The sequence below is a fragment of the Pseudomonas sp. TE12234 genome (genome assembly GCF_054061835.1).
Genome location: NZ_JBSSEP010000004.1, coordinates 167351 through 221658, shown reverse-complemented (window position 1 = coordinate 221658; position 54308 = coordinate 167351). Strand labels below are relative to the sequence as shown.

The 54308-nt window shown below is 58.2% G+C and carries 64 protein-coding genes and 1 pseudogene (2 of these 65 running past the window's edge); 6 read left to right on the top strand and 59 right to left on the bottom strand.

Features of this window, described 5'->3' with window-relative positions; all coding sequences use genetic code 11:
* The 12 genes from ACVWYU_RS09240 to ACVWYU_RS09185 form a co-directional block, all read right to left on the bottom strand.
* Window positions 1-1275 carry the 5' portion of an NAD-dependent succinate-semialdehyde dehydrogenase gene (locus tag ACVWYU_RS09240; protein ID WP_457372533.1) on the bottom strand. 183 nt of this gene lie to the left of the window's left edge, so only the first 1275 of its 1458 coding nucleotides appear in the window; the start codon lies at window positions 1273-1275; the stop codon falls past the left edge of the window.
* A 211-nt stretch (window positions 1276-1486) separates the two neighbouring features.
* The gene (gene argE / locus ACVWYU_RS09235; protein WP_457372532.1) at window positions 1487-2644 is read right to left on the bottom strand and encodes an acetylornithine deacetylase; all 1158 of its coding nucleotides are present in this window, start codon (window positions 2642-2644) and stop codon (window positions 1487-1489) included.
* The gene (locus ACVWYU_RS09230) at window positions 2641-3795 is read right to left on the bottom strand and encodes an NAD(P)/FAD-dependent oxidoreductase (protein ID WP_457372531.1); all 1155 of its coding nucleotides are present in this window, start codon (window positions 3793-3795) and stop codon (window positions 2641-2643) included. The genes argE and ACVWYU_RS09230 overlap by 4 nt, the downstream gene beginning before the upstream one ends.
* On the bottom strand, window positions 3792-5168 hold the full coding sequence (locus tag ACVWYU_RS09225; RefSeq protein ID WP_457372530.1) for an FAD-dependent oxidoreductase: 1377 nt from the start codon (window positions 5166-5168) through the stop codon (window positions 3792-3794). The genes ACVWYU_RS09230 and ACVWYU_RS09225 overlap by 4 nt, the downstream gene beginning before the upstream one ends.
* The gene (locus ACVWYU_RS09220; protein ID WP_090319054.1) at window positions 5150-5458 is read right to left on the bottom strand and encodes a (2Fe-2S)-binding protein; all 309 of its coding nucleotides are present in this window, start codon (window positions 5456-5458) and stop codon (window positions 5150-5152) included. Before ACVWYU_RS09220 ends, ACVWYU_RS09225 begins: the two co-directional genes overlap by 19 nt.
* On the bottom strand, window positions 5455-7296 hold the full coding sequence (locus tag ACVWYU_RS09215; protein ID WP_457372529.1) for an ABC transporter ATP-binding protein: 1842 nt from the start codon (window positions 7294-7296) through the stop codon (window positions 5455-5457). The genes ACVWYU_RS09220 and ACVWYU_RS09215 overlap by 4 nt, the downstream gene beginning before the upstream one ends.
* Before the next feature lies 1 nt (window position 7297).
* On the bottom strand, window positions 7298-8173 hold the full coding sequence (locus ACVWYU_RS09210) for an ABC transporter permease (protein ID WP_090319048.1): 876 nt from the start codon (window positions 8171-8173) through the stop codon (window positions 7298-7300).
* Window positions 8170-9126 (bottom strand): ABC transporter permease, encoded by a 957-nt coding sequence (locus tag ACVWYU_RS09205; RefSeq protein ID WP_457372528.1) that lies wholly within the window; start codon window positions 9124-9126, stop codon window positions 8170-8172. Before ACVWYU_RS09205 ends, ACVWYU_RS09210 begins: the two co-directional genes overlap by 4 nt.
* 45 nt (window positions 9127-9171) lie before the next feature.
* Window positions 9172-10809 carry an ABC transporter substrate-binding protein gene (locus tag ACVWYU_RS09200; RefSeq protein ID WP_457372527.1) on the bottom strand — a complete coding sequence of 546 codons (1638 nt, stop codon included), beginning with the start codon at window positions 10807-10809 and terminating at the stop codon, window positions 9172-9174.
* Between the two features lie 94 nt (window positions 10810-10903).
* Complete coding sequence (locus ACVWYU_RS09195) at window positions 10904-12178, bottom strand: NAD(P)/FAD-dependent oxidoreductase (protein ID WP_457372526.1); 1275 nt, start codon at window positions 12176-12178, stop codon at window positions 10904-10906.
* A gap of 44 nt (window positions 12179-12222) precedes the next feature.
* On the bottom strand, window positions 12223-12891 hold the full coding sequence (locus ACVWYU_RS09190) for a haloacid dehalogenase type II (RefSeq protein ID WP_090319036.1): 669 nt from the start codon (window positions 12889-12891) through the stop codon (window positions 12223-12225).
* A 388-nt stretch (window positions 12892-13279) separates the two neighbouring features.
* Window positions 13280-14752 (bottom strand): aldehyde dehydrogenase family protein, encoded by a 1473-nt coding sequence (locus tag ACVWYU_RS09185; RefSeq protein WP_457372525.1) that lies wholly within the window; start codon window positions 14750-14752, stop codon window positions 13280-13282.
* Window positions 14753-14994: 242 nt separating this feature from the next.
* Here ACVWYU_RS09185 and ACVWYU_RS09180 point away from each other — a divergent pair, with 242 nt between their 5' ends.
* The 3 genes and pseudogenes from ACVWYU_RS09180 to ACVWYU_RS09170 form a co-directional block, all read left to right on the top strand.
* Window positions 14995-15852: a GNAT family N-acetyltransferase gene (locus tag ACVWYU_RS09180; RefSeq protein WP_457372524.1), complete on the top strand. Its 858-nt coding sequence runs from the start codon at window positions 14995-14997 to the stop codon at window positions 15850-15852.
* A 61-nt stretch (window positions 15853-15913) separates the two neighbouring features.
* On the top strand, window positions 15914-16621 hold the full coding sequence (locus ACVWYU_RS09175) for a cupin domain-containing protein (protein ID WP_457372523.1): 708 nt from the start codon (window positions 15914-15916) through the stop codon (window positions 16619-16621).
* Between the two features lie 1330 nt (window positions 16622-17951).
* Window positions 17952-18157: pseudogene (locus ACVWYU_RS09170) on the top strand (hypothetical protein); the annotation flags it as partial.
* Between the two features lie 347 nt (window positions 18158-18504).
* Here ACVWYU_RS09170 and ACVWYU_RS09165 read toward each other — a convergent pair.
* On the bottom strand, window positions 18505-19398 hold the full coding sequence (locus ACVWYU_RS09165) for a hypothetical protein (protein WP_457372522.1): 894 nt from the start codon (window positions 19396-19398) through the stop codon (window positions 18505-18507).
* Window positions 19399-20290: 892 nt separating this feature from the next.
* Here ACVWYU_RS09165 and ACVWYU_RS09160 point away from each other — a divergent pair.
* Window positions 20291-20920, top strand: a complete 630-nt coding sequence (locus tag ACVWYU_RS09160) for a hypothetical protein (RefSeq protein WP_457372521.1) — start codon at window positions 20291-20293, stop codon at window positions 20918-20920.
* A 4-nt stretch (window positions 20921-20924) separates the two neighbouring features.
* Here ACVWYU_RS09160 and ACVWYU_RS09155 read toward each other — a convergent pair whose 3' ends face one another.
* The 30 genes from ACVWYU_RS09155 to ACVWYU_RS09010 all read right to left on the bottom strand — a co-directional run bounded on the left by ACVWYU_RS09155 (window position 20925) and on the right by ACVWYU_RS09010 (window position 46584).
* On the bottom strand, window positions 20925-21254 hold the full coding sequence (locus tag ACVWYU_RS09155) for a hypothetical protein (protein ID WP_457372520.1): 330 nt from the start codon (window positions 21252-21254) through the stop codon (window positions 20925-20927).
* A 271-nt stretch (window positions 21255-21525) separates the two neighbouring features.
* On the bottom strand, window positions 21526-21864 hold the full coding sequence (locus ACVWYU_RS09150; RefSeq protein ID WP_457372519.1) for a hypothetical protein: 339 nt from the start codon (window positions 21862-21864) through the stop codon (window positions 21526-21528).
* Window positions 21865-21962: 98 nt separating this feature from the next.
* Window positions 21963-22484, bottom strand: a complete 522-nt coding sequence (locus ACVWYU_RS09145; protein ID WP_457372518.1) for a DUF2514 family protein — start codon at window positions 22482-22484, stop codon at window positions 21963-21965.
* The gene (locus ACVWYU_RS09140) at window positions 22481-22906 is read right to left on the bottom strand and encodes a cell wall hydrolase (protein ID WP_457372517.1); all 426 of its coding nucleotides are present in this window, start codon (window positions 22904-22906) and stop codon (window positions 22481-22483) included. Before ACVWYU_RS09140 ends, ACVWYU_RS09145 begins: the two co-directional genes overlap by 4 nt.
* 59 nt (window positions 22907-22965) lie before the next feature.
* Window positions 22966-23382 carry a tail fiber assembly protein gene (locus ACVWYU_RS09135; RefSeq protein ID WP_457372516.1) on the bottom strand — a complete coding sequence of 139 codons (417 nt, stop codon included), beginning with the start codon at window positions 23380-23382 and terminating at the stop codon, window positions 22966-22968.
* Window positions 23383-24200: 818 nt separating this feature from the next.
* The gene (locus ACVWYU_RS09130) at window positions 24201-27347 is read right to left on the bottom strand and encodes a host specificity protein J (RefSeq protein ID WP_457372515.1); all 3147 of its coding nucleotides are present in this window, start codon (window positions 27345-27347) and stop codon (window positions 24201-24203) included.
* A gap of 62 nt (window positions 27348-27409) precedes the next feature.
* Window positions 27410-28030, bottom strand: a complete 621-nt coding sequence (locus ACVWYU_RS09125) for a tail assembly protein (RefSeq protein WP_457372514.1) — start codon at window positions 28028-28030, stop codon at window positions 27410-27412.
* 57 nt (window positions 28031-28087) lie between these two features.
* Window positions 28088-28423 carry a hypothetical protein gene (locus ACVWYU_RS09120; protein ID WP_457372513.1) on the bottom strand — a complete coding sequence of 112 codons (336 nt, stop codon included), beginning with the start codon at window positions 28421-28423 and terminating at the stop codon, window positions 28088-28090.
* Between the two features lie 59 nt (window positions 28424-28482).
* On the bottom strand, window positions 28483-29190 hold the full coding sequence (locus ACVWYU_RS09115) for a C40 family peptidase (protein WP_457372512.1): 708 nt from the start codon (window positions 29188-29190) through the stop codon (window positions 28483-28485).
* A 2-nt stretch (window positions 29191-29192) separates the two neighbouring features.
* The gene (locus ACVWYU_RS09110; RefSeq protein WP_457372511.1) at window positions 29193-30416 is read right to left on the bottom strand and encodes a phage minor tail protein L; all 1224 of its coding nucleotides are present in this window, start codon (window positions 30414-30416) and stop codon (window positions 29193-29195) included.
* On the bottom strand, window positions 30413-30742 hold the full coding sequence (locus ACVWYU_RS09105) for a phage tail protein (RefSeq protein ID WP_457372510.1): 330 nt from the start codon (window positions 30740-30742) through the stop codon (window positions 30413-30415). Before ACVWYU_RS09105 ends, ACVWYU_RS09110 begins: the two co-directional genes overlap by 4 nt.
* Window positions 30743-30751: 9 nt before the next feature.
* Complete coding sequence (locus tag ACVWYU_RS09100) at window positions 30752-33868, bottom strand: phage tail tape measure protein (protein ID WP_457372509.1); 3117 nt, start codon at window positions 33866-33868, stop codon at window positions 30752-30754.
* Window positions 33869-33910: 42 nt separating this feature from the next.
* Window positions 33911-34201: a DUF1799 domain-containing protein gene (locus ACVWYU_RS09095; protein WP_457372508.1), complete on the bottom strand. Its 291-nt coding sequence runs from the start codon at window positions 34199-34201 to the stop codon at window positions 33911-33913.
* Between the two features lie 17 nt (window positions 34202-34218).
* On the bottom strand, window positions 34219-34602 hold the full coding sequence (locus ACVWYU_RS09090; RefSeq protein WP_457372507.1) for a phage tail assembly chaperone: 384 nt from the start codon (window positions 34600-34602) through the stop codon (window positions 34219-34221).
* Between the two features lie 9 nt (window positions 34603-34611).
* A complete protein-coding gene (locus ACVWYU_RS09085; protein ID WP_457372506.1) occupies window positions 34612-35259 on the bottom strand; it encodes a phage tail protein in 648 nt (215 codons plus the stop codon).
* A gap of 70 nt (window positions 35260-35329) precedes the next feature.
* Complete coding sequence (locus ACVWYU_RS09080; protein ID WP_457372505.1) at window positions 35330-35752, bottom strand: phage tail terminator-like protein; 423 nt, start codon at window positions 35750-35752, stop codon at window positions 35330-35332.
* Complete coding sequence (locus tag ACVWYU_RS09075) at window positions 35752-36321, bottom strand: hypothetical protein (RefSeq protein WP_457372504.1); 570 nt, start codon at window positions 36319-36321, stop codon at window positions 35752-35754. The genes ACVWYU_RS09080 and ACVWYU_RS09075 overlap by 1 nt, the downstream gene beginning before the upstream one ends.
* Entirely contained in the window at window positions 36318-36707 is a 390-nt protein-coding gene (locus tag ACVWYU_RS09070) for a hypothetical protein (RefSeq protein ID WP_457372503.1), read from the bottom strand. Before ACVWYU_RS09070 ends, ACVWYU_RS09075 begins: the two co-directional genes overlap by 4 nt.
* Entirely contained in the window at window positions 36707-37198 is a 492-nt protein-coding gene (locus ACVWYU_RS09065; RefSeq protein ID WP_457372502.1) for a DnaT-like ssDNA-binding protein, read from the bottom strand. Before ACVWYU_RS09065 ends, ACVWYU_RS09070 begins: the two co-directional genes overlap by 1 nt.
* Before the next feature lie 14 nt (window positions 37199-37212).
* Complete coding sequence (locus ACVWYU_RS09060) at window positions 37213-38592, bottom strand: SGNH/GDSL hydrolase family protein (RefSeq protein WP_457372501.1); 1380 nt, start codon at window positions 38590-38592, stop codon at window positions 37213-37215.
* Window positions 38592-38837 carry a spike base protein, RCAP_Rcc01079 family gene (locus tag ACVWYU_RS09055; RefSeq protein ID WP_457372500.1) on the bottom strand — a complete coding sequence of 82 codons (246 nt, stop codon included), beginning with the start codon at window positions 38835-38837 and terminating at the stop codon, window positions 38592-38594. The genes ACVWYU_RS09060 and ACVWYU_RS09055 overlap by 1 nt, the downstream gene beginning before the upstream one ends.
* A gap of 18 nt (window positions 38838-38855) precedes the next feature.
* Window positions 38856-39137 (bottom strand): hypothetical protein, encoded by a 282-nt coding sequence (locus tag ACVWYU_RS09050; protein ID WP_457372499.1) that lies wholly within the window; start codon window positions 39135-39137, stop codon window positions 38856-38858.
* A 53-nt stretch (window positions 39138-39190) separates the two neighbouring features.
* Entirely contained in the window at window positions 39191-40321 is a 1131-nt protein-coding gene (locus ACVWYU_RS09045; protein ID WP_457372498.1) for a P22 coat - protein 5 family protein, read from the bottom strand.
* Window positions 40322-40386: 65 nt separating this feature from the next.
* Window positions 40387-41163 (bottom strand): hypothetical protein, encoded by a 777-nt coding sequence (locus ACVWYU_RS09040; protein ID WP_457372497.1) that lies wholly within the window; start codon window positions 41161-41163, stop codon window positions 40387-40389.
* A 159-nt stretch (window positions 41164-41322) separates the two neighbouring features.
* The gene (locus tag ACVWYU_RS09035) at window positions 41323-41853 is read right to left on the bottom strand and encodes a hypothetical protein (RefSeq protein WP_457372496.1); all 531 of its coding nucleotides are present in this window, start codon (window positions 41851-41853) and stop codon (window positions 41323-41325) included.
* A 64-nt stretch (window positions 41854-41917) separates the two neighbouring features.
* Window positions 41918-42172 (bottom strand): hypothetical protein, encoded by a 255-nt coding sequence (locus ACVWYU_RS09030; RefSeq protein WP_457372495.1) that lies wholly within the window; start codon window positions 42170-42172, stop codon window positions 41918-41920.
* Window positions 42169-43284: a hypothetical protein gene (locus tag ACVWYU_RS09025; RefSeq protein ID WP_457372494.1), complete on the bottom strand. Its 1116-nt coding sequence runs from the start codon at window positions 43282-43284 to the stop codon at window positions 42169-42171. Before ACVWYU_RS09025 ends, ACVWYU_RS09030 begins: the two co-directional genes overlap by 4 nt.
* Complete coding sequence (locus tag ACVWYU_RS09020) at window positions 43285-44679, bottom strand: DUF4055 domain-containing protein (protein WP_457372493.1); 1395 nt, start codon at window positions 44677-44679, stop codon at window positions 43285-43287.
* A 2-nt stretch (window positions 44680-44681) separates the two neighbouring features.
* Window positions 44682-45962, bottom strand: a complete 1281-nt coding sequence (locus ACVWYU_RS09015; protein WP_457372492.1) for a terminase large subunit domain-containing protein — start codon at window positions 45960-45962, stop codon at window positions 44682-44684.
* Complete coding sequence (locus ACVWYU_RS09010; RefSeq protein WP_457372491.1) at window positions 45937-46584, bottom strand: terminase small subunit; 648 nt, start codon at window positions 46582-46584, stop codon at window positions 45937-45939. Before ACVWYU_RS09010 ends, ACVWYU_RS09015 begins: the two co-directional genes overlap by 26 nt.
* 100 nt (window positions 46585-46684) lie before the next feature.
* Here ACVWYU_RS09010 and ACVWYU_RS09005 point away from each other — a divergent pair, with 100 nt between their 5' ends.
* Both ACVWYU_RS09005 and ACVWYU_RS09000 read left to right on the top strand, forming a co-directional pair.
* Complete coding sequence (locus ACVWYU_RS09005) at window positions 46685-46900, top strand: hypothetical protein (protein ID WP_457372490.1); 216 nt, start codon at window positions 46685-46687, stop codon at window positions 46898-46900.
* Between the two features lie 58 nt (window positions 46901-46958).
* Window positions 46959-47159: a hypothetical protein gene (locus tag ACVWYU_RS09000; protein WP_457372489.1), complete on the top strand. Its 201-nt coding sequence runs from the start codon at window positions 46959-46961 to the stop codon at window positions 47157-47159.
* Here ACVWYU_RS09000 and ACVWYU_RS08995 read toward each other — a convergent pair.
* From ACVWYU_RS08995 to ACVWYU_RS08920, 16 genes are all read right to left on the bottom strand, one after another.
* Window positions 47146-47589 (bottom strand): proteasome subunit beta, encoded by a 444-nt coding sequence (locus tag ACVWYU_RS08995; RefSeq protein WP_457372488.1) that lies wholly within the window; start codon window positions 47587-47589, stop codon window positions 47146-47148. The genes ACVWYU_RS09000 and ACVWYU_RS08995 overlap by 14 nt on opposite strands.
* Window positions 47586-47765: a hypothetical protein gene (locus ACVWYU_RS08990; protein ID WP_457372487.1), complete on the bottom strand. Its 180-nt coding sequence runs from the start codon at window positions 47763-47765 to the stop codon at window positions 47586-47588. The genes ACVWYU_RS08995 and ACVWYU_RS08990 overlap by 4 nt, the downstream gene beginning before the upstream one ends.
* A gap of 114 nt (window positions 47766-47879) precedes the next feature.
* A complete protein-coding gene (locus ACVWYU_RS08985; protein ID WP_457372486.1) occupies window positions 47880-48107 on the bottom strand; it encodes a DUF7940 domain-containing protein in 228 nt (75 codons plus the stop codon).
* The gene (locus ACVWYU_RS08980) at window positions 48104-48436 is read right to left on the bottom strand and encodes a hypothetical protein (RefSeq protein ID WP_457372485.1); all 333 of its coding nucleotides are present in this window, start codon (window positions 48434-48436) and stop codon (window positions 48104-48106) included. The genes ACVWYU_RS08985 and ACVWYU_RS08980 overlap by 4 nt, the downstream gene beginning before the upstream one ends.
* 3 nt (window positions 48437-48439) lie before the next feature.
* A complete protein-coding gene (locus ACVWYU_RS08975) occupies window positions 48440-48760 on the bottom strand; it encodes an MFS transporter (RefSeq protein ID WP_457372484.1) in 321 nt (106 codons plus the stop codon).
* Window positions 48761-48846: 86 nt separating this feature from the next.
* Window positions 48847-49101 carry a hypothetical protein gene (locus ACVWYU_RS08970; RefSeq protein ID WP_457372483.1) on the bottom strand — a complete coding sequence of 85 codons (255 nt, stop codon included), beginning with the start codon at window positions 49099-49101 and terminating at the stop codon, window positions 48847-48849.
* Between the two features lie 94 nt (window positions 49102-49195).
* On the bottom strand, window positions 49196-49438 hold the full coding sequence (locus tag ACVWYU_RS08965) for a hypothetical protein (protein ID WP_457372482.1): 243 nt from the start codon (window positions 49436-49438) through the stop codon (window positions 49196-49198).
* Between the two features lie 163 nt (window positions 49439-49601).
* The gene (locus ACVWYU_RS08960; protein WP_457372481.1) at window positions 49602-49991 is read right to left on the bottom strand and encodes an antiterminator Q family protein; all 390 of its coding nucleotides are present in this window, start codon (window positions 49989-49991) and stop codon (window positions 49602-49604) included.
* The gene (locus ACVWYU_RS08955; protein WP_457372605.1) at window positions 49988-50257 is read right to left on the bottom strand and encodes a hypothetical protein; all 270 of its coding nucleotides are present in this window, start codon (window positions 50255-50257) and stop codon (window positions 49988-49990) included. The genes ACVWYU_RS08960 and ACVWYU_RS08955 overlap by 4 nt, the downstream gene beginning before the upstream one ends.
* Window positions 50258-50274: 17 nt before the next feature.
* A complete protein-coding gene (locus ACVWYU_RS08950) occupies window positions 50275-51645 on the bottom strand; it encodes a replicative DNA helicase (RefSeq protein WP_457372480.1) in 1371 nt (456 codons plus the stop codon).
* Window positions 51642-52139 (bottom strand): ATP-binding protein, encoded by a 498-nt coding sequence (locus ACVWYU_RS08945; protein ID WP_457372479.1) that lies wholly within the window; start codon window positions 52137-52139, stop codon window positions 51642-51644. Before ACVWYU_RS08945 ends, ACVWYU_RS08950 begins: the two co-directional genes overlap by 4 nt.
* Before the next feature lie 289 nt (window positions 52140-52428).
* On the bottom strand, window positions 52429-53235 hold the full coding sequence (locus ACVWYU_RS08940; protein ID WP_457372478.1) for a helix-turn-helix domain-containing protein: 807 nt from the start codon (window positions 53233-53235) through the stop codon (window positions 52429-52431).
* A gap of 3 nt (window positions 53236-53238) precedes the next feature.
* Window positions 53239-53460, bottom strand: coding sequence for a hypothetical protein (locus tag ACVWYU_RS08935; RefSeq protein ID WP_457372477.1), 222 nt, complete (start codon window positions 53458-53460; stop codon window positions 53239-53241).
* The gene (locus ACVWYU_RS08930; RefSeq protein WP_457372476.1) at window positions 53457-53720 is read right to left on the bottom strand and encodes a hypothetical protein; all 264 of its coding nucleotides are present in this window, start codon (window positions 53718-53720) and stop codon (window positions 53457-53459) included. The genes ACVWYU_RS08935 and ACVWYU_RS08930 overlap by 4 nt, the downstream gene beginning before the upstream one ends.
* Window positions 53720-54100 (bottom strand): hypothetical protein, encoded by a 381-nt coding sequence (locus ACVWYU_RS08925; protein ID WP_457372475.1) that lies wholly within the window; start codon window positions 54098-54100, stop codon window positions 53720-53722. The genes ACVWYU_RS08930 and ACVWYU_RS08925 overlap by 1 nt, the downstream gene beginning before the upstream one ends.
* A gap of 145 nt (window positions 54101-54245) precedes the next feature.
* Window positions 54246-54308, bottom strand: the end of a protein-coding gene (locus ACVWYU_RS08920; protein ID WP_457372474.1) for a phage regulatory CII family protein. It continues 360 nt past the right edge of the window; the window shows 63 of its 423 coding nt (coding positions 361-423); its start codon lies off the right edge, out of view — the gene reads right to left on this strand; its stop codon occupies window positions 54246-54248.

The following is a 54308-nucleotide window of genomic DNA, read 5'->3' as shown; positions in this document are numbered from 1 at the left end:
CAAGTCCTGGGTGAAATAGTAGGCGCCCAGGCCGTAAGGCGTGGCATTGGCCAGCGCGAGAGCCTCGGCTTCGTCGGTAAAGCGCATCAACGGCGCCACCGGACCGAAGGTCTCTTCACTGGCCAGCAGCATGCCGGCGTGGGTGTCACCGAGGACCGTAGGCTGCACGAACTGGCTGTCGCCCTCGGGCATCGCGCCACAGAGCAACCGCGCCCCCTGGCTCAAGGCATCGTCGATGTGCCGGGCGACTTTGCTGACAGCCGCGGCATTGATCAGCGGGCCGATGGTGACGTCGGCATCCAGGCCGTTGCCGACCTTGAGCTTGCCAACCTCCTCCACCAGCCGCCGGGCGAAGCGATCATAGATGCCGTCCTGCACCAGAATGCGGTTGGCGCACACGCAAGTCTGGCCAGCGTTGCGAAATTTGCTGAGCATGATGCCGGCCACCGCCTGCTCAAGGTCGGCATCGTCGAACACAATAAACGGTGCATTGCCACCCAGTTCCAGGCTCAAGCGTTTGATATGTTCGGCGCTCTGGCGCATCAGCAAGCGGCCGATGGCGGTCGAGCCGGTAAAGGAAATCTTGCGCACGCTCGGGTTGCCAGTCAGCTCCTCGCCGATGCCAGCGGGCATGCCGGTCAGCACGTTGAATACCCCGGCCGGGATGCCGACCCGTTCGGCCAGTACCGCCAGGGCCAAGGCTGACAACGGCGTCAGGTCCGAGGGCTTGACGATGATCGGGCACCCGGCCGCCAGCGCCGGCGCACATTTACGGGTGATCATCGCGTTGGGGAAATTCCATGGGGTGATCGCAGCGCAAACCCCCACCGGTTGCTTGAGGGTCATGAGTCGACGATCACCGCCAGGGGCCGGCATGGTTTCGCCGTAGACCCGTCGGGCCTCCTCAGCGAACCATTTGACGAAGCCGGCACCGTAGCGAATTTCGCCCTTGGCTTCATTCAGCGGCTTGCCTTGTTCGCAGGTCATGATCAGTGCCAGGTCGTCCAGGTTGTCGATCATGGCTTGATACCAGCGCTCGAGAAGCGCCGCACGTTCCGCTGCGGGGCGTGCGCGCCAGGCCGGCAAGGCTCTTTCAGCCGCTTCAATGGCACGACGGGTTTCTGCGCCTTGCATCGCCGGTACGCGGCCAATCAGCTGGCCACTGGCCGGGTCGATGACGTCAAGAGTCGCCGTGCTGTCGGCACCGATCCACTTCCCGTCGACATAGGCGAGTTCTACCAAAAGGCTGGGGTCTTTCAAACGATTCTTGAGCATGGTCGAGTCCTGATCCGAGACACGCTCCAGTCTAGGGAGGTGCCGCGGATGAGGATGCTGAAAGTGCCGATTCGGCGGTGTTGGATGCTGAAATTCGGGGTGGGACGGCAGGCTCTACCGGAGGGTGCTTGAGGGGTCAGCACTGAACGCAGCCCCCCTCTGCCAGCCGGCTTGCGCTGCCCGATTTGATCTCTGTTTGTTGCAAAATTTTTTATAGCTTCAGGGAACCGAGCATGCCCTGAAGAAACCGTTCCCCGGCCTCCATCTGGCTGATCTCGATGAACTCGTCCGGCTTGTGCGCCTGTTCAATCGAGCCCGGTCCGCAGACTACCACCGGTACATCGAGACGTTGCTTGAACAGTCCGCCTTCGGTGCCGAACGAGACTTTGGCGATGCTGGTATCCGGCGCGGCGAAGTTCTTCAGGAAGCGCACCGCTTCGACACTCGGGTGCGTATCGAGGCCTGGATAGACATTGATGGTTTCAATCTCGATCGCTGCAACACTGGACAGTTTTTTGGCTTCACGCACGATGACTTCGGCGCGCTCGCGCATCTGCTCCAGGAACTGATCCAGATCGTCCGCCGGCAAGTTGCGCACTTCGAAGTCCAGGGTGCACAGGTTCGGCACAATGTTCAGCGCCTTGCCACCCACAATCTGCCCGACATGCACGGTGCTGTAAGGCACGTCGTAGTCTGCATCCCTGGCGCCCTGCTCTTGCAACTGTTGCTGGCTTTGACGCAGCGCAGCGATGAAGTCGCAGGCCACGTGGATCGCATTGACCGAACGAGGTGCCAGCGATGAGTGTGCCTCCAGGCCACGACAGTAGGTGCGGTATGAACCTTTGCCCTTGTGCCCCAACACAAACTGCATGTTGGTCGGTTCACCGATCAGGCACAGGAATGGCCGCACCGGTGCCAGATGCAACACATCCAGCAAACGCCGCACGCCGACGCAGCCGGTTTCTTCGTCATGGGACAGCGCCAGTTGCAGCGGCCAGCTTAAGGCGCTGTCCGCCGCATCGAGCATGGCGTCGATGGCCAATGCAATGAAGCCTTTCATATCGCAACTGCCTCGGCCGTAAATCCGTCCGTCCTGCACCGTTGCCTGAAACGCCGGGAAGCTCCAGACCTGCCCCACCGCCGGCACCACGTCGGTATGCCCGGACAACAGAATTCCCGGCAATTCGCGAGGGCCGGTGCTGGCGAACAAGTTGGCCTTCTTGCCTGTTTCGTCCTTGACGATCAGCGACTCGATGCCCTTGGTCAGCAGCAGGTCGCGCACATACTCGATGAGGGCCATGTTCGACTCCGAAGACACGGTATCGAAGGCCATCAGACGCTTGAGAATATCCAGTACACGGGGTTTCATGAGGCCTTGCTCCGTTGCTCGGCTGAAAGGGCGAACCGATTGATCGAGAACGGCTCAATCATCGTGCTGGTGCTGCCGGTGCTGATCAGTTCGGCCATCACGTCGCCGACGCCAGGACCGAGCTGAAATCCATGGCCGCAGAAGCCGAATGCGTAGAACAGTCCATCGACGGTGCCGCTGGGGCCCATCACTGGCAGTGAATCGGGCAGGTAACCTTCGATGCCGCTCCAGACCCGGATGATGTTGAGGTTGCCGACACCCGGCAGCAGGCGGCGCATCTGCTCCATCTGATTGAGGATACTGCGCGGTTGGACATGGGCCCGGCGATTGAGCATGTCCGGTTTACTGCGGTAGCCGCCGCCGATGATGATGTTGCCGCGTGGGATCTGGCGGAAATAGATCACTTCCTCGGGAATTTTGGTGTACACGCCGATCACCGTCGGCAAGGCGTAAGGCACCGGTTCGGTAACGGCCATTTGCGGGCCATGGGTGTCCAGCGGGACCGGCTCGCCGAACTGCGCCGAAAGCTTTTGGCCCCAGGCGCCAGCGGTGATCAACAACTGAGCGGCGTTGAATTGGCGACCATCGGTGGTGGTGACATTGAACTCGCCACCGACCTTCTGCACTTCGGCGACTTCCGCCTGTTCTTCGATTCGCGCACCCAGTCGCCGTGCGGCACGGGCAAACGCCGGGGCTGCCAAACGCGGATTGGCGTGGCCGTCGTGGGGCGCGTAGGAGCCGCCCTTCACATCTGGCCCGAGAAACGGGAACCGTGCGTGCAGCTCGGCGCCGCGAAAAATCTTCAGATCCAGTTGCGCCGCTTCGGGCGCCGCTGCGTAGGCTTCAAGTTCGGGGATTTCGTCTTCGCGGTAACACACACGCATGTGCCCGCTGGCGATGAATTCGAGGTCGTCGTCGATCAACTCTGGCAAGCGCTTCCACAGTGCCCAGGATCGGTTGGCCAACGCCAGCTGCCCAAGGAATCGGCCCTGTCGGCGCACGTTGCCGAAGTTCACACCGCTGGCGTACTGACCAATCTGGTCGCGCTCCAGCAGGATCACCGACTGGCCCCGCTGACGCAAAAAAAACGCCGCCGCCGAGCCCATCAGGCCGCCGCCGACAATCACGACATCGGCTTTGTGAACCGTCATGGCGACACCTCCTCGGTGAGCATTGAAAGGGGTTTGACTGGTGCCTGGCCGCGTTGTCGGCCAACCTGCTGCACATTGACGCCGGCCGCAGCAGCGATGACCTCGGCCCCGGCCTGGGAGCAATATCGGCCTTGGCAGCGACCCATGCCGACACGGCTGAACGCCTTGGCCCGATTGACCTCGCAGGCCCCTTTTTCGCTTACAGTGCGGCGCAACTCCCCAGCGCTGATCATTTCGCAGCGACAGACGATGGCTGCATCCGGCAAGTCTTTGGCTTGCGCAGAAGGCCAAGGAAATGCCTGGGCCAGCCCCAGGCGAAACTGATCCATCACCCCCAGCGCGTGGCGTTGTTCGTCGCGCATCCCGGCATCCACCGGTTGCTGCAGATCCTCCAGCAGCGCCATGGCGACCAGCCTTCCGGCATGTTCAGCAGCATCCGCGCCGCGAATTTTCGAGCCATCACCGGCTGCGTACACGCCACTGACCGAGGTCCGGCCGTCCTCATCAACTGCCAGCAACCATTGGCTGGATGCCTCATCAAAACGCAGGCGACAACCGGCCAGGTCCGCCAATTGCGTTTCCGGGCGCAGGTGATAACCCAGGGCCACGGCATCGCAATTGACCGTCAGGGTCTCCCCACGCGCCGTGCTGATCCGCACGCCACTGACTCCGCTCGCGGAGTCGCCCAGTACTTGCAGCGGCTTGATCCCCAAGTGCACCGGAATCTTCGCCTGATACAGCTGCGCCAACAGTTTCATCCCGGTGAACAGCACCCCGGGGCGAGCCAGCAGTTTCGGCAATGCGCCGATCCGCTTGCTCAGTGGCGAAGTGTCCAGCACCGCCGCCACATTGGCGCCAGCCTTGAGGTATTGGCTGGCGACCAGATACAGCAAAGGCCCGCTGCCCATGAACACCACACTGTGGCCAATGGAAACCGCTTGTGATTTGAGCGCGATTTGCGCCCCGCCAAGGCTGTAGGTGCCGGCCAGTTGCCAACCTTCAATCGGCAACAACCGATCGGTAGCGCCAGTGCAGAGGATCAGCCCCTCGTAATCCACCGTTGAATGCTTGCCCTGACTGACGCAGCACAATTGACCCGGCGTAAGGTTCCAAACCAGCGTGTCCGGACGGTAGTCAATCAACCCGCGCAAACGATCGAAACTTTCATGCAGGTCCCGCGCCTTGGCGGCTTCGGTGCCATACAGCGTGGCGTAATCGCGAGTGAAACCTGCCGGTTGGCGACGATAGATCTGCCCGCCATCCCGGCGATTTTCATCGATCAGGATAGGTCTGAAACCCGCGGCTACCAGTGTTTCGGCACAGCGAATACCGGCCGGCCCGGCGCCGACGATGACTATCCGTGCAGTGGCCATTTCGCCTCCGGTTGTGTGGTGACGATGTCCATTCCTTCACGGACTTCGTTGGAACAGGCACGCAGGCGTTCGCCGCTGCGAGTCCAGACCCAGCAATCCTGACAAGCACCCATCAGACAGAAACCGGCGCGCCGGCCAGAATCGAACTCTGACTGGCGCAGCGCGTTGCCCTGGATCAGCAACGCCACCATCAGGGTGTCGCCCTGCAGCGCCTCGATGGGTGCGCCGTCCACTTTCAAATTGACGGTCGGCCGGCCCTGCTCGGCCAGCCTCACAAAACGCCCCTTCATGCATAGGCTCCCTGGCTCATGGTGATCAAATCCTGCTGGGTTTTCAGCAAATCGGCGCTGTCGTGGTGGCAGAGAATTTCACTGCCGCCTTCGATGATCCGGCGGCTCGGCGCAGTGCGATTGCAGAGGCCATCGACTCGCACCGGGCAGCGGCTGAGGAACGTGCACAGTTCCGGCACGTTGGCCTTGGCGCCGATCGGCGGCAGCTGGCCGCAGGTGGTGCCGCAGTTCTCCAGCCAACCTTGACGCAGTTCCGGCACCGAATGGATCAACAGGTCGGTATAGGGATGGAACGGTGCCTGGGCAAATGACTGGCGAGTGCCAGCCTGAATCTTGTGGCCGCGGTACATCACCACAATGTCATCGCACAGGGCCCGTACGGTGGAAATGTCGTGGCTGATGAACAGATAGGAAACCCCTAGCTCCTGACGCAGATCGCGCAGCAGTTCGAGAATAGCCGCGCCGACCACTGTATCCAGCGCCGAGGTCACCTCGTCGCAAAGGATCAAATCCGGTTTGGCCGCCAATGCGCGGGCCAGGTTGACCCGTTGCTTCTGCCCGCCCGACAGTTCGCTCGGCCGCCGTTCAGCCAGGTTCCGTGGCAAGCGCACCAGGTCCAGCAGCTCGCCAATACGCTCACGCAAAGCGGCCCCCTTCAGACCGAAGTACATCTTCAGCGGCCGGCTCAAAATGGTGCTGATACTGTGCATCGGGTTGAGCGCAGTGTCGGCGTTCTGAAAGACCATTTGAATCCGGCGGAACTGTTCGTCAGTTCGCTCGCAGAGACTACCGCCCAAGGGTTGTCCATCGAAGGTCAATCCGCCGAGAGCCGGTGTCAGCAACCCCGCCACTACCCGTGCCAGGGTCGATTTCCCCGACCCCGACTCACCGATCACCCCAATGGCCTGGCCCCGGCGCACGGTCAGGTCGATATCTTCCAGCACGCGGATCGCGGGCATGCCTTGCATGTTCTTGTTGCCGTAACCGGCGGTCAGGCCCTTGATGGTCAACAGCGGTTCGTCTTCAGCGACGCCGCAGGGTGGCCGAATCGTGGTGTCCGGCCGCGCGGCAGCCAGCAAGCTGCGGGTGTATTCGTGAGCCGGGCCTTTGAGCAGCGGCGCGGTGGCGCTCTGTTCGAAGATCTGGCCGCCATTGAGCACGACAATCTGATCGGCCATCTGCGCGACAACCGCCAAGTCGTGGGAGACATAGACCGCCGTCGCCCCACGTTCCCGGACCACCCGCTTGAAGGCGCGGAGCACATCGATCTGGGTGGTCACGTCGAGGGCGGTGGTCGGTTCGTCTAGTACCACCAGCACTGGATCACTGATCAGTGCCATGGCCGCCATCACCCGTTGCAATTGCCCCCCCGAGACCTGGTGCGGGTAGCGCTGGCCAATGTGATCTGGGTCTGGCAGGGCCAGGTCGCGGAACAGTTCGATCGCTTTGGCTTCGAGCACGGCGCGAGTGCCCAGGCCATGAATCAGCGCGCCCTCCACCACTTGGTCGATCAGCCTCTTCGCCGGGTTGAACGCCGCCGCCGCGCTTTGCGCGATGTACGACACCCGATTGCCACGCAGGCCCTGCAGTTCCTTTTCGCTCAGTGCGAGCATGTTGTGCTCACCGATCTGCACTACACCACCCGACAACCGGCAACCGCGCCGGGCGTAACCGAGCAGCGCCAGGGCTATGGTGGTCTTGCCGGAGCCGGACTCACCGATCAACGCCAGCACTTCACCTTTCTCCAGGGAAAAGCTGACACCTTTGACGATTTCGGTTTCACCGCGCTCGCCACAGGCGACTACGCGCAAGTCTTCTACTCGTATCAATTCGCTCATTTCAATGCCCTCCCGTGCGGCGACTACGTCGGGACGACACTCTGTCGATAAACAGATTCACACCAATGGTCAGCGTGCCGATGGCCAGGGCCGGAATCACGATGGCCGGCGCGCCCTGGTTAAGACCGCCGATGTTTTCCCGTACCAGAGAGCCGAGATCGGCATCCGGCGGTTGCACGCCGAGGCCGAGGAAGCTCATGCCGCTGAGCAGCAATACAATGAAGCCAAAGCGCAGGCCCAAATCGGTCAGCACCGGGTTGAGCATGTTTGGCAGGATCTCCACGCAGGCGATATATAACCGGCGCTCACCACGGGTACGGGCGACTTGCACGTATTCCAGGGCTTCGATGTTCACCGCCATGCTGCGGGCAATGCGAAACGCACCCGGGGTGAAGCTCAACACCGCCGTGCAAATCAGCAAGGTCACCGAGGAACCGAAGGCCGAAACCATGATCAGCGCCAGCATCTTGCTCGGGATAGAGATAAAGGCGTCCATCAAGCGACTGATCACTTCGTCCAGCCATTTCGGCGAAACCACCGACAGCAACGCACAGCCGGTTCCCAGGCCACTGGCCAGTACCGCGGCGATCAACGCCAGGCCGACGGTGAATCGTGCCCCCACAAGTACACGACTTAGCATGTCGCGACCCAGGTAATCAGTGCCAAACGGGTAAACGGCGCTGATGCTGTCAAAGACATTGTCGGAGACCACTTCGCCCACCGGGTGCGGTGCCAGCCATGGGCCGAAAATTGCCACCAGCAACCAGACAACGCACATCGCAGCCCCGATCAGTCCCAGCCACGCCGGGCCATGAGACACCTTGCCAGCCGCCAGGTCGGGGGTCGCAGGCGTCGATTTCACAATGAGATTGTTCATTGGTTTCTCAGCCTCGGATTGGACAGAATCGCGCACAAGTCGGCAATCAGCACCAACCCCAGGTACGCGGTGCAAAACAGCATGGTGCAGGCCTGGACCAACGCCATGTCACGGTTGGTCACGGCATCGACCATCAGGCTGGCGATGCCGGGATAGTTGAAGATCGTCTCGACGATTACCACCCCACCCAGCAGGTACGACAGGCTCAAGGCAATGGCATTGGCAATCGGCCCGATCGCGTTGGGCAAGGCATGGCGCAGCACAATGCGCATCGGGCTGACACCTTTGAGCCGAGCCATTTCCACGTAGGGGCTGTCGAGTTGATCAATTACTGCAGCCCGGGTCATGCGGGCCATTTGCGCGACGATCACGCAACACAGCGTCATCACCGGCAAGGCGTAAGTGCGCATGAATTGCCAGGGTGAAGTGATGTCGCTGGCATAGGACAGCGCCGACAACCAACCCAGGTTCACCGCAAAAATCAGCACCGCCAGGGTCGCCACCAAAAACTCCGGGACAGCGACCATGGCCAGGGTGAAAAAGCTCAGGAAGCTGTCGATGCGCCCACCGCGCCCCATTGCCGAGCCGATACCCAGAATCAGCGCCACAGGCACTGACACCAGCGCCGTGGCGGCCGCCAGCATCAGAGTATTGGGCACCCGCCCGGCCATCAATTCGCCGACCGGCATCGCGTTGGACACCGACAACCCCATGTCGCCGCTGAGCAGGTTCATCAGCCAGTGCAGGTAACGCTCCACACCGGGTTGGTCGAGCCCCAGTTTCAGGCGCAAGGCCGCCACCTGTTCCGGCGTGGCGAACTGCCCGAGCGATTGTTGCGCCGCGTCCCCCGGCAATACCGCCGTGATCGCAAACACGACCATGGACACGATCAACAAAGTCACGATCGCGGCGCCCAGACGCCGGCCGATCAACCACAGTGTGTTGCTATTCATCGCCTACCCTCCTGCACTGTCCCTGCCGTTCAAACCGACGGCTGATCAAGCGTCCAGCCAGACCTGCTCGGCGAACATATAGCCCATGAAGCCGCCCAGGGGGTTGCTGCCATAACCTTTGATGCGCTGGTCCACGCCGTCGATGTTGCTGATGAACACCGGCACGCCGATACCGCTGTGCTCATGCACCAGGGTTTGCATGTCTGCGTACATTTTGCTGCGCTTGGCATCGTCGGTTTCACCGCGCGCGAGCATCAGCAATTGGTCGAACTGATCGTTCTGCCATCCCGACTCGTTCCACGGTGCTTTCGACTGGAAGAACTGCGAGAACATCACGTCGGCGTTCGGCCGTGGGTTGATGTTGCCGAAGCTCAGCGGGTGCTTCATCCAGTGATTGGACCAGTAGCCGTCGCTTGGCAAGCGGTTGACGTCGAGCTTGAGCCCGGCCTGTTTCGCCGATTGCTGCAACAGCACAGCAATGTCCACCGAGCCGGTGGCGGCCGGCGACGCGACCAGCGGCATGCTGATGCTTTCCATGCCGGCCTTCTTGAGCAGGAACTTGGCTTTTTCCGGGTCGTACACGGTCTGCGGCAGGTCGGCGTTGTAGTAGCGTGAACCGGGAGCAATCGGATGGTCGTTACCGACCACGGCAAAGCCACGGAAGACTGCAGACTTGATCTGTTCGCGGTCCATCAGGTGCTTCATGGCCTGGGTGAATTCCGCGCTTTTTCCGGGCATCTGGTCCTGACGGATAATCAAGTCAGTGTAGTTGCCCGACGGTGCATCGACGACGCGGTGCTTGGCACTGGCCTTGATACGGATGGTCGAACGCGGGTTGACCTCGTTGATCATGTGCACATCGCCGGACAGCAATGCATTGACCCGCGACGGCTCGTCGGCAATCGCGATGAACTCAATCTCGTCGAGGTACGGCAGGCCGGGTTTCCAGTAGCCGGTGTTGCGCGCAGCAATCGAGCGCACGCCCGGTTTGAACTCCTTGACCTTGAACGGCCCGGTGCCGACACCCTGATTGAAGTCGGTGGTGCCTTCAGGAACGATCAGCAGGTGCGATACGGCAAGGATCGATGGCAATTCGGCATTTGGCGCGCTGAGGCGGATCTGCACTTCGTTGGTGCCGGTGGCCTTGATCTCGGTAAATTGCTCCATCAGTGGCATGACTTTGGAACCGGTCAACGGGTCCTTGTGCCGCGACAGCGAATACACCACGTCCGCCGCAGTGAGGGTTTTGCCGTTGTGGAAGGTCACGTCCTTGCGCAGGGTAATGGTCCACAGCGTCGCGTCGGTGTTGTCGATACGCTCAGCCAGTTCCAGCTGCGGTACCAGGTGCATGTCGAAACGGGTCAGACCATTGTAGAACATGAAGTGGCGCACGTAGTCGGTGGACAGCGCTCCTTTGGCCGGGTCGAGGGTGTCGGCGGTGGAGCTGGACATGCCGGCGACGCGAATCCGCCCGCCCGGCTTGCCCTTGCCTGGAGTCGCTGCCTCTTCGGCAAACAACTTGCCCGCGGTGCCGAACAGGCTACCGGCACCCGCCGCTGCAACACCCGCCAAACCGAGCATTTGCAGGGCATTACGGCGCGACATGCCGCGATTGAGGCCTTCGAATACTCGCAGGCTGTCCTGGCCGGAAATCAGTTGTGACTCGATCTTGTTGTCAGTCATATCAGTTGTACCTGTCGAAGATGAGAAGACTCGAGTGCTCCGGTTAACCGGAGCGTCCTGGAAACGCAAACGACGGTCACGCGACAACATCAACTCAATGCAAATAGTCCTGAAAACGGTAATAAGCGCCCACGAACGGCAGGAACCACGGCTTGCCGAAGTGCCCGGGAATCGCTGGCCAGTCGAGTTCGCGCCAAGGGTTGGCCTCGACCTTGCCGGCCATCACCTCGGCCATGACCTGGCCCATGTGCACCGACATCTGCACGCCATGCCCGCTGTAACCCATGGAGTGATAAACCCCGCCGTGCTGACCAGCACGAGGCAAACGGTCGGAGGTCATGTCCACCAGCCCGCCCCAGCAGTAGTCGATCTTCACGTTGGCCAATTGCGGGAACATCTGCACCATCGCCGCTTGCAGCACCTTACCGCTCTTTGCGTCATTCACGGTGTCGGACATGGCAAACCGCGCACGGCCGCCGAACAGCAGGCGGTTGTCCGGAGTCAAGCGGAAGTAGTTGCCGATCATGCGGCTGGTGACATAGGCACGATGACCGGGCAGTAATTGCTCAATCAACGACTGCGGCAGGACTTCGGTGACAATCACAAAACTGCCCACCGGCACGATCCGCCGCCGATACCAGCCCAACCCGCCGTGCTGACAGGCACCAGTGGCGAGCATCACTTGTCCGGCGTGCAGCGAACCCTTGCTGGTGTTGACCTGATATCCGCCAGCACGGGCTTTCCAGTCCCTTACCGAGGTGCCTTGGTGAATGAGCGCACCATGACGTGCCGCCGCTTCCGCCAGGCCGACACCGAAGCGCCCGACGTGCATCTGCACACCGTTGCGCTGCAGCAAGCCACCGTAGAATTGCGCCGAATTCACTTCAGTGCGGGTCTGTTCGGCGCTTAGCAACTCGACATCGGCATCGACTTCCCGGCGAATCAGTTCGCAGGTTCGTGCCAGTCCCTCGTAGTGCATCTGCTTGGCTGCCAGTTTCAGCTTGCCGTTGCGGATCAGATCGCAAGCGATTTGCTCCTGTTCCACCAGCGACACCACGCTCTGCACTGCACTTTCGTAGGCCTTGTAATAGGCCCGAGCCTTGTCGGCACCGAGGCTGGCACTGAGACCGGCGTAGTCCTGGGCCACCCCGGTGTTGCACTGACCGCCGTTGCGTCCCGAAGCTTCACCGATCACCCGCCCGGCCTCCAGCACTACGACACTGGCGCCTTTCAAGGCCAACGCCCGAGCCGCCGCTAGACCGGTGAAACCGCCACCGACGATGGCCACGTCGACCTGCCCGGGCAACGCACCGGGCTGGGCACCGGTGAACGCCGGTGCGGTGTCGAGCCAGTAGGATTCACTGCCCATGTCTAATCCGCCTATGCCAGGAAAAGTGCCATTACCGTTACAACTCAAAGACCGACCAATGCCGCCAGCCCGCCGATGTCGGTGATTTGCTGGTAGCCGTAGAAGGCATTGGCAGGGACTTCATGACCACGGGCGACAAACGCCTTGTTCTTGATCTTCATGTCGTGGGCCGGCATCAGGTCATAACGGAAGCTGGAGGACACATGCAAGATGTCTTCCGGGCCGCAGTTGAGGTTGTCGAGCATGTACTCGAAGGCGGCCAGTCGCGGCTTGTAAGCCTGAGCTTGCTCGGCGGTGAAGACTTTGTGGAACGGCGCGCCGAGCTTGTCGACGTTGGACATTATCTGGCTGTCACTGGCGTTGGAGAAAATGACCAGAGGAATTTTGTCGGCGATTTTCGACAGGCCTGCCGGCACGTCAGGGTGCGGCCCCCAGGTGGGTACGGCGTCGTAATACAGCTGGCCTTCGTCGCGGTATTCGATACCCCAACGCTTGCAGGTCCGGGCCAGGGCGGTCTTGAGGATTTCGTCATAAGGCATCCAGTCACCCATGACCTGATCCAGGCGATAAGCCGAGAAATCCTTGACGAATTGGTCCATCTGCTCCGCAGGAACGCGATCAGCGAAAATCTCGCGAGTCATCGTGCCCATGTGGAAATTGGTCAGCGTACCGTAGCAGTCGAACGTAATGAATTTGGGGCGAAGAAAGCTCATTGAGTGCGGTCCTGAAGTTCGTTGAGGTCATGGCGTGACTAGCATTCGCTTCATTCCAGAAGCTGTGATGCAACGCTGCAGCACACCGTCATTACAACACCGTGAATTCAGCAGATGGCGTTAAAAGTGACCTCTGCTCGATACAAACCACCGTTTTAGCCTCCCCCCTCAGCAGACTTTGCGGCACGCTCCCACCTTGGGCAAACCCCGTATTTGTGCGCTTTTATGGACCTTTATAACCCTGTACGACCCGCGCGTACCGTCGTTGACCGCAGAAACTGCGCCGGGCTGAACGAAAACGGGCGCGTCCCTGAGGAAGCGCCCGTTTGATGTGGTTTGGAGCCTGCCATCTCTCCGCAGCTGACCGGTTACCTGGGGGGTCGCGGTGTTATTGGAGGATGTCGATCAGTACGCTTTTGAAGCGCAAATTGGCTTCGAATGCTTCTCGCCCCAGGTCCTTGCCGATGCCGGAGCGTTTGTAGCCTCCGGTTGGCAGGATGTAATCGTTACTACGACCATAGCGGTTGACCCAGACTGTCCCCGCTTCCAACCGCCGGACCAGGCGCAGGGCACGGTTGATGTCGGCAGTATGTACCCCCGCCGCCAAACCGTAGGTGGCATGGGCGGCCAGGCTCAGCGCCTGTTCTTCATCATCGAACGCCTGCACCGTCAGCACCGGGCCGAAGATTTCTTCGCAGATCGCCGGGTTCTGATTGTCGAGGCCGACCAGCAGTGTCGGTTGGTAGTAAGCACCGCCCAATCCTTCGAACAATCCGCCACCGGTCAGGACTTCGGCCCCGGCCTGGCGCGAACGCTGGACGATGCCGTCTATGCGAGTGGCCTGGAGCCAGGAAATGATCGGCGACAACGTGCTTTCCGGCGACCAGGTGGGACCGGGACGAAGCTCTTCGAAGTAGGCGCGCAAGTGTGCGATAAACGGTTCCATGATCGAACGCTGAATCAACAACCGCGAACCGGAGACGCACACCTGTCCGGCGTTGCCGGTAATGGCCAGCGCTACGGTGCGCGCGGTTTTGGCGATGTCCGGTACATCAGCAAACACCAGTTGCGGGCTCTTGCCGCCCAGTTCCAGGGTGACCGGCTTCGGCCCCACCAGCGCACAGGTGGACATGATGTTTGAACCCGTCGCGGTGGAACCTGTAAAGGTCACCTTGGCGACCCGCGGGTGGCGGCACAAGGCATCGCCGGTGATACGGCCATCGCCCTGCACCACGTTGAAAATCCCCGCCGGGATACCCGCCTGCAACGCCAGTTCGGCAAAACGCAGGCTGGAGAATGGAGTCAGTTCCGAAGGCTTGAGCACCACGGCATTGCCTGCGGCAAGGGCCGGCGCGACTTTCCAGGAAGCCATGCTCAGCGGGAAATTCCACGGTGCGATAGCCGCAATCACCCCGTAGGGTTCGGCGATCTGCATGCCAAGCCGATCAGTCTGGGTTGCGGCGACCTGGCCACCGTGCTTGTCCGCCAGTTCGGCAAAAAAGCGAATGCCTTCGGCGACATAAGGAATGTCCCAGGCCAACACGTCTTTATGCGGTCGGGTCGAACCCACTGCTTCAAGCGGTGCGAGAGTCTCGGCATCCGCTTCGATCAGATCGGCCCAACGACGCATGACCCGCGCCCGCTCTCGAGGTGGACGGCTAGCCCAATCACTGCGGTTGAACGCCCGCCAGGCATCGTTGACGGCTTCGTCCACCAGGTTGGCATCGGCAATCGGCAATCCGGCATACACCTGGCCGTCCGAGGGCCGCGCCACCTCTAGTCCAGGCTGAGCATCGCGGTATTGCCCGCCAATGAAATGAGCGCTGCGCACAGCGATTAGACGAGGATCAAAACTATCCATGGAGCACTCCAGATATGGGCCGGCGAGTCGTTTACTCTGGCTTCCATCGTAGAAAAAAAGCCCAGGCATTTGCTGCCGACCTTGCCGTGCAATTAAGTAGTAAATGTGGTCTTGTGGCCTCTGCCTCGCGGAATCTGCCGAATGTGCAACACCCCCTTGTCAGCCCTTCATGCAGATGGGATACAGGCACCATCGCGCTGGAAAACCGGCCGCTCGTGAACCCTGTTTAACGGAGACTCGCCATGTCCGCCTCGCAACAAACCACTTATGGTTATCGCCCCATGACGGTTGCCGATCTCCCGGCAGCCCACGCGTTGTCCGTGCAATTGAAGTGGCCCCACCGGCTGGATGACTGGGCCATGGTGCTGCGGATCAGCGACGGCTTTGTGGCGCTCGATGGCGAGCGTCTGATCGGCACAGCATTCGCCTGCCCCCAAGGTGATTTCGCCACCATCGGGTTGGTGATCGTGAGCGACGACTATCAAGGCAAGGGGATCGGACGCCAATTGATGGAACGGGCGCTTGATGCGTGCCAGTCACGCATCCCGATTTTGAACGCAACCCTCGCCGGAGCACCGCTTTACGTGAGCCAGGGCTTCGTCGAGTTCGGTCGGATTCTGCAGCACCAAGGTCAGGCGCACGCCCCTGCAATTACCCCATTGGCCGATGGTGAAAAATGTCGCCCACTGCATGAGGCCGATAAGGCGCGCGTGCTGGAGCTGGCTAACGCCGGTACCGGCCTGGACCGCCATACCGTGATCACCGACCTGCTCGAGGTCGTCGAGCATTCGGTGGGCATTGAGCGCGATGGCCAACTGCGCGCCTTCGCCATGTTGCGCCCCTACGGCCGGGGTCGCGGTATTGGCCCGGTGGTCTGCGAGAACCTCGAGCAAGCCCAACATCTGATTGGCGTGCTACTGGCCCAGGTTCCGGACACCTTCGTGCGTATCGACATTCCGGCGGATTGTGGCTTGAGCGACTGGCTGGAAACCACCGGCCTCAAGCAGGTTGACACCGTCGCGCAAATGGCCCGCGGCACACCGCCGCACGCCTCCCACGACGTGCACCAGTTTGCATTGGTCACCCAAGCGCTCGGCTGATAGCTGGCCTCGCTCGAACTCTCTCTACACAACATTGTTATTTACAGGGAGTGTCACCCCTATGTCGCAACCTTCCATTCTGCTGTTGGCTCGCGCTGACAGCAGCCACGTTGTCACGCCTTTCAAAGCGCTGCCATTGAGTGCTGCCGATCCATTCATGGACACTCGCCGGGTAGCCTGGTCCGGGATCGACGGTGTCTCTGCCGGCATCATCGATATCGGCGACGTGTTTGATATCGCTGATTTCCCGCATACCGAAGTGATCGTCGTCCATGCTGGCCACGTGACGCTGAAAACTCCGGAGCTGACACTGGAACTGGGTGTCGGCGCCAGCGCAGTGATCGGTCGCGGGACCGCGCTGCGAATCGAAGCACATCCAGGCACGCAATGGGCGTTTTGTGCCTCAACCACTGAAGCGCCAACCCCGGGCCTGACTTTGCTGGACCCGCTCGCGATGCTGTCCCCTTCCTCTGCACCAGAACCGCAAATTCTGATTGGCCCGACGCCGCAATGCCGCTCACGTAACGCCTTCGAGAACGCGGCAACCAATCTGCGCGTAGGGGTCTGGGACTCGACACCTTACGAACGCCACGGCCGAGCGCACAAGCTAAATGAACTGATGTACTTGATCGAAGGTAGCGTGACTTTGCAGGCGCCTGACGGATCAAGCATGACGATCAATACCGGAGACAGCGTGTTCGTTGCGCAGGGTGCGCCGTGTGCCTGGAAAAGCACAGGGTATGTGCGCAAGGTGTATGCAGTTAAATAGACACCGGTGGTCAAAAAAATGCCGGGATGGAAGATTCGTTGATAAAACAACGATCGAATTCATGCTCTCGGCGGTCGATGACCTGATCGCTGAGATCAATATTTTGATCTCGGCAAACGCCAGGAAAAATCCATCGTAACGTCGGCGGTCAAGGAATCTCCACCCCAGCTCTAGCTCAAACATACACTCAGTGAAACATCCACCCTCGTCATCGCGACCAACAACTATCGGCCAATAGCGTTGGCAATGTGCGAAAGCAATGCCCCCAAAACCGTCGTCAATTCACTCATTACGCTGAGGCCAAAGCCGTACTCGGGAAAAATTCCGAATTTGGTATCAACTGCATGTGAGTTAGCAGCGGATTTGGCACCGACCAGAACCTTGCAAGAGATTCCGAGCTGACCGCTAGAAGCCGCGGCCGACGGATCTTTCGAGGGTTCAGCGGCACTCAATCGGTGCCAACTACCTGCAAAATGGTTTGTCACCAAAACAGCAAGAAGTCGGGTGAATTTGCGGTCTGTTTGGCACTGCGGTTTGGGCCCAAAAACGTCGAATTTGGAGGTATGAGGCAGGCTCTCGGACGCGATTGTTTGATTCCAAATCGGCCCCTGGGCCTTGTGATCAAAGGGTCTTCAGAAGGCCCACAGCCCGTCAGCAATCAATTCGAATAGATGCGCCCTCCCCGCGCTCTGTTCCGTTTCCCTAGCGCACAATCGGAAGTCCGGCCTAAAGGTGCTTCCGTTTGTCTTCAAAGGCACGGCCCGCGTGACGTACAGCCGGTTTCGCTGATCTGGGATGGTGACCGTTAAGAACGAAGAATCGGAACTGAGCTTCCAGGGTTTAGAGCCGCGGAGAAGGTGAGGAAAAACGCCCGAATCGCCCGGAAAAAGGGCGCTTTGCAAGGCAATCTGCCATGCGAAAAAGCTGAGAAACGAAGAGAAATATCAGACAGGATTGGTGCCAATGGCAGCGCGAAAAAGGGCCAAAAGCGGCGTGAACTCACAGTCACTCGAAAAGTCACTATGGCAGAAACAACAAAGCCGCTCGAAAGCGGCTAAGTCATTGAATAATATGGTCGGGACGGAGTGATTCGAACACTCGACCCCTAGCACCCCATGCTTGCAGGGGCGCTAAAAATCTATACGGAACAGTCCTTTGGAACGGCGCCCACTGCAATCGATGCCCAACCGTGACTAACCGTGTTTTACGGATCCCCGCAAAAGTCCCTACAGGCTTTCTGCATGAAAGCTCCTGCATTCCGGCGTTCTGCCGACCAAACACGAATCTTTTTTCTGACTGCTACGCTCTCCTCTTTCAAGAGGAAATCACAATGCCAAGTTCAGACCTGCTCCCTTCCCTACTATTCAAGATCAACGAGAATCAACTCGCCCTCGAGGCCGCCATCATGGAGCTCACCCTCTGGGTCGAACAACGCGGAGCTACCGAGGTCGGCGGTAATGTCCGCGGAGCCCTGGACACCATCGATAAAACGAGGAATTCATCAAGACGACGGTCGCGGTACTGATGACACCAGAGTGGTCGCTCACAGACAGAAATCGGCCAATTGTATTGAAAAAGTTGGTAATTCCAGACTGCCCGCGTACTGACTGCTGAAAATACCTTTTTTGCGCACATCTAGGCGAAATCCGAGCCTGGAATTTTCTGTTCAAAGTAAAGATTTAAATCTCAAGCGCGTACTTTTCTGCCTTGGAAACCATGGCCCAATTTTTCACCAGAATCGGCAAAACCGAACAATCGAATCCAGCAACAAGCTGCCGAAAGCAACTAGTTATCGCTGTCCTTGTCGACTGGCGTAAATGAATCTCGATTACAGCAGCCGAGACCAGTAGGCCAGTTATGCAAATTTTCTATGATTGGATCGATCATTCCTCTCGCTCATTATACTTAATTAGCGAGCAGTATTTTTTTTCACCCGCTACCATGATTCGGCCTTTCTCAACTGCCACAGCAACAAGCGGGTCAGTTTCGCTCATTGCAACGCTACCATTTGCTGCCTCATTATAATATTCGACTGTTGCAGTCTGATCTTTAGCCAATTGCATAAACGCGGCCCGATATGGCTTGCTCGAAGGTTTTTGCGAAAAAACTCCAGCAACCATATTCGGAATATAAAGCCCTATGGCTTTTAATGATGCAGGAGATCCCACAGGAATAGGTAATCCAGGGTGGCAAACAGTACCTACTAACGTGGCGAAATTTATATCATCTACAATTAATGACCTAGCCCCACAATTTAAGGCAGTGCCTGCAGTAAGTAGATTTATAAGAGGAGTCGCATCTACCCCCAAGGGGGGATTGTTCTGCTCGGTTAAATTTTTCTGAATCAGCGTAAGTTCTCTACTTACCGCTGAAGCGGCGGCATTTTTACGCAAATCGTAAACTGAACATTTGGTTTCGTCTCCAGTACTGCAAGCTTTACCACAACGAGCTAACTCTTGGTCGATCGGTGGTCGCGTAGGGTCTGGCTTTTGATATGGAGGGGGAATCACGCAATCCGGACTATTATCATCGACAAAGCACGCTTTCATTACCTGCACTTGTGTTCTTTGAATTTTATCAGTGCCTGCAGCGAGGGAATACTCGCATCCCATATAGCGCGGTGGTCCACCATGGTCCAATCTGTCAGGCCCACCCACAACCGTTGTTTTGGTTTTAGCGTGAAGCAACCATGGATAGGTCGTTCTGATAGGAGCTATCGGCGGCTCAGAGTCAATAACGATTTCTACAATTGCAACAATATCTTTGTCAGAATGCATGTTGTACAAATTCTTCTCCGAATCAAGAACATCCGGAGAAAGATAACCATACCTTGTGTTCGACCATGGAAGATCTGCATCTATCCTTCTACCACAGAGCGTGTTTATGGAAGTAATAAGCTCTGCACACTCTTTAGCAGTTTCGCAATTCCTAGGTGGTGGGGGCGGAGCGTGAAATCCTCCCCAGCACGAGGCAATTAGTATAATTGCGGAGGATACGAGAATTAGATATTTGGCTCGCGTGGGCATGATACCACCACCGAATTATCGAGGTGAGCCATTCCCTAGCTCGAAGTCGTCTGTCGCACAATGCACGATTTCGTCGTGTTGATTGAACGCTAGCAGGAAACGGTCCATGCGCGAGGAAAAATCGCAGAAATATGTAAAGTGAGGAGAAATGAGTGGGTTGCATGATCAATAGATGAGCTCGGAACACCTACTTCAAGCTGTGATGGTCACACCTGAGTTCAGGCAGTCACAAATCCGAACTTCCCAACGCGATTGGCTGAATCCACAGTCGATTGAAGTCCTTCGTGTTTAATTGCAATCGGGCATATAAAGCCGCCACCATGTAAAAGTGACCCAGAAACCAATGCAAACTATTGATCCAAAGGAAAAAAAGCTGGGTTTCCGAGGTAAAAAACAACGACTTACCCCATATGTGTCAATAATTTAGCGTTGTATATTCCCACAGTAGTTCTCCTACCCGGCGTTCTGCCGAACTCCTCCCGCGCCCCCATTACCCCGTTTTCCAGGTGCTAATACAGCACGGCCTTTCTCGTCTAGCTTCATTTGATTTTCATTTCTATTTATATTTCTATTTCTATTTTTTTATATTTATATTGATTTAGCCTCCGGACATCCGCCCATTTTTAGGGGCATCCGCCGCGGCGTGCACGCTGCCTGTCAGGCAATTAGCAAAAATCAAAATAAAAGTAAGTACCTGAAAAATTCAGGGCTATTCTCATGGGCAGAAACAATCAGCGGAGTGGAAGCCGTGAAGATAAGGTGGCAAAAAAAGACACAGTCAGATCAACATGAGGAATCTAGCTCTGGGATCTTTCTAATTATTGTCGCGCTGATCGCAGGAATATCAGGTGCTTCGGGCTCAGCAATAACCGCATATACGAATCAATATGCTGAAAAACATTCTTTTTCTCAGGCATGCGTTGCTAGAATTGACGAACAAGAATCAAGACTTCGTGAAAAAGCTGCTGTTTTCCTAGGGAACCTAGCAAGATTCATTGCATCTACGCCGAATATAAGTATTAAGGATAATGCAAAACTAATATCTGTCGCGACAGACACTGGATACCAATTAGCAGCCTACGCACCAGAGGAACTGCTAAAAAGCACTTCTTTATTGCTGACGTTCTATTACGCCGCCACATATGCTGAGAACGATAAAGACTTTAAAGAAAACTTCGCAGCAGCGAAGAGCGAAACATTCAAATGGACAAATCAATACTTAAAAACAATGGAAGATTTTGACAGAAAACGAACGGAGTGCGTTAAAAACTAACACTTTAAAGTTTCTCCAACTTCAGAATAGAACAACTCGCTAATCCCAAACCGGCACGTAACACAAATATCGCCTTGGTCCCGCCCATTGGTGTGCTGTTTTTCATCAGGATGCCGATCACTTCCCTGCCCCCGCAGCTATGGCACTGGTCCATCGCTCCAGGCTTCCTAATCGCACGCACACACTTGCGCACCTGCTCTGCCGGGGTATCCGGAGGAGCGGTGCCATCGAGTTTGATGGGGTTGCCGACTGCCTTGTCGCCGCTGCAGCAGATCAATTGCGGCATCAAAGTCTGGGATGCCGCATAAAAATACAGTAAGGCCTTTTTAATCAAGGTCTTGAGCTATAAAACAGCCCCGAAAACCCGTGCCTTTTTCGACTCGTTAGAACTCAACAAACATTGGTCCAAACGGTTGCATTTCGGGGAAGAATTTCCCGCAGCATATCCCCCCTCCGGCGTCCTGCCGAACGAACACAATCCACCTATCGCAGCAGTGAATCACCGATTTAACGCTGGCATTCTGGCCGCCACGTTCGCCAGGAATTAAGGGATGCAGGCAAAAATAGAAGCCCCGAGGCCGCGAATCTTCGGAGCGTTGCTTTATTCAAATACATGAAAACTGGATGTACCAATAATTATGTTGCGCCCAAAAACTCCCTGCACCCGAATTTATCACTGTCCCTCCCTCTGCATTCGGTCCCTCAGCATCAATTTTGTATCGACCTCCACAGGCATCATGCATCTGCTTGTAAGCATCCTCTCGACGCTGCTTGCGAACAAAATCCGCGCCATCGTTCAGATACTTCACCAGCCCAGATCTGGAACTCTCGTTCTCAGGAGCAAAAGCGGACCCAGAGTTCGGAGAGGAAACCATTTGCGCAGACGTGCACCCGGCAAGCCCCAAAAAGCCAAGGAGGGTGATCAGCATTTTTATGCGTTTCATTCGGTGAGCTTTTCCTTGCTGAGAAATTGATATCACCTCTATACCGGCCTTGCGCCATCTAATCAACAGTGCAATATCTGATTAAAAGTGGCTGTTATTCATGGGTTGCCAGCTACTCCATCATAAGCCCGTTCACAGGTCATTCCCCTGGCTATGGCTTGGTCAGCTGCTTCAGCCAAATCGCCCGCTCGTTGATCAATGCGCTTGAGCACGTCGGCGAGCAATAGGGCGGCGCGGGTAGCTGCCTTGCTTGCGGCGGCAGTGCAGGAATTGCCGCTGGCTTCACTGGCTGCGAGGCGACTGGCAATGGCGTCTGCTGCTCCGCGCAGGCCGTCAGCAGAAGTGCGAGCGGCAACAGCATCAGCCGTCGCTTGATCGATGATACGTTGGCCATCTTGAACCGCCTTGTTGATTGATTGTTGATAGGCCTGCTCTTTTGTGCGTTCGGCGGCCTCGTTGGTGGCCTTCGCCGCTTCGTCACTGGTATCGCGGGCATTCCACTTGGCCTTCCATTTGGCATCCGTGACGTTCACGCCGTGGTGGTAGGCGCCGAACAGCGCGCCGGCCACCACCGCCAGCGCAGCTATATAAGGAAGGATTCGCAGCCAGATGGAAGTCATGGCACATCCTTGAAGAAAATGTGGTGCCCGAGCTTTAGGGTCTGCTTGGCCTTCACTGCCCAGTCCGGTGCCTTCGGCATGGTGGTCGCGTAATAGTGCGTGGCGCCCCCAGTGGGATCTGGAACCTTGCCATCGATCACTTGGTCAGCGGCAATCCGCGCCTGGGCCAGCTCGCGGAAAGGGATTGGTTTCGCGCCGCCCAGGTTGGCGTAGTTCGGGTCGTTCTTGTTCCAGCAGCTGAACTGGTACGGCTTCTGGCACACACCGGCATAGCCCTCGCCCCACCATGACTTGTCCTTACCGTCGTTCACACGATTGCGGATCGACCAAGCCACGGCGATCTGCCCGACCAGCGCTTCGCCACGGGCCTCACCCCATAACGTGCGAGCGAGGATGTCTCGATCTTTTTCAGTGACAGGCATACTTTTCTCCAGGCAAAAATAAACCCGCACTTGGCGGGCATCGGAATGGCAGATATCGATTAGGGAGAGGTCGGCCATTCAATGGTAGCGGGGTATCCTGGCTGCTTGTCGATCTTGTTCAAGGCCAGCTTGTAGATGGCGTAGGCCTTGAACATAGCGCGCTCTGCATCGCTCAGTAGATCAGCCAGATAGGCGTCAGCCATTCCAGCCGTCGCCTCGTTGGCCTGGGCCAGTAGCGCGTCACGCTGCGCCAATGCGGCGGCTCTCAGCTCCGCGTCTGTCAGGACCGGGGCAACCGGTGCAGCAAAACTCCAGACGCTCTCAATCTTGACGGCAGTCCAGCCGGCCTCTATAGGCGGAATAGCGTCCGTCACGTCAACCCAGATCATGTCCGGGTGGAACATCTCGGTAATGTCGCCGTCCGTTGGCAGCAGGTATTGCACGACGCCAGCGGCGATATTTGCGTAGGTTTTCATTACGCGTACTCCCATACAATCACTTTACCGTTGTCGCCGTTGTTACCAGTTTTGGCGGCTAAGCTTGGCGTATTCGCAGTAGCCGCACCGCCGAGCCCGCCTAATTTAGCGAGGACGGGGCTCCCGAGGAATAGCGCCGTAGGCGCAAGCGATAAAGTAAGCGATCCACGTAAACCGATAGCTGAACTCAGATTGCCACCGCTCGGGGCTGCGGTGTTGTTCGAAGCGGCTTCAAACACTGAACCAGATGGCCCGGCGGTGTTGCCGCCAATACCGCCAGGACAACTTACCAGCGCGCCGAAGGACGAGGGGCCGCCATTGTTACCGGGCGCACCGGAAACGCCAGTCCCGCCGGCGCCGACAGTAATAGTCGCGCCAGAGAACCCAGACGTGATCAGACTTTCTGCATAAGCCCCGGCGCCTCCCGGCGCGCCGAGCGATGAGACGCCAGCACCAGTGGCCGGTGCGCCACCACTTGCAGCACACGCGCCCTGAACCCCAACAATCACCTTGTTTGTGCCAGGCGTCGGCGTATAGGTGAAGGTGCCGGGCGTGCTGAACACTCGAACATTGAGCAAGCTGCCGGGGGCTGGGCGGGCGGAATCTAGCGGGCCCAAGTCAATCCAAAGCGTATTCGCGCTGTCGCGCTGCCTCAGCCTACCAGTCCCAGTGTCTCCCCATAACTGGCAGGGGAATGTAGGGCTTGGGGCAATCGCGCCGCTACTTTGCGAGGCGAGCGCCTTCAAGGCGAGGTTGATATCGGCACGGACAGCCAGGCCCGCCCCGTTATCCACGGTCATATCGTGCTGCGACATAAGTCAGTATCCCTTTGAGATGTAGTCAATCGAGCGGCCCGACTGGGCGACCCCACTGGAATTGCGGATGAAGACCGTGAAGCCGCTGACGGTCTTGGCGGAGACGTCTAGGTAGTCGCCTGGCGAGAGGCCTTGCGCTGTGAGGCTGACGGCCGGGCTGGCTTTGAACGGCGGCGAGTACGCGACTGGCAAGCCCAGTGCAGGCACTGGAATGTCGTTGCCGCTCTCGACCCTGTCCGGCATATCGATCGTGACTTCCAGAGTCGAGACGTCGATCCAGTTCGTCGCCAGCAGGACCTCCCCACGAAGCTGGAAGTCGAAGACCCGGGCACGGTAGTCGCCGACAACAAATGGCTTCCAGGCGGACCAAACAGCCGGTAGCACATCAGACGTGCGCACCCACAGCGACAGTGAGGCGCCGACCGGCGGATCGCCGTCGATGCTGATCATCGAATCGAAGTCGGTGATCGTGTCGATGTAGCTGCCGTCGTCGTACAGCACCGCCTCGACATTCGCGGTCAGACGGCAGTCGTAGACGTAGCCGAGGTCTGAAGGCGCGGCGAAGTTGTAGGTCATCGTCAGGTGCGAACCGCCGAACTTGTCAATTTCCCCGAGCCATGCATCCAGATCGGCGATGTCATCGAACAGGCCGACTGCCGACATCTTCAGTGCGCCATCCGAAACCGCCGCATTCACCGCAGCCCCTGAGAATGCGGGTGATTCGGTGACGGTTAGCACAACGTTGTCAGGCAGCGGGACTTGGGCATCTGACCAGACTTCTGTGATCGGCCCGCCGACGCCCGAGGAGTCAACCGCGCGCGCCAGGTATTTGCCGGGCAGCAACGACACGACCGCCGACGTAGACCGGCCAGCCGCCTCGGTGAGCGGCAGTGCCGTGTCCCAGTTGGCCGATGTGTTACGCGAGTGGCGGATGTTGATGCTGCCGCCGAGCTTTACGTCCAGTTCCGGCGCTGGATCCCAGGCCAGAGTGGCCACGCTGTTGATGACGTCCAGTCGCAGGCCGGCTAGCGCCGTTGGTGGCGCCAGCAACGCCTGAGCGGTATAGGTCTGGATCAATGCTGCGCCGGAGAGGCCGAGTACGGACTTTGGCGTAACACGAACGGACCACAGGCCAGATGATGCAGAATCGAAGTCGATGCTCGGCGTCGATACTTCCCCGACATACTCCCAGTTGCCACCCGGCTTCATTACCTCGATCTGATAGCGCATCGCTCGCGCCGGCTGAGTCCAGCTGACTGTTAGTCGCGCGGCAGCCAATCCAGTGCCGGTGTCATAGAGCGACTCAAGGAACGTCAGCTGCCCGACTGCATCTGGCTTGGCCAGGTTGACGATGCTGGTCGGGTTGTCGACGTCCGGCGTGCCGTACTCGACTTGGTTGAATTTATCGGGGTCAAACGCCACGGCGCTGATGGCGTACGTGCCGTCGTCGCCTTCGCTGATACCGATGACGCGAAACTTCTGCGTCTCCAGTGCGGCTGTTGAGAAAACCCACGGCGCCGAAGCCAGCGGTGCTGTTGCAAGCGGCGGGGATATCGTTATCGATGTCGCGCCGGCTCCGACAGTAACGGCGGCACTCGAATAGCTGCCATCAGCCATAACCACACCGACAACGCCCGCACCAGCAAGGCCGATTGGCGCATCCAGCAGCAAGGTAGATGCGGTGCTCCCCGCCAGCAGTCGCCCACCATTGCGCGCACCGGCCCGATTAGCATCAGCGACGTCGATGATGTCGCCCGGAAGCGGAATTGCGCCGTCCGCACCGACGGCAAAGGTGACCGCTTCGCTTTCGGCATATAACAACCAGCGGCCCAAACGACGGGCCTGTCCGCGAGAGGTGCAGCCAACAGCCACAACGTCGCTCTGCTGGATACGCCCCCACTTCGCGATCAGCTCGGGGCGTTCGACCACCTCGACCGTCTGCTTGTATTGCTGGCTTGGGTCATTCCAGGTGACAGCGGCGACGTTATAGCGCTGATCCGATGCGACCGATTGATAGCTGAAGTCGCCACCGACCACGTTTGAGTTATTGAACAGGTATCGACTGGAGCGCGGCGCGTCCTGCACCGCGGTCAGCGTGCCTCCCGCCCAAAAGCAGATGGCGCGGAACACGGAAACCATATCGTTTACCAGCTTCCAGGCATCTTGCTGAGTAGTCAGCGCGAGGTTGCAGGTAAACCGCGGCTCCCAGGCGCCGTAACCGTTGGGGACCATCGCATCGCAATACTGGGCGATGTTGTACAGCGACCACTTGTCGACTAGCGCCGTGTCTAGCAATCCCCCCAGCCCATAGCGGGTATTGATCAGCATGTCGTACCAGACCCAGGCCGGATTATCGGTCCAGGCTCGGACAAATGAACCACTCCAGGAACCGCTGTACGTGCGTGTCGCGGGGTTGTAGTTGCTTGGGATCAACACCTTGAGGCCGCGCACCATGAAGGCCATACGCGGAATGCTGGCGAACTGCTGAGCATCAATGCTGATGCCGCACAGTGCGGTATTCGGATAGCGCAGCTTCTCGTCCCACAACAGGGTCATGCTGTCGAAAAACGTACGGTTTTGGATCGTAGAGCTAGTCGAATCGCCCCCCATTCGGGTGGCACGGATATAGCGCGGCAGGCCGCCAGATACCGGCAAACGCAGATAGTACGAAAACTGCGTGCGGCTCATGGTTTTGCCATTGATCAAAATGTCTTCGCACATCTGATACCACGCGCCGCTGCCCAGCTTGGCCTCCAGGCGAAACAGCGCAGAAGAGCCGCCTGTGTCACCGTTCTGCGTGTTCTGAGAGAACAGCTGCGGAACGCTGACAGTCACGCGGACCGCATCAGCATCGGTATCGGTGATCGCGCGCTCAATAGGAATCCATCCTTTCAGCTCGACGCCAACGGACTGCTCGGCCTCAAGCCCGGTGATCGGCATATAACCCTGCCACTGGGTACCCGTGCGCGTATCGATGCTGACGCTGGAAAAGTTGTAACTGCCGTCGGAGTTCTGCAGTGGCACATCGTCGAAGAAGATCCCCTGATCGCCACCGACGATGCCTTCTATCTCACCCTCGCAAATTGCATGCAGCACACGCACATGCTGACGTGAACGCAGGCTATCCGGAGCCTCGACGGCGGCGCGCACTGAGCCACTGGTGCTACTTCCGCCCCCCTTCCCGCCCCCCTTTCTACCGACAATTACTTCGCTCATACCGGAAGAGCCTCTGTCCAGGTGCCGACTGTGATAACGCTGGAGCCCACCAGCATCTGGCCGTAAACAACGGGTACAGGAAGGCCTTGCTGCGTGGAGTTGAAAGCGCCGTTGAACAGGTACGAAGGTTTGTTTTCGGTGCTGGCTTGCTCTTGCTGGCTGCCTGACTTCGATGACGGTGTTGGCGTTAGCATTTGGGCTACGCCGCCAATCGCCATGCCAATGCCCAGAGAAACCAATGCACCGCCAAGTGGGCCAGAAAACGGGGTGACAATCACGCCAACTACAATTAGCGCAACACCAAGCACGGTTTGAAAAAGACCACCGTTCTTGCTGCCGGAAACGATAGGGACGATGCGTATTTCGGTTGTGCCGCTCAGGGTGAATTCGCTTTCGCCGACGTTTTCGCGGTTGCGAAAAATGGCAAATCGCAGGCCGCGTCTAGCCGCTTCACGAATGAAGTCCTCGAAACCTTCAACAGTGTTCTTCAGAGCGCTGAATGCCTCCCGGCTCGTACCTGTTTCGAGCAAGAAGTCTTTCTGGCGCCAGAATCTCTGAGCCAGACTGCCCGACAGCTTGATGGTGACAATTGATTGGCGGCCAGCTGCTTCGCTCATACTTTTCTCCAGGCAATAAAAAACCGCCCGGAGGCGGCTTGAGTTTTCTGCCAGGTGTTATAGGCAGTCGATTACTGGCTGTTTCCAACCATCAGTTCCAAGTTTTGTTGCTGGGAAGTAGGCCTTGATGGTCGAGCCGCCTGTAACTCGCTCAATGTTGGCGAGGGAGATCACTCCGTAAAATGTTCCAGAGGCAGCTATTTTATAGCCCTGCTCAGTTTCGACCGAGCTTGTTGCTGGATTCATTGCAAGCCACTTCGGGGCAAGGCAGCGTGCATATGCTTGCGGCGTTTTGCTGCTCGTTACTTGAAGGTCGGGACCGTCGCTTTCGCGCCCCTGAATAGAGCACCCCGCCAGCATGATCAGTGCCAGGGCTGTTATAGCTTTCCGCATTGTTGAGCATCCTTGTGTTTCGGCGACTCTAACAGGCCAGAGGCGAACAAATACAGGGCCTATCGTTTGTAGCGCATGACGTGGGTCGTGCACTCGCGGTAGGCGCGGCCGTAGACCTCTCGGCAACTTAGCCGGCCATAGAGGTGATGCAGAAGCACATCGCCTTCCAGCCAGATCGCTCCATGACATGGAGTTGAGGTTCCGATGGCCATGACGATCAAGTCGCCTGGCTCTGGGGTATCGACCGGCACAAACCCGGCCCGCTCGAAATTATCGACGTACAGGTTCTCGCCGTTGTGCCACCAGTCATCCTTGCGGTGGAAGTCCATCAGCGTGATACCGAGTACTTGCCGATAGTAGTCGCGGACCAGGGTGTAACAGTCGATAACACCATGAACAAAAACACGGCCTTCCAGCGACATTTCTCCGGCAGCAGGCATCTCATGCCAAGTCGCGGCGCCATCCTTCAGGCCAACGATCCACCAAGCCATGCGGCCGACCGCATGACTGGCAATGTCATGAAGAGACGGCTCGGGGCCGGCGTCCGGGTGTGAGTGCACTACGGCCACGATATCGCCCTGGTCCTCGGCCGCGGCGTAATCCTCAGGATGCAGGATAAAGTGATCCGGCTCTTCCGACTGGTTGCGGCATGGCACGTAGGACGGCTTACCGCGCACGCTGACGACCAGGCCGACAGACTCTCGCGGGTACTCGGCGCGGGCATGCGCCTCGGCGTCAGCCCGGCACTTATTGAATACATCAGTCATGGTCAGAGTCTCGGAACGCGGGCAATGCCCGGGAAGCCGCCGAAAGGAAGCTCACCATTTTCGCCAAAGCGTTTCTTGCAGCCCCTCATGGTCCGACTGCATTGGTCCTTGGCGGGGTCGCTGGTTGGGTTGTCGGCATAGTCGGCCACCGGGCCGCCACCATAGCCACACTCGCCCGATCGGTAAGCCCAAAGGCAAGTTCCGGCCACCACCTGGCGCCGCGGCAACTTCACGCCCTGCAGGTCGAGTGGCGAGCCAAGCTCGAACTCGATGGCGGCCGGCGTTTCGTTGGCCTTGCGCGTGATAATCCAGGTTTCGACCGGGAACTCTTCGGCTGGGTTGGCGTTTGGGTTCCAGCTGGCGCCGGTCTTCTGGTAAGCCAGCAATCCACGTGATCTGGTTACCTGCATGCTTGAGACGTAAACGCCGCTGGCCCCGTCGCCCGCATATGTTTCACTTCCTGACGCATCGCGCGGAATGACACGGAAATCGAACGTCGTTGCTGCTGGGTCCAAAAGACCAGAGCACCACAGCAAATAATAGCCGCCGCCCAGATCCAGCAGACCTCGATCCTGGCTTGCCGTGGCCAGCGACAGTCCAGTCTGCAGATCCATATAGTTATCGGAGCGAAAGCCGATGTTGTCAGCCAGGCGAATACGTACCTGAGGCCGGCTTGCGTCACGCAGTTTGACCACTGCCGACACGGTGTAATACTCGCCAGGGAAGGCCGTTCCAACTTGTCGAATTTGGTGAGTGGTGCCCGCCCCCTCGACCAGTTGGCTTACCTGCGATCCATACGGATCAGTCAACGCTGGCAGCGATGCGGTGACGCCCGACTTCGTCCACGCCGCTTGCGTTGCGTCTTCCGACCACAACAGATAGTTGCTCTTGGCGAAATTGACCGCATCCAGGTACTTGACCAGCGTCCGCCGGCGCTTCAGCTTCACGCCGAGCAGGTCTTCGTACAGCCTGCACAGTGCCGAAACGTTACCGCCAAAATTGCCGACTTGCAGTTTCGGCCTGGCCGGAGATCCTTGGCTTGGCGTAGCGAACTCCTGAGCCTGGATCGGCCATGGTGTGTAAGCGTTGCCCTGCCAGATGACGTAGCCCAGAAGTTCGTTGGTTCCGGCATGGAAGCGGATCGTCTGGTCAAGCAGTACCAATTCGAAGCCTTCCCAGATTGACATGCCATTCGCGAGCGCGAGCTGGCCTTGAAGTGCACTCACTCGAACACCTCCTCGAAGGTCGCGGAAATACTGTCGATGCCGCGCGCCACATCGGTACGCGTCCACTCACGGCAAACAAAAACTCCGATCGGGTGACCGGGGTGGGTGTAGTTGAACGCCTCGACGGCGCCCCTGGCGGCCAGGAAGGCGTCAATGGCATCGATCTCTGCCGTTATTCGCTTGAACGTCAGCGAGTACTTGCGCGGCTGGCGGTTGATTCCGGTTCCCTGCCGCTGCTCGTACCCATCGCCGAACTTGATCACCTTGACTCTTGGGGTGATCACCCTGGAGGCGTCATAAGTCGCCCGCCATGTGAATGCCATCATGCTGCCTCCTTAAGTGAGCTGCCCACCATTACGGCGCGCGGTTGCGATTTCCTGCCGGCAGACGACCTTGATGGCCTCGGCCAGGCGCGCCGGATCAGGTGAAGCGCCGCCGCCTTCGGAAGCATCCACCGTCACGCTGACGTTAACCGTGCTGGAATTGGTGCCACCGCGAACGCCGAGGCGACCTTGTGAGTCGCGAGCCAGAGGAACAATAGCCTCAGGCCCAGCCTCGCCCATCACGCCGGTGTTTCCATTCGCCATCCCGAAGGCAGTTGGCTTGCTCACGATGCTGTTGGTGAAGGCCCCACCGTCGGCAAACATCTGCACGCCATCAGACCAAGCCCCGCCCTTCGCTTGCGGGAAGTAGGTCGATGAGTAGCCAGCCTGAGAAGCGCCGAGCGATGTAGATGAACTGCCGCCGAAGTACGAGCTCGCCGCAGTGGTGGCAAGACCAAATAGTCCACTCAGCGCCGACGAGCTGGCCTGGCGAGTTGCAATACGCGCCATATCAGCGAGAACAGACTTGGCGAAGTCGGCAAACGAAAGCTTCCCAGTCATAGCGAAGTTTACGATGGCGTCTTCCATGGAGCTGAAGGCGTTGGTGAACAAGCTTTTAGTCTGCCCTGCTACGTCGCGCGTCGATTCCAGGTAGTTTTCCCAGGCCGACGATGCGCCTGCGGTCCAGCTGCCCTGCGCAGAGGTCATGTCGTCGTAGTTGGCGATCACGGTGTTGCGCAGATCCTGCTGACTCTGTGCGACAGCTTTCAGCTTGGCGTTGTACTCATCGAGGCTCATGCCACGCGAGCCGTCGCCATACTGGTTAGCCAGGTCGATGCGCTGGGCGTTGGCCTTGTCGTCGATGCCGTTGAACTGGCTTTGCAGCCCCTTCTGCCGATCACCCATGCCAAGACTTGCCGCCTCTCGCTGCCCTTGCTGGCGAAGCGTGATGTTCTGTTGATTTAGGGCATCGGTGTAGGTCTTGATCGCCAAGGCCTGCTTCTTGACCCGCCCTTCCTCATTGGTGGCGAGCACTTCCAACTGGCTGTCAGCATCCTTCTGCGCCTTGACCATGCTGGTTCGCGCATCGGCGATCTTCTGGTCAAGCTGGATTCGCTGCTCGCCGGTCGTCCCGGACTTGTCACGCACCGCCTCAAGAGCAGCAATCTCAGTTTGGTAGGCCCCGGTGACCTCTTCACGCTCCGCCCGGATCAGCGCGGTACGCTGGTCGAGGTAGTTTTGCTGCGTGATCAGTCCGGCCTTCTGCTGCGCCTCGAGCTCCTTTTCGGAATTCGAGTAGGTGGCCTGCAGATCCTTGATCGCGTTCTGGGCGTCGTTGTAGCCGGTCAGGTTGAGCTGATTTGCCTTTCCGACCGGGTCCTTGTTCTTGTCCTTGATGTTCTGGATATTCTTAGCGACGACGTCAGCCTGGACCAATGGGTTGTTGGGGTCCGCTTTGCGCAGATCCTCGACATCCCGCTTGTACTCCTTGATCAGCTTGTTGCGCTTCTCCTCGTTGGTGAGGTTGGCATCGCTGATGGCCTTCAGCTTCGCAGCAGCGTCGATCCCGTCCTTCTGGACCTGCACACGGTCAGCCACGAACTTGGTTCGCGACTTCTCGGCTTCGATTTGTAGCTCGAGGAAGTCGAGGTCCTTCTTATCCTGTTCGTTGTTCCGAGTATCGATGCCCATCGCAGCAGCACGACCGCCACGCCCTTGATTCGATTGCAGGCGCTGACGAATCTCGGCTGCCTGCTGCTCCAGCGACTGTGTCCGGCCAACGCTGAGCGTTGCATCGAGCGCACCCGCTGCGGCGGCCTTGATTCCTTTCCATGCGCTTTCGATCAACCCAAGATTCTGGGTGATTTCGCCGGTTCGGGAGTTGATCGTCGAGGCGTAGGTATCGGTGAGCAGCTTGGTCGCACCGATGGTATCGCCCTGCTCTTTCAGCGCGACGATCTGCGAATAGACTGCAGCCGTCAGAAAGCCGTACTGGTCGTTAAGCTCCTTTGCCGCCGCGACCGGATCCTTGGCGATCTTCGCAAACTCAGCAATGGTTTCGTCAACTGCCTTGCCGGTAGCCTTCTCCATTTCCAGCGCGGCGATGGTGATCTCGCCGAAGCTTTCGCCGGCGATTTTGCTGTTGCCGGCAAGCTTTGCCAGCACCTCAGCTGCAGCGCCTGTTGTGCCGACAGTTGTGCTGACTTGGCCTGCCAGCGTAGCCAACTGGTCAGCACTGGTGCCCGCTGCATTTCCGGTGAGGATCAGTGCAGTGTTGTAGGCCGTGGATTCCTGACTGCCTTTGTAATAGGCAACCCCCAGAGCAGCTGCTGCTGCAGCAGCTAACGTGTATGGGTTGACCAGACCGAGGATGTAGCCACCAAGCGCCTTCGCGGCTGGGGCGATACCGCCAAACATATCTTTGAGCTGCCCGCCCTGCTGAAGCAGAACAGTCAGAGGCGCCTGCCCGCCCTCAAGACTGGTAAATATGTCGGTTACTTGAGCGGGCACGCCCCGCAGGGCTGCCGCCGTCTGCTTGGAGGTGTTGCCTATCCGAGTCATCGATTCATCAAAACGCGTCAGGTTGGTTCGCGTCTGATCAAGTTTTGTTTTGTATTCGGTGAATGTATGCGGGTCCAGCAGCCCTTTGCTCTTGTAGCTCGCAAGCCGCTTCTCCATGTCATCGAGACGGCCGAGCGCAGCAACTGTTGGATCGATTTGCCCCAGCAGCGCAGCAACATCATCGCCCTGCTTCTTGATGGCGACAGAGGCTTTGCTTGCGCTCTGAGCAGTTTTGTCCTGAGTAGTATTGAGTGCTTCGCTGCGCTCACGATAGCTATTGATCGACGTAGCGGCGGACTGAAAGGCACTTGAAGCGGTAGTGATCGACTTGCCAACCGTGACCATGGCCTGCGCCGTGGCGTCCTGCTTGGCATTCAGCGCCTGCAGCTCGCGGACGATCTGCTGGGTATCGGCAGCCATGCTGCCCATTGCCTGCTCCCAGGCTTTCCCGGTGCGCTTGGCTGTTTCTTCAGCTCGGCCGCCAGCATCGACAACCTTATCCAGATCAACGGCGGCCTTCGCAACGTCCGACGTGTCCATCTTTATGCCGAGCGATGCAATATCCATAGACCACCTTCAAATAAGTGCCCGATCTAACGGGCTGCGTCCTCACGCCTCGGCCATGACGGCCAGCGCCTCGGCCTCCATGATCTGGAGGTCAGGAAATAGTTCGGGGATTTGCCGCTTCTTGATTCCGATGTAGCTAGCCACATCGCGAATTGACGTGTAGTCCAACCCGGTAGCACCGCATGCTCCGGTGCGCCATTGAGTGCTGAGCGCATTGAAGAGGCGGAAGACTGGCCAGTTGTCTGGCCAGATTTCCACGTCGTCCTCTTCGAAGTCGTCAGCTCCCAGGCCAAACAACGACAGCGTCTCTTCAGGCGCTCGCGCCCCGTACATCGCTTGCGCCGCGGCTATCAGTTTCCCCGGCGAGCTACCGCGTAGGCGGACTGGTATGTGTCGATAACAGCTGCCGGCGCGCCGACGCAGGTAGTGACCAGTTCCACAATTGCCGCATCCGAGAACGCATCATCAAACGCCCAGCCGACAACGATATCCTTCATTTGGCTGGCCTGTAGCTTGATCTCTGCAGCGGTTGTTTCCTCCCACGTCGCGCCTTCCTTGGCGGCTTCGGAAGCAGTCGCATCCCGCGCGGCGTTCCACTTGTCGAACATCGCCGACAGTTCGTTACGGTCACGGTACTTGAACTCGAACTCGACCTTGATTGGATCGAAACCGACACGCGGGATCTCGACTTCAGACTTGAACGTGGCGTTCTGGGCAATCTTGAAGCTGGCCATGTGGTTTCCTTACGACAGGTAGCGGACAGGAGCGGCCTGCAGGGCCAGGGAGACAGTGCGCGTCAGGATATTGCTGCGCGATACCGCCGGTTGCAGCGAGAACGAGGTGTAGGCGCCGTAGTACAACTTGTCGGTGCCTGGCAGGTTCAAGCGGGCGGCTTGTACGGTCTGCGCGAGGTCTGCGGCTTGGACAATTGGCACATAAGCCAGAGTAGGGTCATCTGCAACGGTCAGCACCATGCTCGCGGCGGCCTTGTCAGTAGGAAGCTGGCGACCTTGGGCATCTTCGAGGAACACGACGTCCTGGTAGCTCTGGTCGCCGCCGGAGAACGCCACATCGGTGATCTGCGGGATCTGCACCCAGGTCATGACCTTTTTCAGGCTGCCTGCCCCGGAGCCGGCCGGGAAGATGGTCGTGTTGGTCGTGTCGATCGTCTCAAGAGTGATCGCGGTGGCGGTCGCAGCCTTCACGCGGACAACCTTGTTGTTCAGCGCAGTCCAGCCGGAAGTCACCAGCAGGATGTCGCCAACCGACAGCGTGGCGCCGACGACGGTGCAGACCGCTTCGGAAGCGTTGGTGATGGCCGAGAAAGCGAGTGGAGCGGCGTAGGTGGCGGCGTGTTCGAACGTCGCGCCGTTTGGCAACTTGTAGCCCATGGGGGTTTCCTCTTTGCAGAAATGACAAAACCCGCTCAATGGCGGGTTCTGGGTTTGCCCAATGGGCGGATTAGGTGGTGGTGTCGGCCCGGTACTGGAACGACAGCGGCAGCGTTGTAGTCGTTTCGCCCTGCTGGGCGGAGGCGGTTGACATCGGCGAGCGGACGTAGACGGTGAAAGTCGTCTTGGTCAGGGCCAGGTTGTTCGGGAGTAGCGCGGCGATCTCGTCGGCGATCGACTCGGCAGCGCCCCGCCCTTCTCCCGCTTTCGTCACGACACTGACCTGAAAGACGCCACGGTAAGCCGTGTGCTTGCCTTCGAGGTCTTCGCTGGTCGTGTTGGCCGGCAGCAGGAAGGCGCGCAAGTAAGGCGAGCCGTCCGCCGGTGGCGTGAAGGCGACGTCCTCATAGGCAATCGGCAATGCCGTAACCCTGGCCGTGGCCCACGTCTTCAGGCGGCCTTCAAACAGGCTGCGAATGATTCGGTCACTCATTAGGGCAACTCCGAGACGGCTTTATCGATGAACATCTGCACTTCAAGGACTGAGATGCGGACCATGCCGGCGGGCGCCTGGGTCGAATGCCCGTACTCAAGCGACTGCCCATAAGGGAGATTGTTCATCATCCAGATAGTACCGACCTGGGTCGTGAAGCCCTGAATGACACCTCCCCCCTCGCCTTTCGAACCGTTGCCCGACGGGTCGATGCGCTCGAGCGTGCCAGTCTTGGCCACGTCAAACGACACTTGCCAGTTGCCCCGGAAGCGGCCGCCGACATACCCAGCGCCGGCGGTGAGGTCCATGCTGTCCTTGATCAGACGCCCGGGTTTCATTCGACCGTTCTTGGTCAGGTTGGCCGGATCGTTGCGCAGCTCGGCATTCAGCCGGGCGACTTCGTTGTTGTACTGGGTCGCGGTTGCGTTAGCCGCCCATAACTCGGGGTTGCCGACCGGGGATCGATCCACCACGGCGCTCAGCAGATCGATGGCGACCTTCTTGATAACCGTCTCGGCATTGGCTTCGGCCTTCTCGGCGAACGCCCTTAGATCCAGCGCAAAACTCATTTTCTGGCCTGCACACTGAAGCCGACGGCGAGGCCGGCGTAATCCCAAGGGTCAACGTTCTGGACGGTGTAGGTATCACCATCGAACAGGATCTTGTCCTGGCTGATCGGCTGCGGCGTATCGGTGCCGTCAAGCAGTAGCGGCGAGATCAGGATCTTCACGTCGCCTTGCTTGATGCGTGAGCCGTCGATATCGCGCTGGTTATAGTTCTCGCGGAAGCCTGAGCCATCGTATTGAACCGTGGTCGCCGGCGTTGTACCGCTTTCCGGATCATATTCACCAGTCGTGACGCGGAGCAGTGACAGTTCCAAGCCTTTGCCGCCCTTGCTGCGAGGCGCCAGCATTCGCGCTGCACTCGCCTTCGCCCGATCGTAGATATCCGACATCAGCTTCTACTCAGTGAGACCTGGCTGGATGACTGCAGAAGCCCAGAGAACTGCGCATAGGACTGCCGAACGGCGGCAGGCTTGCTGATGATGGGGCTTGCAGTCGAGTACTCGGTTTCAAGCGGGCCGACCTTCTCCCGGCTGATCGCGCCAAGTCGTTGCTCGGGCGGGGATAGATCGTCGGCATGAATCTCGGTGGCCAGGGCCATTTGCCCGGCCTTGATCTGCGCCGGGATGGCGTTGGATGGAAGCACCCAGCCATTCCGGCAGACGTTGAAGCGCGGCCATGCCAGCGCCTGGTCACGATTAACCGCCCGCCCCTTCCAGTTCATCGCATCCATCTGGAGCGCTGCCCGGCGCAATAGCGCTTCCTGCGACGGCGTGTCAGCCGGAATCACCCGGCCGAAGTTCGCCGCGTAGGCAACCAGTTCGGCAGCAGTGGCAAACGACTCGGCGCCGGCCACGATGGTGCCGTTTTCAATGATCAACATAGTGGCCTCATAGGTCATAGACCCAGCGCGGTGGTGTAGGCAGGAATGGCAAAGCCGGCGATGGTCACGTAGCCCGCTGCGTCTGGGTGGGTTCCGTCTTGCGTGGTGAATCCAGTCCAGGTAGTCGGGTCAATCCACACAAGCTTGGGGTTCGCCTTGGCGTCCATCACACCTTTCAGAATGACGTTGGCTGCATCGACCAGAGATTGAGCCAAGGCGTTGGGCAGAATGCCGCGGCACAAGACCTTGCCATAACCCTTGGCCAGCAGCTTATCGATGCACAGCCCGTAGTCGGCCTGTTCGGTGGAATCGATGCCGTCTGAGGCGTTGTTCCCGCCAAGAGCAAGGATTGCCACGTCATTGGTCGTCACGGTGCGCAGCGGCAGAACGTTGTCGAGCATGGTCTTGCCGCCGCCGACTGTCTGCCCACTGATGCCGTTGGTGCTGCCGACGAACCCAAGGGCCGCCGCGACTCGCATGGTCTCGGTGTCCGACGACGTGGCGCCAGGCCCTGAGCCGAACGTGATCGAGTCGCCGTACTGATCCAGGCGCCGACGAGTGCCGATGTCCAGGAACGCCGAGTCGGCTGATACGCAGAAGGTGCCGCCGGTGTCCTTGTAGTTGCCATCATCCCAAACGTTGTAGGTCGATACCGACCCGTCGCAAGGGATGAACAAAGCCCGGGGCGGGAACGCGCCTTCATCAGCGGCCGAGTAGTAGACGGCTGGGCCACCGTTCTGGCTGACGCCTACCTTGCGGGTGCCGTTGAGCGTGACCGCCAGCTTGGTGAACGCGCCCTTGATCTTGACCGAGTTGATGCAGGAGCCGTAGGTGGTGCCCTTCGGCGATGCAAGCGACGGCGTGTAGTTCGCCGCGTTGGCGATGACCGCGCCGCTGTACAGGCCGAGCGCCGAATCGGCACCTGGCTCAATCTTGCCGACAAATGTCTGTAGCGCCGGAGGCTGACCCGTTACTGCGAGCACGTTGCCGGAAGACGCGATGTACGGAGCGTCACCCATTGCAGCAACCCAGCGCACTTCGACGAATCTTGTTGCATGCGGCAGGCCGGTGAACAGCGTGTAGACCGATGCGACGTTCGGCGCGGCAGCAAATGCACCGCCATCGATGGCCACTTCCATCGATCCAGCGTTATCGCCAAAGTCCGATGGGTTGGTCAGCTTCGCTTCGGTGCCGGTTATGAACCCGCACCACACGGTAAGTGCGCCACGGGCGTAGATCCTCGCCGCATTTTTAGTCGTGCTGACAGAGCCAGTAAAGCCCAGTGAAACCTGCGCCGCGGTGAAGTTGACCGTCGTAGGGGCCGGCAATGAAATACTGCCATTGGCCCCGACGCCCTTGACGCCGCGCCAGATGCTCGCGCCCAGGCCGATCATCAGTACATCGCCACGATGCTGGAGGCGGTAGTGCCTGTCGACATCACTTTCTTGGCGCGTATCGGCAGGATCTGCCCGGCAGCCACCGCAACGAACACGACCGAAGCGGTACCATCTTCAGGCACGATTGCTACGTTACCGGCAGCCCCAACATAGAGCGAGCGAGGAAGTGGCGACAGAGTAGTGGTATCGCTCGGGGTTAAAGCGTATGCAGATGATGCAGGGCTGTCGGAGGTTCTGGACATTGCGGCGATCCTTCTGGATTAGGCTTCTTTCCAGCCAATCCGCTTGTGGTCAGCAAGGGCGGATGGATGAACTTCGAGGGTTTCGCCATCCTTGGTCACTGCGATCAGGTGGTAGTTGTCCACCTCTTCGTCGACAGGCTTTTTGGAGGCATCATCGATCGCTTCCTGCGCCTTTGCGGTGTACGCCGCCTGTTCTTCAGCCGACAGCAGCGCGAATTCTTCGGCCTTCAGGCCGCTCAGCTCAACGGCCTTTTCCAGCAGGGCCTTTGCTGCTTTTTGCTCTTTGGTCAAACCAGCCATGATTCATTTCCTCTTGAGCGGATGGGGGCCGAAGCCCCCACCCAATTCAGGCCTTAGCCCATGACGACGGCAACGTGCTCGCCCTGAACGACTTTGAAGCCGTAGGCGATGTGCAGCTGCCAGGTGGTCATGCCGTAACCAGCGATTTGCAGCAGGAGGTAAGTCATGCCGAATTTGTCGCTGATCAGGGTCTGGTTGATGATCGGGTTGGCCGGGATGATCGGCGCGCGCATTACGCCCACAACAGCAGAGCGCTCGAACGCGAGGTTCGGCACGTAGTTGTTGCCAATGGTCATGGCGTTGGCAGTCGGGATCACGATCTGGGCGCCTGGGCGACCGAGGGTGATGGTGCCCGGAGCGGCTACACCGTTGTTCACGACGTACTTGTTGCCAGTGTCGGCCGCGAAGGTCACGACGTCGCCAGCCAGCACTGTGCCGGAACCGGTAACCAGTGCAACGCTTGGAACGTCGATACCGGTCGAGCCGGAGGTGACGTAAGCGGTACCGGTGCCCTTGGTGTGCGCGGTGATACCGGCAGACTCGCGGATCGAGAAGCCGAACTGACGCAGCAGATCGCCGGAGCGACGTTCCTGGTCGTTACCCGCCTGATACGCCTGCTGGATGATGCCGAGCTTGCGGGCAGAGGTGCCAGCGCTCGAATCGATGCAGAGCTGCAGGTCGGCCATCGGTGCGCCGTTGTCGAACAGCACCTTGCGCACGTCAGGGATGATGTTGATGTCTGAGGCGAACGGGTTGGTGCCAGCGGTGCCGACGGCGCGGGTTGCGCCGACCTTGATCGCGGTGCAGGCGGCGACTTCGGCCTTGTTACGAAGAGCACGCATGCCCTGGGCGATCATCTGGCGCACCCACTCCTTGTCGGAGCCGGCGTTTTCCAGCGACTTGATCTGCTCGCCGGTCAGGTTCCAGTCGACGTAGTCGGTGTTGGTGATCTGAACCGACACGCCGTCAGCGGTCGCGTCGTCGCCGGTTGGCATCGCCATCGACGGGGTGAAGGACTTGACGGCACGGATCGGCGCGACTGGAACCTTGACTGTGTCACCAACGGCAACGCCTTTGTCGTCAAAGTCAGCGGTGATCGCGGAGATCACGCCGAACGGTTCGTTGGATACTTCCTGGGCGGCGCTGTACAGAACCGGCTGGAGAGCGGTGAAGATGTTGGCCATGTGGCGGTTTCCTTATGGCAATAAAAAACCCGCACATGGCGGGCCTGGGAGTTGGGTTTTGTTGATCAGCCTTTAATGCTGACGCCGCTTTCCATCGCTGCAGCCCGCTGCTTGGCAGGGAGTGCATCGAAGTCAGCCTGAGTCATCACTTTGGAGCCATTCCCGCCACCGTGGCCCGCGCCGCCGCCGTTGCCGGTAGCAGGGAACCAGTGAGGACGAGAGTCCTTCATTTCCGCAAACCACTCCTTGAGCGTCAGCGGCTTGCCGTCTTTGCCGTACTTGCCCTCGCGGGCGATGGGGTTGCCGTCGTCGTCCAGTTCGAAGTCGCGGGCTGCGGCGAGCATCGCGTCTTCCATAGCGAACTTGTGAACGCCGGCTTCAGTTGCGGCGCCCACCACTTCGCCCTTGAGGACGCGGGAGGCGAACTTTTCGGTGCGGCTGGATGCGTTGGCTGCTGCGTCTTGGGCGGCCTTCAGGTCTTTATCGAAGCCAGCCTTCATGCGGTCAGCACGTTTAGCCAGGACGGTATCGATGTCGCCCTTGGCAATCAGTTGGGCTTCTTCGTCGCTGGCGAACTTCGAAAGGATGCCGCGAACAGCATCGGGGTCGATGCCTTCGAAGGACTTGAGCTGGTCACCAGTGGCTTTCAGCTTGCCCAGCAGTTCGGTGTTCTTGGTCTTCAGGCCGGTTACCGCTTCACCAATGCGAGCGTCGATGATTGCCTGAAGTTCAGGAGTGATTTCCGGGCCTGACCCGCCACCACCGCCACCATTGCCGCCGTCACCGCCTTCACCACCACCCTCTTCCGCCATCAGCGGATACCACTTGCCGAAAATAAACATCTGCTAACCCCTTGGGTCTGTTGGCCGCCTGGCGGCAAATAAAAAGCCCCGTCATTGACGAGGCCTGTGTAAATCGCGTGCATAAAAAAGCCCCGGCGGATGCCAGGGCTCTGAAGCTCCATATTTTCTACCGGCCGATCGGTTCAGCGATCAGACCCTTCAGACGTAACATTCATCGGCTGAATAATCATCGAGTGTTGTCTCGACACAAATCTCGCTTGCGTGCTCCATTAGGTTCAGCTCGCACAGGCGTTGAAGTTCCATTTGAAACCTCAGCAGTTCAAATGTTTTCTTCTCTTTGTATGATATCGGCACATCAAGCTGCTTTTTGTCGAAACTCGACAAAAAGTAGTACTGATCGTCGTGATGGAAATAAAGATCAGTGATGAAAGCTGGCTGCCTCGACAGGCATGTAATATCCACATGAACGCTGTCGTATCGGTTGTAGACGATTATCTCCAAGTTTTCTTCGTTGGCCTCTTCCTGCTTTTTATAGAAATATATCGTCGTTCCTACAGCAGCAAGCGCGCCAGCGCCAGACACCCACCCTCCAAGCGCCGAAAACATCGGGATGAATAAATCCTTAAAATCCACAGCAATGAACGAGGCCCCGGTAGCTGCGCCTGCACCGAAGCCTAATATCGCAGTAATAGATGCAAGCCCTACGCAAATCAACGGCCAATAGTTCATGCCGCGTTACCCTTCCCCAATTTTAAGGGCGGCAATTTAGCATGAGAAGCCTTGCAGATTTAGCCTATATCGCTATCACGACACGCTCGCCTTTGAGCAGACAGCAGACGCAAAGCAGCGCCTTGGTCCCGCCAGTTGACTTGCCGTTCTTCATCAGGACGCCGATCTTCGTCTCGATCACTTCCCTGCCGCCGCAGCGATGGCACTGAACCATCGTCGCCGGCTTCGGCATGGCACGTACACGCTTGCGCACCTCTTCCGCCGGGGTGTCCGGAGCCTTGGTGCCATCGATGACGTGGAAGCGGGGTTTGTCGGTCATGCGGCGATCTTAGCAAACGCCGCAGCGTCCCGCTCTCTGATCTGGTCCAGCGTCATCCACTCACCCGTCGGCGTGTAGAAGTCTTCCAGGTCGAGCTTGCCATCCTTCAGCAGCTGATAGCGCGCCGGGCCGAGCACCTCGATCTTGCGGGCGTCCGACTGGCGGTTGAGCCATTCGCTGTAGGTGGTGTTCGCCGGGACTTGGCCATCCATACTGGCGCGCTGGGATGGCGTCATCTCGTCGATGTTCATGCCCAACTCTTTCCAGCTCTTGGTCACCGGTGCCGACGTCGACCGGCAGCACCAGTGGATCTTGCCCGGGCCTTGCAGCCAAAGCACCTTGTGACCGATGGGCTTGTGCGTGCTGACGGTGTACTGAAGCTGGTCGCGGATGCGGCACATCGGCGAGGTCTTGTTGTCGAGCGTGGACACCCAGCGCTCGGCCTTGAGGATGTCGTCGTTGGTCTTGTTGAACTCATCCCGCGCAGTCGCCGCGGTATGGCTCACCGCCGTCCTGACGACGCTCGCAAGGTCTTTGCGGGGGCGCTCAAGGAAGCCGTCTGCGTATCCAGACGCCCTGGTACCGCGAATGCTGCGAATGATCTGGTCAGTCGTCTTGCCTTCGAGGTAACCGGTGCGGATGGCGTTGCGGACCTTGACCATGCGGTCGGCGGCGATCTCTGTTCCCCAGTCCTTCAGCAATCTGCCTTGAAATGGTCGCGAGAGCGCAGCAGCATAGGCCTGCTCGGCACTGACACTGGCCATCGGAAAACGAACCAACACAGGATCGGGTAGCACCGTCTCGAACAGCGACTGCTGCCAGCTGACCTCATAGCCTGCCAGTTCCTTCAGGTCGCTCAGTAGCTCTTGGGCGACCTGAGCGTAAGCCTGAGTGTTGATCAGCCTTACCTGATCCAGCAGCAGCTCCAGCCGCTCAACCGTGAAGGACTCAGCCGGCAACCGCTCCAATGCAGCAGACAGAGCGGCCGAAAGGTCAGCATCCGACCGGTTCAGCAGTGCAATGATTCGCCGGACCACGCCAACCTTGTACTTTTCGAGCGACACCGCGTGCGCGATCTGCTCGTCTTCGAGGACCTGGTTGACGGTTGGCATTTAGAGCACTCCGAGGCTCGGCCCCTGTTCGGCGATCTTGGCTTTCTCTTCGTCCCACTTGATATCGCTCGACACCACATTGCGGCGCTGCATCTCGGAGAACAGTGTCTCGTCTGACAGTCGCCCTTGCGATGCCATGTTGAGCAGCAGTGGCAAGGTCGTCTCAGGCGCGAAGTCGATGTCGAAGTTGCCCTGCACCTGGACGTGACCACCTTCCGGCAGCCCGCTCAACTCGGCGAAGTGCTGAAGGATCTGATCCAGCGAGTCCTCAAGGCCGCTCGCCATGGTCTGAAGTGGGCTCATCTCCTGAGCGGCTTCTTCCTCGGCCTGCGTGGCAGTCTTGACGGACTTCGTCTCTTTCTGGAGCAGCTTGGCGCCGGCGACACGCATCTGGTCTTCAAGGTCGGCCAGCGACGTGCGGCCAGCCTCGATCGAGGCTCCGGTGTGCTCGACCCACTCCATTTTACCGTTGGTTGGCAGCTTGGTGGCGGCAGCAGTGCCGACCTTCAGCTCCCAGGTATCGTCGTCGATGCCAGAGATTGCTAGCATCGGCACCCGGGCAACGTGAAGGATGTTGTCCTGATCGCTCTGGGACTGCCAGTGCTTGGCGTTTAGGTAGGCAAGTTCCAGCAGTGGCGGCTTGGCGGTCATGAAGCCTGTGCGATCAGTGTAGAGCGTCGTCAGCGGGATGTGATCGAGAGAGGTAGGCCCCTTATCGTACAGAGCCCACGTCTTCACGCCCTTGGCATCAGTCTGCTCACGGTAGGTCATCCAGGCGCCCGGGATCAGCACACGGATCTGGTTGATGCACTTGATGCCGAAGAGGCCATCTTCTTCCTCGACCGACTCCATGTAGCGGAACTGGGTCAGGACGTGCTCGCCATCGTTGTTGCTGGTACGCCAGCCAATCACCTGTTGAGGGCGGATCATGATGGCATAAGGGCGAGCCTTGACGGCTTGAGCATCGGCCAGGGTGACCAACTGCTCAGTATCGCCGCTCGGCTTGATGTTCGGGTACTCAGCCAATGCATGGCACAGGCCGTGTGACAGCGCCTGGGTGAAGAACGACTTCGCCCAGACCTGCAGGTTGTTACCCTGGCGGTCGAAGTCTTCGGTGAAATCGACAACCGCCGGCGGAACGTCCTCGCCCAGCACGATCGGCTCGGCGAATACGCGGCCCGTGTTGTTCTTGACCGTCTCGCGGTAAGCCGGGAACAGGGTAGAAAGGCTCAAGCGCTTGCGATAATCCTCGGGCTCTTCCTTCGGCCACTTCGGCAGCAGCAGTTCGCCAGCCTCGCGCATCGCCCGGGTGCCGCCCATCAAAGGATCGACGATAGCCCAGTCTTCGCGCATGGCGTCCACTGCCGGCAGCGTTTTGCTTGGGTCGTCAGACATAGTCAGATTCTCAGAGGTGCGGTGGATGCGGTGCGTTTGACGATCGGGAAGCGCTTGATGATGAAGTAGCCCAATGCGTCGTTCGGGTCTTCCGTGCCGTCTTTGTTCGGTTCGCCCTGGTCGTTATAGGTTTGCTGTTCAAGCACGCCTGTTGCGACCGGGCAGAGTTCGGTGTTGACCTTATAGCGCCGCTCGCCTTCACCATTGAGGAACATGGCGTTGACGGACAGCACGCGGTCACGCACGGCAGGGTTTGCCGGGTTGACGACAAGGGTGAATCCAGCCGTCTTCAGCAAGCTGTGATCCGTCTCGCTACCATTGACGCTCTTGCGGTTCTTGCCGCTGGCGTCGGGGTAGATCGAGATGTGATGGTCGGGGTACTTCTCTTTCAAGGCTACGATCATCGCCGGCGTGTCGAACACGTGCGTGATCTCGCCAAGCAGTAACGGCAGTCCGTCACGGATGACGTGAACCATCGCGGCCATGCGGCTGATGTTGAAGTCCATGCCGACATGCAGCGCTTCACCTGGCCTGATCGTCTCGCTGGTGTGGTTGAGCATCCGGTCGAAGCTCGGGTACACGCTGCCTGACACCAGGTTGACGAACTTGCCATCGATATAGGCGTCTACGAGGTTCGCCGGGTACGACTCCTTGAGCGACCCGATGTAGTCCTTCGGCAGGTTCTTCGCGTTGTCGCGCGTACTGGCATGCACAATGCCGTACAGCGGGCGCTGACTCGGGTTAGCGGCCAACTCACGCACGAACTTGCGATAGACCCAGTTGAAGCCCTCGGGCGTGGTTGTGACGTCAATCGTGTTCTGATCACGGCTTGCCCATACAGTGGACATCCGCGCAATGATCTTTTTCCACGCGCTGTCGGCCTTCTTGATCGGCATGCAGTCGATCTCATCGACCAAGGCGTGCGCAATGTTGAAACCGACGATACGGTGCGGGTGCTCCATGCTCTTGCACACGATGGTGCTCAGGCAGCGCCCAAGGTTGTCACGCAGGTAAACGCGCTTCTTGCTGGCGACGATGTCGGCGAACAGGCCGAACGCCTCTGCAACCTCTGGCATCGTCTCGAAGAAGATGTCTGCGATCTGCGGATAGGTCGGAGCGAAGTAGCCCTGCGGAATGCCAGGGTGCTCCAGTGCGTTGATGCACATCCGCACGCAACCCACGAACGTCTTTCCGCTACGGTAGCCGCCAACGAACGCCGAGAACTTCTTGGGGTGGCTGATGAACTCGAACTGCGGCTTATTCAGCTTCAGGGTCGCTTGCATCTTCAACCCCGATGATTACTTGTTTCGGCTCGGGCAGACCTTTGTTCGGGTCTTCCAGTTCGCGGCGGAGCTTCTCGTTGGTGAGCCGCTTGTTTTCGATCTCAATGCGCTTCAGTTCGGTATCAAGCTCGGCATGACCTGGTGCAGCGAACATGCCGAGATGCCGCCCGATATCGACCAGCGCACCCTTCTTATCATGCAACTTGACCTTCAGACCATCTCGGCTCTGGGATACCTCGGCAATAGCGCCGGCAATTTCGTCATCGATCTCGCTTGAGTCGATAAGAGCAAGCCCGTGATAAGGGACCATGTCGCCGGATTCATCATCCTCGGCTTCGACCATTCGGACCTGTGTATCTCCCCAGCGAACAACCTTACGGATGTCGCTGAAGCCGATCTTGGCCAGTTCACGCAGAACCATGTCCTGGGTGATTTCCACCCGACCCGAGCGAGCCTGCATCCCTTTTGCGATGGCTGACTGAATGTCAGGTTTTGTCAGGTTCTCGTTACTTATGGATCTGGCTGTCTTTTCGCTGTAACCCGCACGGATAGCCGCTTGCGTGGCGTTCAGGTCTATCAGGTACTCATCGACGAAGCGCTGCTGTTTCGCTGTCAGCGCCATAGGGATTCCTTGAGACTTTGGTGCCTCGCTGGGGCAGGACTTGAAATGTTGAATTTATGCCCACATTGATGAGCATCAAATCAATGCAAGGAATAGCGTAATGGCTGAACAAACGAAAATCGGACTCAACGCAGTTGCCTACGTGCAGACCAGTGACTCAAAGGCGAAACGTGCATATGCGGTAGCGGCCGCGCTTGAGCTCATTGCTGTTCGAGTACTCAACAACCAGTCAAGCGACGTGCTAGGCGATGAGCTTGCCAAGCTTTCGACTTATGCAGATCAGATCCAAGAAGCGTTGAAAGTTAAAGCGAATTGATCCACCCGTGCCGCACTCACCTGCGGCACACCACCAACTGATCTTGCAGAGACGAACAATGCATAAGTACGAACTGAATTATGAGCGAATGAACGCACCACAGACCAAAGCCGGCGAAGCTCCAGAGCGGATCGACGCTCATGAGTTGCTACTGGAAGTGTTGGGACTCGGCCGGGGCGGTCAAATCCTCGGGACCAAGAGCCTCAAGGAATCGCTCGAGCTTATGCAATTCACTAACGTCAGCGTTACTTGGCTGTAGGGCGAGCGCCCACAGTCAACGTTCTGATCTTGCCGCCAGTGCAGCTATCACGCTTCATGGCCATCTCGACGGCCTGGTACGCGGTTGCGCCCATGTCCATTGCCGTCAGCGCATAGCTTGAGCCGCTACCAATCGCATACGGCCGCTCCATGAGGATTGGCGTCTTGCACAGGCCTTCGTTCACATCGTAGGCGGCATAACAAAGCGAGTTCCCGTCGTACACCAGCGCCGACGCTTCGACAGCCACGGTGAAGGTCTCGCCGAACCAGGCGCCAATCAGCTTGGCGTAGTCGCATAGATACCCGCAAAGTACAAAGCTCACACCGTCGCGCTCTATGACATTGTCGTAATCGTCATAGGTGATGGTCGTGCCATTGGTGATTCGGGCATCACAGGCGATCACGCCGTCTTTGTAGGCAATGGTCGTCATGGCTTGCCCTCTTCACCTGGTTCAATCTCGCGGTACCGGGTCGCCCTTCTGGCCTGGGCTTCGAGCTTGTCGGTATCGACATCGAGGTTCATCAGGTAAGCGAAGGTGTTGACCGCCGCCACGTAGAAGCGGAACCACCATGGGTGATAGGCCTTCAGCACAAGTCGTCTGGCCATATCGTCACCATGGGAAGCGCAATATATTGCCCTTATTCCGAGCTTTCTCGGCCTATTAGCGCAATATATTGCGTTTAGAGAGTGGAGCCCGCACGAAGCCAGGCACCCTTTGGTTTACACGGCTGACTTGTCTTCGACGGGAGTCAGCGATGACTGAGGAATTGCCCGGGCGATACCGATCGCCAGACCAATGATTGCGTTACCGGCTGCCCATACGCTTGGACTGAGCAGAGCCTGAAACGAAGGCCAGTAGGTCGCGGTCACGTTCAGCAGCACCAACAGAGACGCCAGTTGAACGCTGTACATCTTCCAGAGCTGTTGCCATTGGGGAATTAGGTTCATGTCTTGTCCGCCTTGGTGGGGTCGTTGTTAAGGCATTGCTCGCAGTGCAGGTATCGGCATAGCCAGCCTTTGACGCGGGGCCAGTGGTTGGCGACGAACCAGTGCCGAAGTCCAGCCAATGCAAGTGCTCCGTGAAAGGTGACGCCGGCCGTTGATGGGGTAACGAACACCGTCTCGGCCCGGGTGACGATCGCGAACCCGGTCACCATGATCGTCGCGTAGACGACCTTACCGACAATCCCGTCATGGACCCGCGCACTCAACATGCACCACATCGCCCACAGGCTGATGATGCCAATGAACAGGGTGCTCAACGTTTGAATGTTCATGGATTAACCCCCTCCGAACTTCGAGCGTACTAGCGCCCAAAGGTCAGCGGCTTTAATGGCGCGATTGACGGCAGTCATCAGCGATCCACCGAAGGCGCCAAGGAGGAATCCGACACCAGTCACGTTGCTGGGGTCTGTGATGCTGAGGTATGTGCTAACGATCCCGGTCAGGTACATGGCGCAGGCTAGACCGGTGATGAGGAATACCACCCAGGCCTTCCAGTCCGTCAGATCATCCTTGTGCCACCAGCTTGCGACGATGGCCCCGATAAAGCCGGCAACGATCCATTCGGTCTTGTCGAGCAGGCGATGAATGAATTCCATGCGCTCGACCTCTCAGTTGCATGTGGGAAATAAAAAAGGCGCCGGTGTGAGGCGCCAAAACCACTTGGGAGTGGCGGATTAGAAAGTTACTCAGCCGGGGTGATGTCCACGTAATAGGCCTTCCCCTGCTCCAGCTTTTCAGCCACTGGGGTGGCCATGGTCAGGTTGAACTCACCGAATGGCGTGGCTTTGCCAAACACGACGTTCTCATCGTCAGGATTGCCGGTATCAGATGAGTACACAGCGCCAAAGCGAACCTTGGAGAGAGGATTGCTCTCGTTGGCGAACTCGTGTGGCCAAATACCATGGCAGATCAGTTTGCAGCGGATGGTTGTGGTCATGTTGCACTCCACGTGTGAGTGCAGGTTGTGTCTTTCAGTCTTGCGCCTGCGGAAACGAAAAAGCCTCGCACAGTGGCTAGGCTTTTGGTGGAGCTTAGTTTTTGCCCAAGCCCTTATCGCGGTTATCGAGCCAGTGCCTCAGCTGAACGCCCTCAACCTCGCCTATCTTGGCACTGGCCGAAGGCCAATCTGCGAAAACACCGATCACCATGCTCCCAGAAAATACAACCCAAACCAGGTTCGGCGAGTCGGGAACTGGCTGGATGCCTTCAGCAAACTTGGGATAATCGATTTTGGCTTTTTCGAGAGAACACTGTGAAGCGGAGATGGTGGGCATACTGACTCCTTTGAAAGAGCCAAAAGAGTAATTCTTCAAATATTTCAAGGCAATAAAAAACCCGGCGCAGCGGCCGGGTTCAGGTATTCATGAGTAGATGTGGTGCTCAAGCAACTAAACACCGTGCCATGAAAACAGGTCGTTATCCGCGTGGAAAGACTTTTTACGCTACCTCGCGAATTGTCTCCAGAGCAGAGTCAATCCAAGCGACTCCGGCCTTAATAACCTCTCGCGCCTTTGCCTCACCCATGTCGTTTTCCCTTGCGATCCGTAACGCCGGCCATTTAGCGCCGAAATATAGCCAGATAAAATTTCCCATCTGCTGATCACGCTTCGATAATCGAGCGACTGCCCCATCCACCACCAAGGCCAGATCATCGGTCACATAGTATTCCTTCACTCCCCCCTCGCACGGAGTGTTATCGCGGATCAACGCATAAAGCGGAGAAACGTACTGAGGCACTCCCATTCCATCCATACGCCAATATCCCCACTGCTCCAACATCCACTCGGTATCCCCCAAGGGTTTACCTAAGTACGTTCGCTTTTTCATGCGACTCTCCTCGGGTCTGGGTCACTCAGGCCGAACAGGTCGCGCAACAACCGATCAGCAGATTTGTTCCTGGCATTGCCCTCGATCAGCCAGCGTTGGCCGTAATCATGAAATCCGATCTCGGCCCGCATGCCGTGCCAGGAGGCGACCATGTCCAGTAAGCTAGCCAGCGCGCTGGGACCGCCCACTTTGGTCTTCGCCAACTCTTCACCGGCGATCTTCAAGAATCGGCGCTCAAGATCGCTCATGCTTTTTCGCGGAAGCATTGCAGCAACTCGGTCATTCATTGGACATTGCCCCTGTACTTGCTGACGAAGGGGCGATTCATCTCGACCTCTTCATCGGATGGATACGAATTGCCGTTGAAGTTGACGAAGCGTCCGTATTCCCCTTGCTGCTGGACAAGGCAGCTCCCCACTTTCGCATGCCGACACTTGGGCATGATCAACTCGGTCACGCCGTTCTGGCCCTCCTCGGTGTCCATGTCGCGGTGAACCAGAATGATGCAGCTGGCATCGGCCTCGATCTCGCCAGAATCACGTAAGTCACTTGCCTGAGGCCTCTTGCCTACACGTTTTGTCGAGTCACGATTGAGCTGTGAGAGTTCAACCACCGGGACATTGAGCTCCTTGGCAAGACGCAGAAGCGCTTTGCTGATCGCACCGACCTCCTCGCTTCGTGTGCGCCCTCTTCGCTCCGACTGAACCAAGCCGAGATAGTCGACCATGATCCCGGCCAAGCCATGTTCACGCTGGCATTGCCTTGCAGTTGATCGAATGCTGGCTGGCGTCTGGTGCGGATCGTCACAAATGAACAAGGGGGCTCCGTGCGCCTGTGCTACAGCTCCGACCATTCGGGCCCAATCGTCATCCTGCATCTTCTCGGGATTGTCGAGCCGCCGCAGGTCCACACCGCCAAGGGACGCGATAGCGCGAACACCCAACTCTTCGTCTGGCATTTCGATTGAGAACACCAGCCACGGCAGCTTGGCAACGCAGGCGTTGTGTTGGGCGATCTGAAGGGCCAGTGTGGTTTTCCCACTACCGGGAAGGCCGGCGATGATAGTTACCTTCTTCGGGCGAATGCCTTGCATCAACTCATCAAGCTTTTCGAGCCCAGTCGATGGCCAATTCGGTCTCAGGCCGAGATGCTTGTCATTGACGCCTTCAGCCGCCCGGCCCATAACGTGATCCAGGCGGTGATACTTCGGGTGATCGTCATCTAGGTCGCGAAGGTCTGCAGTAGCCTGTTGGGCCAAAGCGATAATCTCAGTCAGAGATCTATCTTCACTAACTTGCTCTCTGATCACATCAGCAGCTTGGACAACTTGGCGCAGCACGGCGCGTTCTCGAACGTGGCGAGCGTAGACCTTCCAGTTCGCAGTACTAGGAACGTTGTTTGCTATTTCCGCAGCGAACGCCAGCATGCTGTCACCGCTTGGCAACCTAGGGCGAAACAGTCCAACGGTCACCGCATCGATGGGATCGCCCGTCGCATGACACTCAATAATCGCCTGATACAACGCGGCGTTTTCCAGATCATGAAAGTCCGAGACTTGTACCTTGCTAGTGATGTCGTCGAACAGGGTCGGGTCCATCATGATCGCCCCGAGTACGCCGTGTTCTGCCTCAATGCTGAACAGCGCCCGAGTCATACAGCACCTCGCGCAGACGCCCAATTAAAACCGATAGCCTGCCCTCCGGCTTGCCGCAGGCGATCCAGCGCGCGATCGCCGATGTACCGCGCCAGATCTGCAGTCACAAGGTTCGAAACCACTACCGTCGGCAGGACGAATTGGTAACGTCGATCGATCACCTCATGCAAAACACCCAGCTCATACGCGCTACCACTCTGAGCACCGACTTCATCAATAACTAGCAGATCAAAACTCGCAAGCTCTTCCAGGATGTCCTTATCTGAATACTCAGCGCTTCGATCCATAGCCCCCTTGAAGACTCGAATGATCTCAGCTGCTGTGGCGATTACTGCCTGGGCTCCATGCTCACGGATGACTGCCTGAACCATCGCGCAAGCCAGATGCGTTTTCCCGTTGCCAACGTTGCCCGAAAGAACCAATGAACGGCCGGCAGCGTAGTTATCGGCAAACTGAGCAACATAGTCCTTGCAGGCACTCAGGGCCTTGGACATAGCCTCGCTTCCTCCAGCAGTTCTGTAGCTGTCGAATGTGCATCCACTGAATCGCGGTGTGATGCCAGAACCTACGAGCAGCTTGTTCAAGTCTTCAGCTTTCTTCCTACCGCTGGCCAAGACGTAAGCCTCAGTTGATTTAGGAGCCGTGTGCAAAGCCTCCCAGTGGCAATGTTTACAACCACGTATCAACACAGAGCCGTCGAACTGCTCAATCTCGGAACTGCTTACCGAGCCATGCAATGGGCATTCGAGATCAAAGAAGCGGACACGAGGCGCTCTGCAAAAATTAGAAATTCGCGCCACTCTTCACCTCCGGATACAGCTCTTGCGTATGGTTTGGCAGACTGTGATAGGCCGATGCTTTCGCTGTCTTAGTGCTTGCGCCAGGCAGTATTGATTCCGGATAGATGTCGCTCCACGAATTAGTGGTGGAGTTATCCAGAACGGCATCAGGGTCGGGATGTTTGGCCAACTTTTTGGCGATCAGTTGGCAGGCGCGCTCGGTCAGATCTTTGCGTTTGGATTTACGCATCTCGCAGAACCCAACCCAGGCCTCAGTCGATACGTTCTCCGGCTTGGCAACCAGTGGATCAAACTTGCTCGACTTCCTCTCCGCCTGAGTACCAGCTGGCTTGCCTGCGGCTTCTTTTGGTTTATTAACGGGTAGTTGACGGATAGTGGACGGATTGGGTGCATGTGGTGCACCCCGTTCTGTCGTCATTTGCACGTCGTTCTGTTCTGAGCTGCACCCCGTTACGTCTTCATTTGCACCCCGTTCATCACGGGGTGCATCAGGTGCACCCCGCTCAACAGCCATGTCGTAGACGACTGGACGACGATCATGCCTGTCGATATAGGCTGCCGCGATCGCCTGATTTCCGCGGCGAATCGCACCAAGCGCCTCGAGCGCTTCCAGCTTGTATTTGACCGTCCGCACGGCCAAGCCAGTGTCCTCGCTCAAGCTGTTCGTAGAGGGAAACGCGCCCTTTCCGTTTTTGTCGGCATAGTTCGCAAGGCACAGGAGGACGTGCCGGGCTGTGGACTCTTCCACCAACCGCTGCTCAAGCGCCCAGACCATTGACTGAATGCTCATAGGTCAGAGCTCCATCTCGTCGGTGACACGCTTGATGAAGGCGTCGTAAGACTCAGCCATGACGAATCCTTGATCCTCCAGAGCCTGCCGATATGCCTTGGCGCTTCCGTAGAGCACCCAGCGTTCACGCTCGGGGAGATTTCGGAAGTTGGTATAGCTGGGCCAGGGGCCTGCGATCTTGCATGCCGTGGATGTCTCCAGAGGCGTTACCGGGAGAGTTCTCATTTGGATACCTCCCTGCTATCCAGCTTCGCGAGAAGTGCATTCAAATCGTCACCACGAGCCATCAGGTCGCTACCAACAATTCGTAGTCCGGCAGCTATTCCACCAATGGTGTAGCCATTGAGAATTTGCTCGACCGTATCAGGCGCCTCACCAGCAAGATCAAGAAAAAGTCGGCCAATGGCATCAATGAAATAACCTGCTGAGTGCATGGAGTCAGCGTCGTCAGAAATACGGGCGGGAGAAATAATTGACCGGCCCATTATTTGTCATCCTGTTCGACAGGAACAAAATCGGGCATACCATTTCGCATAGCGCGCAGCCCCAACACAGCGGCTGCAGCAACACGTTGAGCAAATCCAATTTCAAGATTCGTGTAGTGGCCGCCCATGCCGATGATTGCGAACTGAACGGCATGAAACGCTTCGGTTTCGTCAAAGGACGCCAATGCGCTGACTTCGTGATCGAAGTACGTCATGCCCTTTTCCCTGTCGGCAGCAACACCGGGGTTATTTCGTGGCCAATTCACCATTCGCCCCAGAGGATCGCGAACTGTAAAACTCAGATCGTCACGCGTTTGTACGAGTGGAAAATTAATCGACTTCAACAGACGAGCTTGTTCACTTCGAATAGCGTGTGCCATGATAAGTACCTCTAGAGATGTATTGTCCTGGTTGCACAGGACGATTTAATGAACCCGGTTCCCGCCGGGTTTGTTGCTTTCTGGGCGGGGTGATTTTCATCATCCACGCGTTTTAAATAATGCAAGTCCTGTCCTGGCAGCGTGTTCACGCCGCCCTTACCGACTGTTCTAAAACCAGCAAGCACTGCCGCACGTGGCCGATTTCTTT

What these genes read in the sequence shown, in the direction of transcription:
- argE (WP_457372532.1), bottom strand. Translation starts at nt 2,644, where the DNA reads ATGAAACCCCGTGTACTGGATATTCTCAAGCGTCTGATGGCCTTCGAT.
- ACVWYU_RS09230 (WP_457372531.1), bottom strand. Translation starts at nt 3,795, where the DNA reads ATGACGGTTCACAAAGCCGATGTCGTGATTGTCGGCGGCGGCCTGATG.
- ACVWYU_RS09225 (WP_457372530.1), bottom strand. Translation starts at nt 5,168, where the DNA reads ATGGCCACTGCACGGATAGTCATCGTCGGCGCCGGGCCGGCCGGTATT.
- ACVWYU_RS09220 (WP_090319054.1), bottom strand. Translation starts at nt 5,458, where the DNA reads ATGAAGGGGCGTTTTGTGAGGCTGGCCGAGCAGGGCCGGCCGACCGTC.
- ACVWYU_RS09215 (WP_457372529.1), bottom strand. Translation starts at nt 7,296, where the DNA reads ATGAGCGAATTGATACGAGTAGAAGACTTGCGCGTAGTCGCCTGTGGC.
- ACVWYU_RS09210 (WP_090319048.1), bottom strand. Translation starts at nt 8,173, where the DNA reads ATGAACAATCTCATTGTGAAATCGACGCCTGCGACCCCCGACCTGGCG.
- ACVWYU_RS09205 (WP_457372528.1), bottom strand. Translation starts at nt 9,126, where the DNA reads ATGAATAGCAACACACTGTGGTTGATCGGCCGGCGTCTGGGCGCCGCG.
- ACVWYU_RS09200 (WP_457372527.1), bottom strand. Translation starts at nt 10,809, where the DNA reads ATGACTGACAACAAGATCGAGTCACAACTGATTTCCGGCCAGGACAGC.
- ACVWYU_RS09195 (WP_457372526.1), bottom strand. Translation starts at nt 12,178, where the DNA reads ATGGGCAGTGAATCCTACTGGCTCGACACCGCACCGGCGTTCACCGGT.
- ACVWYU_RS09190 (WP_090319036.1), bottom strand. Translation starts at nt 12,891, where the DNA reads ATGAGCTTTCTTCGCCCCAAATTCATTACGTTCGACTGCTACGGTACG.
- ACVWYU_RS09185 (WP_457372525.1), bottom strand. Translation starts at nt 14,752, where the DNA reads ATGGATAGTTTTGATCCTCGTCTAATCGCTGTGCGCAGCGCTCATTTC.
- ACVWYU_RS09180 (WP_457372524.1), top strand. Translation starts at nt 14,995, where the DNA reads ATGTCCGCCTCGCAACAAACCACTTATGGTTATCGCCCCATGACGGTT.
- ACVWYU_RS09175 (WP_457372523.1), top strand. Translation starts at nt 15,914, where the DNA reads ATGTCGCAACCTTCCATTCTGCTGTTGGCTCGCGCTGACAGCAGCCAC.
- ACVWYU_RS09165 (WP_457372522.1), bottom strand. Translation starts at nt 19,398, where the DNA reads ATGCATTCTGACAAAGATATTGTTGCAATTGTAGAAATCGTTATTGAC.
- ACVWYU_RS09150 (WP_457372519.1), bottom strand. Translation starts at nt 21,864, where the DNA reads ATGAAACGCATAAAAATGCTGATCACCCTCCTTGGCTTTTTGGGGCTT.
- ACVWYU_RS09145 (WP_457372518.1), bottom strand. Translation starts at nt 22,484, where the DNA reads ATGACTTCCATCTGGCTGCGAATCCTTCCTTATATAGCTGCGCTGGCG.
- ACVWYU_RS09140 (WP_457372517.1), bottom strand. Translation starts at nt 22,906, where the DNA reads ATGCCTGTCACTGAAAAAGATCGAGACATCCTCGCTCGCACGTTATGG.
- ACVWYU_RS09135 (WP_457372516.1), bottom strand. Translation starts at nt 23,382, where the DNA reads ATGAAAACCTACGCAAATATCGCCGCTGGCGTCGTGCAATACCTGCTG.
- ACVWYU_RS09125 (WP_457372514.1), bottom strand. Translation starts at nt 28,030, where the DNA reads ATGAGCGAAGCAGCTGGCCGCCAATCAATTGTCACCATCAAGCTGTCG.
- ACVWYU_RS09120 (WP_457372513.1), bottom strand. Translation starts at nt 28,423, where the DNA reads ATGCGGAAAGCTATAACAGCCCTGGCACTGATCATGCTGGCGGGGTGC.
- ACVWYU_RS09115 (WP_457372512.1), bottom strand. Translation starts at nt 29,190, where the DNA reads ATGACTGATGTATTCAATAAGTGCCGGGCTGACGCCGAGGCGCATGCC.
- ACVWYU_RS09105 (WP_457372510.1), bottom strand. Translation starts at nt 30,742, where the DNA reads ATGATGGCATTCACATGGCGGGCGACTTATGACGCCTCCAGGGTGATC.
- ACVWYU_RS09100 (WP_457372509.1), bottom strand. Translation starts at nt 33,868, where the DNA reads ATGGATATTGCATCGCTCGGCATAAAGATGGACACGTCGGACGTTGCG.
- ACVWYU_RS09095 (WP_457372508.1), bottom strand. Translation starts at nt 34,201, where the DNA reads ATGTACGGGGCGCGAGCGCCTGAAGAGACGCTGTCGTTGTTTGGCCTG.
- ACVWYU_RS09090 (WP_457372507.1), bottom strand. Translation starts at nt 34,602, where the DNA reads ATGGCCAGCTTCAAGATTGCCCAGAACGCCACGTTCAAGTCTGAAGTC.
- ACVWYU_RS09085 (WP_457372506.1), bottom strand. Translation starts at nt 35,259, where the DNA reads ATGGGCTACAAGTTGCCAAACGGCGCGACGTTCGAACACGCCGCCACC.
- ACVWYU_RS09080 (WP_457372505.1), bottom strand. Translation starts at nt 35,752, where the DNA reads ATGAGTGACCGAATCATTCGCAGCCTGTTTGAAGGCCGCCTGAAGACG.
- ACVWYU_RS09075 (WP_457372504.1), bottom strand. Translation starts at nt 36,321, where the DNA reads ATGAGTTTTGCGCTGGATCTAAGGGCGTTCGCCGAGAAGGCCGAAGCC.
- ACVWYU_RS09070 (WP_457372503.1), bottom strand. Translation starts at nt 36,707, where the DNA reads ATGTCGGATATCTACGATCGGGCGAAGGCGAGTGCAGCGCGAATGCTG.
- ACVWYU_RS09065 (WP_457372502.1), bottom strand. Translation starts at nt 37,198, where the DNA reads ATGTTGATCATTGAAAACGGCACCATCGTGGCCGGCGCCGAGTCGTTT.
- ACVWYU_RS09060 (WP_457372501.1), bottom strand. Translation starts at nt 38,592, where the DNA reads ATGATCGGCCTGGGCGCGAGCATCTGGCGCGGCGTCAAGGGCGTCGGG.
- ACVWYU_RS09055 (WP_457372500.1), bottom strand. Translation starts at nt 38,837, where the DNA reads ATGTCCAGAACCTCCGACAGCCCTGCATCATCTGCATACGCTTTAACC.
- ACVWYU_RS09050 (WP_457372499.1), bottom strand. Translation starts at nt 39,137, where the DNA reads ATGGCTGGTTTGACCAAAGAGCAAAAAGCAGCAAAGGCCCTGCTGGAA.
- ACVWYU_RS09045 (WP_457372498.1), bottom strand. Translation starts at nt 40,321, where the DNA reads ATGGCCAACATCTTCACCGCTCTCCAGCCGGTTCTGTACAGCGCCGCC.
- ACVWYU_RS09040 (WP_457372497.1), bottom strand. Translation starts at nt 41,163, where the DNA reads ATGTTTATTTTCGGCAAGTGGTATCCGCTGATGGCGGAAGAGGGTGGT.
- ACVWYU_RS09035 (WP_457372496.1), bottom strand. Translation starts at nt 41,853, where the DNA reads ATGAACTATTGGCCGTTGATTTGCGTAGGGCTTGCATCTATTACTGCG.
- ACVWYU_RS09030 (WP_457372495.1), bottom strand. Translation starts at nt 42,172, where the DNA reads ATGACCGACAAACCCCGCTTCCACGTCATCGATGGCACCAAGGCTCCG.
- ACVWYU_RS09025 (WP_457372494.1), bottom strand. Translation starts at nt 43,284, where the DNA reads ATGCCAACCGTCAACCAGGTCCTCGAAGACGAGCAGATCGCGCACGCG.
- ACVWYU_RS09020 (WP_457372493.1), bottom strand. Translation starts at nt 44,679, where the DNA reads ATGTCTGACGACCCAAGCAAAACGCTGCCGGCAGTGGACGCCATGCGC.
- ACVWYU_RS09015 (WP_457372492.1), bottom strand. Translation starts at nt 45,962, where the DNA reads ATGCAAGCGACCCTGAAGCTGAATAAGCCGCAGTTCGAGTTCATCAGC.
- ACVWYU_RS09010 (WP_457372491.1), bottom strand. Translation starts at nt 46,584, where the DNA reads ATGGCGCTGACAGCGAAACAGCAGCGCTTCGTCGATGAGTACCTGATA.
- ACVWYU_RS09005 (WP_457372490.1), top strand. Translation starts at nt 46,685, where the DNA reads ATGGCTGAACAAACGAAAATCGGACTCAACGCAGTTGCCTACGTGCAG.
- ACVWYU_RS09000 (WP_457372489.1), top strand. Translation starts at nt 46,959, where the DNA reads ATGCATAAGTACGAACTGAATTATGAGCGAATGAACGCACCACAGACC.
- ACVWYU_RS08995 (WP_457372488.1), bottom strand. Translation starts at nt 47,589, where the DNA reads ATGACGACCATTGCCTACAAAGACGGCGTGATCGCCTGTGATGCCCGA.
- ACVWYU_RS08990 (WP_457372487.1), bottom strand. Translation starts at nt 47,765, where the DNA reads ATGGCCAGACGACTTGTGCTGAAGGCCTATCACCCATGGTGGTTCCGC.
- ACVWYU_RS08985 (WP_457372486.1), bottom strand. Translation starts at nt 48,107, where the DNA reads ATGAACCTAATTCCCCAATGGCAACAGCTCTGGAAGATGTACAGCGTT.
- ACVWYU_RS08980 (WP_457372485.1), bottom strand. Translation starts at nt 48,436, where the DNA reads ATGAACATTCAAACGTTGAGCACCCTGTTCATTGGCATCATCAGCCTG.
- ACVWYU_RS08975 (WP_457372484.1), bottom strand. Translation starts at nt 48,760, where the DNA reads ATGGAATTCATTCATCGCCTGCTCGACAAGACCGAATGGATCGTTGCC.
- ACVWYU_RS08970 (WP_457372483.1), bottom strand. Translation starts at nt 49,101, where the DNA reads ATGACCACAACCATCCGCTGCAAACTGATCTGCCATGGTATTTGGCCA.
- ACVWYU_RS08965 (WP_457372482.1), bottom strand. Translation starts at nt 49,438, where the DNA reads ATGCCCACCATCTCCGCTTCACAGTGTTCTCTCGAAAAAGCCAAAATC.
- ACVWYU_RS08960 (WP_457372481.1), bottom strand. Translation starts at nt 49,991, where the DNA reads ATGAAAAAGCGAACGTACTTAGGTAAACCCTTGGGGGATACCGAGTGG.
- ACVWYU_RS08955 (WP_457372605.1), bottom strand. Translation starts at nt 50,257, where the DNA reads ATGCTTCCGCGAAAAAGCATGAGCGATCTTGAGCGCCGATTCTTGAAG.
- ACVWYU_RS08950 (WP_457372480.1), bottom strand. Translation starts at nt 51,645, where the DNA reads ATGACTCGGGCGCTGTTCAGCATTGAGGCAGAACACGGCGTACTCGGG.
- ACVWYU_RS08945 (WP_457372479.1), bottom strand. Translation starts at nt 52,139, where the DNA reads ATGTCCAAGGCCCTGAGTGCCTGCAAGGACTATGTTGCTCAGTTTGCC.
- ACVWYU_RS08940 (WP_457372478.1), bottom strand. Translation starts at nt 53,235, where the DNA reads ATGAGCATTCAGTCAATGGTCTGGGCGCTTGAGCAGCGGTTGGTGGAA.
- ACVWYU_RS08935 (WP_457372477.1), bottom strand. Translation starts at nt 53,460, where the DNA reads ATGAGAACTCTCCCGGTAACGCCTCTGGAGACATCCACGGCATGCAAG.
- ACVWYU_RS08930 (WP_457372476.1), bottom strand. Translation starts at nt 53,720, where the DNA reads ATGGGCCGGTCAATTATTTCTCCCGCCCGTATTTCTGACGACGCTGAC.
- ACVWYU_RS08925 (WP_457372475.1), bottom strand. Translation starts at nt 54,100, where the DNA reads ATGGCACACGCTATTCGAAGTGAACAAGCTCGTCTGTTGAAGTCGATT.